Source organism: Streptomyces sp. NPDC003379, from assembly GCF_053589195.1.
Genome location: NZ_JBSFRK010000014.1, coordinates 113,971 through 169,868, shown reverse-complemented (window position 1 = coordinate 169,868; position 55,898 = coordinate 113,971). Strand labels below are relative to the sequence as shown.

The following is a 55,898-nucleotide window of genomic DNA, read 5'->3' as shown; positions in this document are numbered from 1 at the left end:
TGATGATGCGGTCGGCGCCGACCTCCTTGGGGTTGTCCATGAGGATCGGGACGCCGGTCTTGATGCCGGGCTCGACGAGGACGGCGGGGACGTCTCCGTAGTAGCGGCGCGTGACCTCGCGCAGCTCGTGCAGGACCGAGGGGACCGTCGAGCAGATGGCGATGCCGTCGATGCCGTCGCCGAGCTCTTCGCCGAGGAGGGGGTGCATTCCCATCAGTCCGTTGAGCAGCACGGCGAGTTCGTCCGCCGTGCGGCGGGCGTCCGTGGAGATGCGCCAGTGCTCGACGATGTCCTCGCCGTCGAAGAGGCCGAGGACCGTGTGGGTGTTTCCTACGTCGATCGTCAGCAGCATCAGTCCCGCACCGCTTCCCGCAGGTCGAGGCCGATGTCGAGGATCGGGGAGGAGTGAGTCAGGGCGCCGACCGCGAGGTAGTCGACGCCTGTCACGGCGTACGCGCGGGCGTTCTCCAGGGTGAGGCGGCCCGAGGATTCCAGGAACGCGCGGCCGGCCACGAGGGTGACGGCCTCCTCGGTCTCGCCGGGCGTGAAGTTGTCCAGGAGGATCAGGTCGGCGCCCGCGTCCACGACCTCGCGCAGCTGGTGGAGCGTGTCGACCTCGACCTCGATCGGTACGTCCGGGAACTGCTCGCGTACGGCCTTGAATGCCTGCGCCACGCCGCCCGCGGCGACCACGTGGTTGTCCTTGACCAGGGCCGCGTCGGAGAGCGACATGCGGTGGTTCACGCCGCCGCCCATGCGCACCGCGTACTTCTCCAGGGCGCGGTACCCGGGCGTCGTCTTGCGGGTGTCGCGGACCTTGGCCTTCGTGCCGTCGAGAACGTCCGCCCACGCGCGCGTGGCGGTCGCGATGCCGGAGAGGCGGCACAGGATGTTCAGGGCGCTGCGCTCGGCGGTGAGCAGGTCGCGGGTGCGGGTGGTGACGCTCAGCAGCGTGTCGCCCGCCTCGACGCGGTCGCCGTCCTCGACGTGCCGCTCGACCTCGAACTCCTCCTCGCACACTACGGAGACGACGGCTTCGGCCACGCGAAGACCCGCGACCGTGCCCGCCTCGCGCGCGGTGAAGTCGGCGGTGGCGACGGCGTCCTCGGGGATGGTGGCGACCGTGGTGACGTCCACGCCGCCCGCCAGGTCCTCCTCGATGGCCATGTGGGCGATGTCCTCGATCTGGAGGGGGTCGAGGTCCGCCTCGGCCAGGAGGCGCGCGAGAGCGGGGTCGAGACCGCACTCCAGGGGGTCGAACGCGTCGTCCCCACCGCAGCCGCAGGCGTCACCGCAGCCACCGCCTGCGGCTGTGGGGGCGGCGAGGGGGAGGTCGTCGGGGGTGCTCACGGTCACTGCTCCTGGGGGCTGGGACGGGTCGGAGGGAAGTCTGGGGTCTGTGTCGTGTGTGCCGCCAGGGTCCTGTCCGGATTCAGGCGTACGACGATGTGGCGCCGCCAGGCCGCGTCGTCGCGGTCGGCGTGGTCCTCGCGCCAGTGGCAGCCGCGGGTCTCCTCGCGGCGCTGGGCGGCGGCCACCAGGACGCGGGCGACGCACAGGAGGTTGGTGGTCTCCCAGGTGTCGACGCCGGGCTCGGCGGTCTTGCCGTCCTCGGCGAGCGCGCCCGCCGCCTCGGCGTGGATGCGGGCCAGGCGGGCCGCCGCTTCCGTGAGGGACTCGGCGGAGCGGAGCACTCCGGCGCCCTCGGTCATGACGCGCTGGATGGCGTAGCGGGCCTCGGGGGGCAGCAGGGGGTGGGTCGGGGTCTCCGGCTGCGCGACGGGCTGCGGCACGCGCGCGTGGAGGGCGTTCTCCGCGTGCCGTGCCGCGATGTCGGCGGCGATGCGCTCGGCGTAGACGAGGCCTTCGAGGAGCGAGTTGGAGGCGAGGCGGTTGGCGCCGTGCACGCCGGTGCAGGCGACCTCGCCGCAGGCGTACAGGCCCGGGACGGTGGTGCGGCCGTGCAGATCCGTGCGGACGCCTCCGGAGGCGTAGTGCGCGGCCGGTGCGACGGGGATGGGCTCGGTGACCGGGTCGATGCCGTGGGCGCGGCAGGCGGCGAGGATCGTCGGGAAGCGGTGCTCCCACATGTCGGCGCCGAAGTGCCTGGCGTCGAGGTACATGTGCTCGGTGCCGCGCTCCTGCATGCGGCGCGTGATGCCCTTGGCGACGATGTCGCGGGGCGCGAGCTCGGCCAGTTCGTGCTGTCCGGCCATGAAGCGCACGCCGTCGGCGTCCACGAGGTGCGCGCCCTCGCCGCGCACCGCCTCGGAGACCAGCGGCTGCTGGCCCTCGGCGTCCGCACCGAGGAAGAGCACGGTGGGGTGGAACTGCACGAATTCGAGGTCGGAGACCTCGGCGCCCGCGCGCAGGGCGAGCGCGACGCCGTCGCCCGTGGACACGGACGGGTTGGTGGTCGCCGAGAAGACCTGGCCCATGCCGCCGGTGGCGAGGACTACCGCGGGGGCGTGGACGGCGCCCACGCCGTCGTGCTGGCCCTCCCCCATGACGTGCAGGGAGACACCGGCGGCGCGGCCGTCGGCGTCGGTGAGCAGGTCGAGGACCAGGGCGTTCTCGACGGTCGGTATGCCGCGCGCGCGGACGGCCTCGACGAGGGCGCGGGAGATCTCCGCGCCGGTCGCGTCGCCGCCCGCGTGCGCGATGCGGCGGCGGTGGTGGCCGCCCTCGCGGGTCAGCTCGATGGCGCCTTCGGGCCCGGTGTCGAAGTGGGCGCCGGTCTCGATGAGGCGGCGTACGGCGTCGGGGCCCTCGGTGACGAGGGTGCGCACGGCCTCCTCGTCGCACAGGCCGGCGCCCGCCACGAGCGTGTCCTCCTGGTGCTGTTCGGGGGTGTCGCCCTCGCCGAGCGCGGCGGCGATGCCGCCCTGGGCCCAGCGTGTGGAGCCGTCGTCCAGGCGGGCCTTGGTCACCACGACCGTCTTCAGGCCGGCGGCCGAGCAGCGCAGTGCCGTGGTCAGGCCCGCCACTCCGGAGCCGACGACCACGATGTCGGCGTCCAGCGACCAGCCGGGGGCGGGGGCGTGCAGCCGTATTCCGGTGGCACTCATACGGCGGCTCCGAAAGTCAGCGGGATGTTGTCGATCAGCCGCGTCGAGCCGACCTTGGCGGCCACGGCGAGGACGGCGTCCCCGGTGTGGCCGGGGCGCACCTCGGTGAAGTCGGCCGGGTCCACCAGCGTCACGTAGTCCAGCTCCAGCGGGGGGCGCAGGCGCGCGGCCTCGTCGAGGACCTGCCGGGCCGCCGCGACGACGGCGGCGGGGCCGCCGGGGGCGGAGGCTGCCGCGGACTGGGCCACGGCGTGGACGTCGGCCGCCGCGCGGGACTCGCCGATCGCGTTGAGGGCGTCGGCACGCGCGAGCGTGGCGGGTGCGCTGGCGGCACGCGCGCGCAGCGCCTCCTGGGCGGCATGCCGGTCGCGGCCCGCGAAGAGGGCCCGGGAGAGGCAGAGGGCGGTGCGCCGCTCTTCGGGTGAGAGGTAGCGGTTGCGGCTGGAGAGGGCCAGGCCGTCGTCCTCGCGCACGGTGGGGACGCCGACGATCTCCACGTCGAAGTTCAGGTCGCGTGTCATGCGGCGGATCAGGGCGAGCTGCTGGGCGTCCTTCTGCCCGAACAGCGCCACGTCGGGCCGGGTGAGGTGCAGCAGCTTGGCGACGACGGTGAGCATGCCGTCGAAGTGTCCGGGGCGCGTGGCTCCTTCGAGGACGGTGCCCATGGGGCCGGCGCTCACCCGGACCTGGGGCTCGCCGCCGGGATAGACCTCGTCCACGCCGGGGGCGAACACGGCGTCCGCGCCGGCCTGCTCGGCGATCTTCATGTCGGCGTCGAGGGTGCGGGGGTAGCGGTCCAGGTCCTCGCCCGCCCCGAACTGCAGGGGGTTCACGAAGACCGTGACGACGACCTCGCCTTCGGGGCCCGCGACGCGGCGGGCGGCGCGGATCAGCGAGGCGTGCCCGTCGTGCAGGGCGCCCATGGTCATGACGACGGCTCGGCGGCCTTCACGCGCGCGCGTGCGCAGGGCTTCGGCGGTGTGCAGGAGGGTGGTGGTCATCGGTCTCCCCCTTCGGTTCCGCTCGCGCCGTTGATCCCGCCCGTGCCGTTGGCCAGGACACCGAGGAGGTCTTCGGCGAGCTCCGGCTTGAGCAGCCCGTGGGCGAGGGCGCGGTCGGCGGTCGCGCGGGCCATCGCGAGGTAGCCGGCGACGGTCTGCGGGGCGTGCTTGCGCAACTCCGCGACGTGCGCGGCGACCGTGCCCGCGTCGCCGCGCGCGACGGGGCCGGTGAGGGCGGCGTCGCCCGACCGCAGCGCGTTGTCGAGGGCGGCGCCGAGCAGCGGGCCGAGCATCCGGTCGGGGGCCTCCACGCCCGCGCCGCGCAGCAGCTCCATGGATTCGGCCACCAGCGTGACGAGGTGGTTCGCGCCGAGGGCGAGCGCCGCGTGGTACAGCGGGCGGCTCTCCTCGGCGATCCACTCGGGCTCACCGCCCATCTCGATGACCAGCGCCTCTGCGGCGAGCCGCAGCTCCTCGGGGGCGGTCACGCCGAAGGAGCAGCCGGCCAGGCGCTGCACGTCGACGGGGGTGCCGGTGAACGTCATGGCGGGGTGCAGCGCGAGCGGCAGGGCGCCGGCCCGCAGGGCGGGCTCCAGGACACGGGTGCCGTACCGCCCGGAGGTGTGCACGAGGAGCTGGCCCGGGCGCACAGCGCCGGTCTCCGCGAGGCCCTCGACGAGGCCCGGCAGGGCGTCGTCGGGCACGGTCAGGAGCACCAGGTCGGCGCGTTCGAGAACCTCGGCGGGAGGGACGAGGGGGACGTCGGGCAGCATGGCGGCGGCCCGGCGCACGGAGGCGTCGGACACTCCGGAGGCAGCCACCGGGCGGTGCCCGGCGAGCTGCAGCGACGCGGCGAGCGCGGGGCCGACGCGGCCCGCTCCCACGACTCCCACCGTGAGCCTCGCGGGGCGCTCCCGCGGGTCCGGCTGATGCGATGCGTTCACGCGATGACGCCTTCCGTTCCAGTCCGCTCGGGGTACCGGACGATTTCTCGTCATGCTAACGCGATTGCCCGGCGCCGCGTCTTCCGCTGTCCACAGGCTGTGGTTATTCATATGACCGGCGGCGGCGGGCGGGCCATCCTCGGAGGATGACTGCGAACGACACGGAACAGGACCCCCGCGCCCGGCGCTCGGCGGCGGCGCGTGACGCCACCCGCACCCTGCACCGCTCCCCGCTCCACATCCCACTCACCCAACGCTTCTCGGCGCTCGCGTCGGCCGCCGCCGAGGTCGTCGACGAGGGCGACGCCACGGACGTCTACGGAGACGGCGTCGTCGCCACGCTGGAGGAGGAGGTCGCGCGCCTGCTGGGCAAGGAGGCGGCCGTCTTCTTCCCGACCGGCACGATGGCCCAGCAGGTCGCCCTGCGCTGCTGGGCGGGCCGCACCGGGAACGCGACCGTGGCGCTGCACCCCAAGGCGCACCCCGAACTCCACGAAGGAGGCGCTTTCCCCGCGGTCAGCGGGCTGCGCACGGTGCACCCGACGGACGAGCCACGGCTGCCCACGGCCGACGAGGTGCGGGACTTTCCCGAGCCCTTCGGAACGCTGATGCTCGAACTGCCGCTCCGGGACGCCGGTTTCGTCCTGCCGACGTGGGAGGAGCTCGAAGCGGTCGTGGAGGCGGCGCGCGAACGGGACGCTGTCGTACACGTCGACGGGGCGCGCCTGTGGGAGTGCACGCCGCACTTCGGCCGTCCCCTCGCGGAGATCGCGGGCCTCGCGGACACCGTGTACGTGTCGTTCTACAAGTCCCTCGAAGGGCTGAGTGGTGCCGCGCTGGCCGGGCCGCGCTCGCTCGTCGAGGAGGCGCGGGTGTGGCGCCACCGGTATGGAGGGCAGCTGTTCCAGCAGTTCCCGACCGCTGTCTCCGCCCTGCTGGGCCTCAAGCGCGTCCTGCCGCGGCTGCCCGATTACGTCGGCCACGCGCGCGTGGTGGCCGAGGCGCTGCGCGAGGGGTTCACGGCCGCCGGGGTGCCGTGGTCGCGCGTGCATCCGGAGCGGCCGCACACCCACCAGTTCCAGGTCTGGCTGCCGTACGCGTCCGACGTGCTGGAGGAGGCCGCTCTCGGGCAGGCCGAGGAGACGAAGACGTTCCTGTTCGGCCGGTGGTTCGCGGACGGGCCGCCCGGCCTCTCGGTCACGGAGGTCACCGTGACCGAGGAGGGCCTGGGGTGGACGGCCGACGACGTCAAGGAAGCGGTCGCGGAGTTCGTGCGACGGATCCCCCGCTGAGGCGGCCGCCACGCGCGAGGCGGGCCAGGGCGGCGCGGAGCCTGCCGTGGGCGGGGCGTTCCTCCATGACGGCCCGGAAGCGGCCGTAGTCGCGGACCTCGCGGACGGCCTGCCAGTCGTGGTGGCCGGGCGCGGGCGGCCTCGCCCCGCCGCGCTGGGCGGCGCGGTAGGTGTCGAGCAGGTACTGCTGGGTGACGCTCATGAACGTATCGCCTCTCGGACTAAATGGTACTTAACGGGCATCGCACGGTCGCGGGGACCCGGGGTGCGGTGCGTATGACGGAGGGAGAGTTCCGGAGGCTTCGGCGGCTCCGGCGATGACCACAGACTGCTCCCGCCGACCCGTCCCCGTCGCGTCGATTGACGGCGCTCGTCAATCGGCGGCGGCGCTGTCAGTGGCGCGGTGCACCATGGGGCCATGAGCGTGAGCATCGACATCAGCGGGCTGCCCCACGAGCGGATCCATGTGGTGCCCTCGCCCCTGGCCGAGCTCGGCATGGCGCTGCACGCGCTGTCGGAGCCGGGCCACCACCCGGGGCTCCAGGGCTGGGTGACGGCCGTCTCCACGCGCCTGGACCCGTGCCTGGCGGACCGCATGTGCGAGGCCGACTTCCTGTGGCGCTCGACGTTCTCGGACGTGTTCGCGCCGTTCGCCGGCATCGCCGGGCTGAGCACGCTCCCGGCGGCCACGCTCGCCGAGGAGCTCGACCAGCTGGACAAGCTGACCGACGAGCAGTTCGTGGACGCGGCCCTGGAGTTCACCTGCCAGTCGACGTACGCGGAGCCGGACCGCAATCTCCTGGCCGACCCCACCGTGCAGCGGCGCGCGCTGGACCTGGCCGCCGCCCGCGGCCCCCAGCAGGTGCTGTTCACCAAGCGGCTCCTGGACGACCCGCCGGTCGTGCGCGCGTGGCTGCGCAAGCTCCTGGAGGACTGCGACGAGGCGTTCTTCGCCGACACCTGGGCCCGGCTGAGCCATCAGCTCGCCGCCGACGCCCGGCACAAGACCGAGCTGCTGCGCCGCAAGGGCCTCGCGGAGGCCCTGAAGGCGACCTCCGCGGCGGTGTCCCTGGACGAGAGCGGCAGCCTCATCACCGTCGACAAGATCACCGAGGGGCGTACGGCCACCGGCTCAGGGGGCCTGGTGCTCGTCCCCACCAGCCTCGGCTGGCCGCACGTCATGGTGCTGCACCGCAAGGGCTGGCAGGCCTCCATCACCTACCCGATCAGCGCTCCCGGCCTCACCGCGCCGCCCACCGTGGAGCAGCTGACCCGCCGCATGTCCGCGCTCGCCCACCCGGTGCGGATGCGCCTGTGCCGCCACCTCGCGCGCGGGTCGTACACCACCAGCGAGCTGGCCGACGCGCACGGCATGACGGCCCCGGAGATATCCCGGCACCTGAGCGTCCTGAAGAAGGCCGACCTGATCACCACGCGCCGCCGCGGGCGCTATGTGCAGCACCAGCTGGACATCAGCGTGGTGTCCCGGCTGGGCAGCGACTTCATCGAGGGAGTGCTGCGCTAGCCGGCCGGACACCACGGCGTGCGCCGGGACCCTGCGGACGCGGCCTAGGAACCGCCCCCGGCCCGCACGAGCCCCGTCTCGTACGCGAGGACCACGACCTGCACCCGGTCCCGCAGGTTCAGCTTGGTCAGGATGCGGCCCACATGCGTCTTCACGGTGGCCTCCGAGAGCACGAGCCGCGCCGCGATCTCGCCGTTCGACAGGCCCTGTGCGACGAGCACCATGACCTCGCGTTCGCGGCTGGTGAGGCGCTCCAGCTCCTTGTGCTGCGGCTGTCCGCCCGCGTTCGGCAGCATCGGCGCGAAGCGGTCCAGCAGGCGCCGCGTGGTGGACGGCGCGACCACCGCGTCGCCGCTGTGCACGGCGCGGATCGCGGCGAGCAGCTCCCCCGGGGGCACGTCCTTGAGCATGAAGCCGGAGGCGCCCGCCTTCAGCCCCGAGAAGGCGTACTCGTCGAGGTCGAAGGTGGTCAGGATCAGCACCTTCGGCGGGTTCGCGTCCAGGCAGACGCGCCGGGTCGTCTCGACACCGTCCAGTTTCGGCATGCGTACGTCCATCAGCACCACGTCGACCTTGGTGGCGCGCAGCACCTCCAGGGCCTCCACGCCATCACCCGCCTCCGCGACGACCTCCATGTCCGGCTGCGCGGCGAGCACCATCCGGAACCCGGTGCGCAGCAGCACCTGGTCGTCGACGAGCATCACGCGGATCGACATCAAGGGAGTCCCTTCGGAACAGCGGGGCCGGTGACAGATGCCATCGACGGACATGCATGATCGAGTTCAGTGTGCCGGTTTGAGCGGCAGCAGCGCACTGATCCGGAAGCCGCCGCCGGGGCGCGGCCCCGCGTCCAGGGTGCCGCCGACCATGCCGACGCGCTCGCGCATGCCGATCAGGCCGTGCCCGCGGCCGTCGGCGCCGCCGTCCTCGTACAGCTCGTGCGGGGCGCCCTTGCCGTCGTCCTCGACGAGCAGCCCCAGACCGTCGTCGAAGTAGACCAGGCGCACGCTCGCCCCGGCGTTCTCGCCGCCGTGCTTGCGCGTGTTCGTGAGCGCCTCCTGCACGATGCGGTACGCGGTGAGCTCCACGCCGCTGGGCAGGGGGCGCGGGGTGCCCTCGACCTTGTAGTCGACGGGCAGACCCGATGTGCGCACCTGTTCGATGAGCTCGTCGAGCTGCTCGACGTCGGGCTGCGGAACGTACTCGGAGCCCTCCTCGGGCTCCCCGGTGCGCAGCACGCCGAGCAGGCGGCGCATCTCGGCGAGGGCCTGGCGGCCGGTGCCCGAGATGGTCTCCAGGGCCTTCTTGGCCTGGTCGGGCGCGGCGTCCAGGACGTACGCGGCGCCGTCGGCCTGGACCACCATCACGGAGACGTTGTGCGCGACGACGTCGTGCAGCTCGCGCGCGATGCGGGCCCGCTCGGCCGCCACCGCGACCTTCGACTGTGCCTCGCGCTCCTTCTCCAGGCGGTCGGCGCGCTCCTCCAGCTGGGCCAGGTAGGCGCGGCGGGTCCGGATGGAGTCGCCGAGGACCCAGGCGAGCGCGAAGGGGACGATCTGGAAGATCGTGAAGAAGACGCTGCCGACGACGGAGACGTTCTCCGCGGGCCAGCGCATCGTCGAGAGCGGAGCCGCGCACAAGCCGCCCACCAGCGCGAACCGCGAGGCCCACTTCGCCCCGTCGGCCGCCGCGGTGTAGATGATCACCAGCATGGCGAAGTTCGCCGGCATCGTCTCCACGTCGACGATGAGCTGGCAGAGGCCGATGACCGCGGCCAGGACCAGCATCTGCTCGGTCGCCCTCCGCCGCAGCGCGACCACCAGGCAGAGCCCGATGACGGCCGGGACCGCCAGCAGGACCGGCTCGTGGCCGTTCACGTCGGACATGGACAGCAGACCGAGCCCGGAGATCCCGAGGAGGACGAAGGCCCAGAAGCCGTCGACCCATGTCGGGTGTCTGCGGAGGAAGTCATAGAGGCGCTGCACGTAACCCAGCGTAGGCAGCCTCACGGCGCCCCGGGGTCAACCGGAGGTGCGATCCGTATCGAGCGTGTGTACTCCCCAAGGTGGAGGCCCACTTAGCCTGCGGGCTGTGACGAACGACAAGGATGAGCGCGGGACCGGCGCGGCACGCGGCTGGCGCGAGGCGACGGAGGCCGCCCTGTACGGCCCTGACGGCTTCTACCGCCGCCCTGAGGGCCCTGCCGGACACTTCCGCACCTCCGTGCACGCCTCGCCCCTCTACGCGGCCGCGGTGGCCCGCCTCCTGTGCCGTGTGGACGACGTGCTCGACCACCCGGAAGAGCTGGCCTTCGTGGACATGGGCGCGGGCCGCGGCGAGCTGACGGCGGGCGTCCTCGCCGCGCTCCCCGCCGACGTGGCGGCACGCGTGCGTGCGTACGCGGTGGAGCGCGCCCAGCGCCCTGTGGGCCTCGACCCGCGCATCACGTGGCGGGCCACACCACCCGCCGCCGTGACGGGCCTGCTCTTCGCCAACGAGTGGCTGGACAACGTCCCTGTGGACATCGCAGAAATGGCCGCCGACGGAACAGCGCGTCGCGTGCTCGTACGCGACGACGGCACCGAATCGTTGGGCGGCCCCGTCGAAGGACCGGACGCCGCGTGGCTGGCGCGCTGGTGGCCACTGGAGGCCGAGCCCGGACTGCGGGCCGAGATCGGCCGGCCCCGGGACGAGGCGTGGGCGGCGGCCGTGGCGACCCTGACGCGCGGCCTCGCGGTCGCCGTCGACTACGCGCACGGCCGGGAGAGCCGCCCGCCCTTCGGAACGCTCACGGGCTTCAGGGCGGGCCGCGAGACGGCTCCCGTGCCGGACGGCAGCTGTGACATCACCGCGCATGTGGCGCTGGACGCCTGCGCGCTGCAAGGGGCCGCGCTGCTCACCCAACGGGCGGCGCTCGGCGCGCTCGGGGTGAGCGGCGGCCGCCCCCCGCTGACCCTGGCCTCCCAGGACCCGGCGGCTTATGTACGCGCCCTCGCGCGCGCGGGACAGGCCGCCGAGCTCACGGCGCCCGGCGGGCTCGGGGACTTCGGCTGGCTGCTCCAGCCCGTCGGCGTCCCCGGGACCACCGCACTACTTGTCGATGTCGCCGACCACGAAGAAGAGTGACCCGAGGATCGCCACCATGTCCGCGACGAGCTGCCCCGGGAGCAGCTCGGCCAGCGCCTGGATGTTGTTGTACGAGGCGGAGCGCAGCTTGAGGCGGTACGGGGTCTTCTCGCCCTTGGAGACCAGGTAGTAGCCGTTGATGCCGAGGGGGTTCTCGGTCCACGCGTACGTGTGGCCCTCGGGGGCCTTGAGGACCTTCGGGAGGCGCTGGTTGATCGGTCCCTGCGGGAGTTCGGCGAACCGGTCCAGGCAGGCGTCGGCGAGGTCGAGGGCGTTGTGGGTCTGCTCCAGAAGGCACTCGAAGCGGGCCAGGCAGTCGCCCTCCTGGCGGGTGACGACCTTCAGGGTGTCCTGGAGTTCCGCGTACGCGAGGTAGGGCTCGTCGCGGCGCAGGTCGAAGTCGACGCCGGAGGCGCGGGCGATGGGACCGCTCACTCCGTAGGCGTGCACCGCCTTGGGCGAGAGCACGCCGACGCCGCGCGTGCGGCCCCGGAAGATCTCGTTGCCGAGCACCAGACGGTCGTACACGTCCATGCGCGAACGGACCGACGCGACGGCCGCCCGCGCGCGGGAGGTCCATCCGGCGGGCAGGTCCTCCTTGAGGCCGCCCACGCGGTTGAACATGTAGTGCATGCGGCCGCCGGAGATCTCCTCCATCACGTTCTGGATCTCCTCGCGCTCACGGAACGCGTGGAACACCGGGGTGATGCCGCCCAGTTCGAGGGGGTACGACCCGAGGAACATCAGGTGGTTCAGGACGCGGTTCAGCTCGGCGAGCAGGGTGCGCGTCCACACCGCGCGCTCGGGGACCTCCATGCCGAGCATCCGCTCGACGGCCAGCACCACACCTAGTTCGTTCGAGAACGCCGACAGCCAGTCGTGGCGGTTGGCCAGCATCACGATCTGCCGGTAGTCGCGCGCCTCGAAGAGCTTCTCCGCGCCGCGGTGCATGTAGCCGATGACCGGCTCCGCGTGCTGGATGCGCTCGCCGTCCAGGACGAGGCGCAGACGGAGCACGCCGTGGGTGGACGGGTGCTGGGGGCCGATGTTGAGCACCATGTCGGTGCTCTCGGCCGCGCCGCCGATGCCGAGCGTGGTCTGCGTGGTGGTCTCCGTCGTGGGACTCATGCGGACAGTCTCTCGTACGCGCCCACTCGCGTACGCGGTTGTCGGAGGTCGTACGTACGCTGGGGGCATGGAAACGGGGACGGGGACGGGGACGGCAGGGTCCGAGGAGCCGGCGGGGGCACGGGCGGAGTCGGTGTCGGCGGAGCCGGTGTGGACGGGGCTGCCACGAGGTCTGCTGAAGATGCGGCGGCTGCTGCTGGTGGTCTGGCTGGTGCCGCTCGCGACGGCCGTCGGCGTGCTGCTCGGCCTGTTCGTGGGCCCGGCCTGGGCGGCCTTCGCACTGCTGCCGCTCGCCTTCGTGGCGTGGGGCTGGCCGATGCTGGGGCGCAACTGGCGCTCGTGGCGGTACGCCGAGCGCGACGACGACCTGCTCATCAGCCGAGGTGTGCTGTGGCGCGAGGAGACCGTCGTGCCGTACGGCCGGATGCAGCTCGTCGAGGTGACGTCGGGCCCTGTGGAACGGCACTTCGGCCTGGCGAGCGTCCAGCTGCACACGGCCGCGGCGGCCACCGACGCACGCATCCCGGGCCTGCTCCCCGAAGAGGCCGAGCGACTGCGCGACCGCCTCACGGAGCTCGGCGAAGCCCGATCGGCGGGCTTGTGAGCGGGGGCGGGGCTGTGGGCGACGTACAGGGGACCATCACAGGCGAGCCCGGTCCCGTGGTGACCGAGCGGCGCCTGCATCCTGTGACGCCGCTGCGCCGCGCCTGGGCGCCGTTCGCGGTTCTGGTGGGCTGGGCCGTCCACGACCCGAACGGAACGCAACAGCGGCTGTCCGAGCTGACCGCGACGACCCTGCTTCTGGGCAGCGCCGCCGTGGTCCTCGGCGGCGCCGCATACGGCTTCCTGAGCTGGTGGTTCACCCACTTCGCGGTCACCGACACCGAACTGCGCATCCGCACCGGGCTGTTCTTCCGGCGCACCGCCCACATCCGGCTCGACCGGCTCCAGGCCGTCGACGTCACGCGGCCGCTGCTCGCCCGCATCGCGGGGGTCGCCAAACTGAAGCTGGACGTCGTCGGGGCGGAGAGGAAGGACGAGCTCGCCTACCTCGGCGAGCGCGACGCCGCCGGGCTGCGGGCCGAACTCCTCGCGCGGGCGGCCGGTTTCGCCCCCTCGGAGGCGCGCGAAGTCGGCGAGGCACCGGTCCGCGGCCTCCTGCACGTACAGCCGCGCATGCTGGCCCTCTCCCTGATGCTGACCGGCGCCCCCTGGGCGATGCTCATCGCCGCGGTCGTCGTACCGACGTTCCTGTGGTTCGCCACGCACAACGTGTGGACGGTCCTCGCCACCGGACTGCCCATGCTGGGCGGCGCGTTCGCGAGCAGCGGCGGGCGCTTCATCAAGGAGTACGACTGGACGGTCGGCGAGTCCCCGGACGGCCTGCGCATCGACCACGGGCTGCTCGACAAGGCGCACGAGACGGTGCCGCCGGGACGCGTGCAGACCGTGCACATCGTGCAGCCCCTGCTGTGGCGGCGGTACGGCTGGGTGCGGGTGGAGCTGGACGTGGCGGGCTCGTCCAACAGCGTGCTGGTGCCGGTGGCGCCGCGGGAGCACGCCGAGGCGGTGATCGGGCGGGTGCTGCCGGGCGCGCGCGTGCCGGAGCCCACCGAGCTCTCCAGGCCTCCCGCGCGCGCGGCGTGGTGCGTGCCGTTCTGGTGGAAGGGTTACGGCCTCGCGGTCACCGACGCGGTGTTCGCGGCGCGGCACGGCCTGCTCAAGCGCCGCGTCTCACTGGTGCCGCACGCCAAGGTGCAGAGCGTGCGGCTCTCGCAGGGGCCGTGGGAGCGGTACAAGGGCGTGGCGGACGTACGGGTGGACACGGGCGCCAACAAGACCGTGACGGCCCGGCTGCGCCCCTCCGCAGAGGCGGCCGAACTCCTCCAGTCCCAGGCGGACCGCTCCCGCACGGGCCGCAAGGAGGCCCGCCCGGACCGCTGGATGGCGTGACCCGCTGAGATGCGGGGCGGGTCCGGGCCCCGCCGGGGGCACGGAGAGCCGCGCCCCGCTCCGCCTCAGGCCCGCAGGGCCGTCCGCAGCCCCGCCACGTCGATCTGCTCGGTCTCGTCATGCGCCGTCAGGTCGATGACCTGGCCCACGCCCCGCGCCGCGTCCCTCTCGGGCGCGTCCTTGAACTCGGCCTCGGCCTCCGCCTTGTGGACGGCGAGGGCCTCCTCGCCCACCACGTCGGCGAGGTCCTCGTTCTGCACGGACTCCAGCGCGGCGGGGGCCGCACTCTTCGTACCGAAGAAGTCGAAGTCGCCCTGGGGCGCCACGCGGCGCGCCTGTACGGGCGGCGCGACGGCGACCGCGCGCTCGTGCCCGCCGAATCCGTCGGCCGCCCCGGACTTCCCCCGCGACTCGTCCTCCGCCTCGGGCCGCGCCGTGGGCGCCGCCTCCGGAGCCAGGCGGTCGAGCGCCGCGTTGGCCCGCAGGTAGAGCGACGGCGTCGGGCTCGCGCCCGGCCGCGTGGACTGCGCGGACGGCTTGGCGGAACCCGAAGCAGGACCAGAAGCAGACCCCGGAGCGGGATCCGAAGCAGGTCCAGAAGCAGGGCTCGGAGCGGGATCCGAAGCAGGGCTCGGAGCAGAACCCGGAGCAGAGCCAGAACCCGCAGCCGCGCCCTCCGTGCGCGCCGCCGGTACCGACGCCGCCGTCGGCACCGGCGCCCCCGCCCGCACCGCAGGCACCAGATCCGAGGCCCCCGAGCCGGACGCCGCCGCGCCAGACCCCGCGTCAGCCCCCTCACCGGACGCCGACAGCTCCCGCACCGACGAAGCCGTCTCGATGGCGAGCAGCCGCCGCCCCTCAAGGGCGCTGGCCCGCTCGGTCTCCGCGGTGGCGTACCGCCGCAGCAGCGCCGCGTGTTCGTTGCGCAGCGCGGCCAGCTCGGCGCGCTTGGCGCGCAGCTTGGTCTCCAGCTTGCCCCGCAGTTCGCGGGACTCCTCGAGGTCGGACTCGGCCTCCGCTATCCGCTCCTCGTAGCGCCACTCGTCGCTCGCTCGGGCGCGCGTGAGTTCGGCGACGCGTCTGCCGGCCGCCGTGTCCCAGCGGCGCATGACGACCGAGCCTACGACGGCAGCGGCGGCCGCGGCCGCGACGAGCCCGCGGAGCAGGACCGGTTCCGCGAACATCCAGGCGCCGCCGGCGCAGAGAACGGAGACGCCTGCGACCGTCGAGGGAGGAAGCAGCCTGTGCAGGGGTGGGGAATGGCGGTGACGTCCACGTGGCATGGCCAGAAACTTACCGCGCGTAGGCGAAGTCTGGTGCTCGCCCCGCCAAAAAGCAGGTGCCCGACCGTAACTCGCCACAACTTCCCCCCTCACCCTCCGCTTTGCTTCAGCGGTCAACTTCCGCTTCTGCCTACGAAACGCCTGACGGCTTCTTGATCAACTTCCGATCAGGCCCTTGGACTCCAGATACTCCTTCGCGACATCGGCCTCCTTCTGACGCTCCTCGTCGACCTTCCGGTTGAGTTCGATGAGGTCTTCCGTCGTGAGCGTCTTGGTCAGCTTCGCGAGCGCGGCGGCTATCTCCTTGTCGCCCGCTTCCTCGGCGTTGACCACAGGGAGGATGTTGTCCGCGTTCTGCAGCTTCTTGTCGTCCTCGAGGATCACGAGGTCGTAGTTCTTCAGTGTCGCGTCGGTCGTCGTGGTCAGCAGCATCTGATCCGTGCCGTTCTTGACGGCCTGCTTGGACTGCGTGTTGCCGACGCCCTTCGGGTCGATTCCGGCGACGTCGATGCCGTACTTCTTCTTCAGTCCCGGCGCGCAGAACGGGCGGGTCTCGCATTCGTCGCCCGCCGCGATCCTGACCTTCTCGCCCGACCGGCCGAGATCCGAGAGCGTCTTCAGCTTGTGCTTCTCGGCGTATTCCTTGGAGACCGCGAACGCGTTCTGGTCGACGGCCTCGCCCGCCGGAAGCGCCTTCAGGCCCTGCGGCTTCGCGAGCTTCTCCAGGGCGCTCACCGTGGCGTCGAGATCACTGGAGGCGACGGCTTCGGCCTTCGGGCCGTTCTTCTCCAGGTTGAGGAATTCCGCGAGCGTCGCGGCGTATTCGGGCGCGATGTCGATCGAACCCTTCTTCAGTTCGGGCTTGTAGATCTCGCGGTTCTGCACGGTCTTGACCTGCGCGTCATATCCGGCTTCCTCGAGAACGCCCACGTAGAGCTCGGCGAGGACCTTCTGCTCGGTGAACCGCGCGGAACCCACCACGAGCGAGCCCTTCTTGTCACCGCCCGCCTTGTCCGACCCCTTGTCCTTGTCCTCCAGGCTGTCCCCGCCGCACGCGGCGAGCCCCGCGGTCAGCGCCACGACGGCCGCGGCCGCCCCTGCCATCCGTCGCGCGCGACGCGTTGTGCTCTTCATCGGTGAACCACCATTTCGAAAGGGAAAGGAAAGAGGACAGGGCTCATCGGACCGCGCCGCCCGACCGCCGCATCGGATCGAAGACGCGCCCCGCCACCACCAGGACCCCCTCCACAAGGAGCGCGAGCAGCGCCACCAGGAAGGCGCCCGCGACCACTTGCGGTGTGTTCTGCAGATTGAACCCGGCGGTGATGATCCGGCCGAGCCCGCCCTCGCCCGCCATCGCGGCGAGCGTGGCCGTCGCGACGACCTGCACCCCGGCGGACCGGACACCGGTCATGACCAGCGGATACGCGAGCGGCAGCTCGACCCGTACGAACAGCTGGCCACCGCTCATGCCCATCCCGCGCGCGGCCTCCACCACCGCCCGGTCGACCTCGCGCATCCCGAGATAGGCGTTGGTCAGCAGCGGCGGCACGGCGAAGAGGACCAGCGCGATCAGCGTCGGGGCGTCGCCGTGCTCACCCAGCGGGGTGAGCGTGAGCAGGATCAGCAGAGCCAGCGTGGGAACCGCGCGCCCGACGTTGGAGATGTTGACCGCGAGCGCGCCGCCCTTGCCGATGTGGCCGAGCCAGAGCGCGAGGGGCAGCGCGATCAGGCAGGCCACGGCGAGGCAGACCCCGCTGAAGTACAGATGCTCGGCGAGACGGTGCCACACCCCCTTCTCGCCCTGCCAGTTGGCTCCCGTGGTCAGCCAGTCGTACGCACCGGTGATCGCGTTCATGCAGGTTCCGCCACCTTGGCCACGGGCGCATTGCGCGCGGCGCGGCTCGTCCGTATTCGGTGGGCCCTCGTCCAGGGCGTCAGCCACCGCTGGAGGCCGAGCAGCAGCAGGTCGGCGACGACGGCGAGGACCACGCAGAGCAGGGACGCCGTGAGCACCTGGGCCTTGAAGGTCGTGTCGAGGCCGTCGAGGATCAGTGTGCCGAGGCCGCCGTGGTCCACGATGGCGCCGACCGTCGTGAGCGCGACCGTGGAGACCGTGGTGATGCGGACACCGGCCAGCAACGCGGGCAGCGCGAGCGGCAGTTCCACCTCCCACAGCAGCCTCAGCGGGCCGTACCCCATCCCCTTGGCGGCGTCCCGCGCCTCTTCGGGGACGGCCTGGAGCCCGGCCAGGATGTTCCGCACGAGGACCGTGAGGGAGTACAGCACCAGGCCCGTGACGACCAGCGAGACCGAGAGTCCGAAGAACGGCAGGAGCAGCGAGAACATGGCGAGCGAGGGGACCGAGTACAGCACGGTCGTCACCCCGAGGATCGGCCCCGAGAGGAAGCGCCACCGCCGCGCGAGGAGCGCCAGCGGCAGGGACACGGCGAGGCCGATCGCCACCGAGACGAGTGTGATCCCGATGTGCTGAAGGGTGGCGTCGGTCAACTCCTGGCTGCGGGTGCGGAGATATTCCCCGCAGATCCAGTCGTTCGTCACCAGACAGTTCCGCTCGGCCACGCGCTCGCACCTCCCCCGAATCCCCGGACGTATGCCGCACACACGTCCCCCCGTGTCTGGCGACCCTAACGCGCGGCACTGACAATCGCCGAGAGTCGTTGTACGGCCGCAACACGGCCGTCACGCACAGCCCGCCGCCGCCCGCCACAATGGGGAAACATGATCCGGTTCGAGCACGTCACCAAGCGATACGCGGACGGCACCACGGCCGTCGACGATCTGTCCTTCGAGGTCGCCGAGGGCGAACTGGTCACGCTCGTCGGCCCGTCTGGCTGCGGCAAGACGACCACGATGAAGATGGTGAACCGGCTCATCGAGCCGAGCGAGGGCCGGATATTCGTCGACGGCGACGACATATCCGCCCTCGATCCCGTGCGGTTGAGGCGCCGCATCGGCTATGTCATCCAGCAGGTCGGCCTCTTCCCGCACAAGACGGTCCTGGAGAACACAGCGACCGTCCCGCACCTCCTCGGCGTCAAGCGCGGCAAGGCCCGCGAGCGCGCCGCCGAACTCCTCGACCTGGTCGGCCTCGACCCCGCCGTCTTCGGTGGCCGCTACCCCGAGCAGCTCTCCGGCGGCCAGCGTCAGCGCGTCGGCGTGGCCCGCGCCCTGGCGGCCGATCCGCCGGTGCTCTTGATGGACGAGCCGTTCGGCGCGGTCGACCCCGTGGTGCGCGAGCACCTCCAGAACGAGTTCCTGCGCCTCCAGCAGTCCGTGCGCAAGACCGTGCTCTTCGTCACGCACGACATCGAGGAGGCGGTCCGCCTCGGCGACCGCATCGCCGTCTACGGCGAGGGCCGCATCGAGCAGTTCGACACTCCTTCGACGGTCCTCGGCGCCCCCGCGAACGCGTACGTGGCCGACTTCGTCGGCGCGGACCGCGGCCTGAAGCGGCTCTCGGTGACACCGATCGAGGAGGGCGACCTGGAGCAGCCGCCCGTGGTGCATCTCGACGACACGCTGCCCAGGGAACTCGACGCCCGCTGGGCCGTCGTCCTGGACGGCGACAACAACCTGCACGGCTGGCTCTCCGCCGAGCACGCGCGCGTGGGCGGCGGCACGGTCCGCGAACACGCCCGCCGCATGGAGGCCTGGCTGCCCGTGGGCGCGAGCCTGAAGCAGGCGTTCGCGACGATGCTCCAGCACGACGCGGGCTGGATCGCGGTCATCGACAAGGACAGCGAGGGCCGCTTCCTGGGCGTGCTCACACCGGCCCGGCTGCACGAGGCGCTGCGCCGCTCGACGGCGGCGGACGCGCGGGACATCGCGCGCGCGGAGGTCGAGCTGGAGACGGTCGCGGCGACAAGCATCGGCTGAGCCGCCACCATCGGCGGTGCCGGGGGCGTCAGTTGGCGTTCAGTCGCCCGCTCATCCACTGCAGAGTGGCGGGGATCTCCCTGCGCCACGTGTTGAAGTTGTGCCCGCCGCTTTCGAGCGTGATCGACGACACGCGCGTGGGCGCCTTCACCTTGTCGATGAACTTCAGGGTGTCCTGGTAGTTGTCCTCGCCCTTCTTGCTGCTGGTCACCAGGAGGGACGTCTTGGGCGCCGGCATGTGGTCGAGGTACCACATCAGGTCGGCTTGGCGCTCCAGCTCCTTGTCGCCGTGGAACAGGTCACCGGTGGTGACGTCGATGGGCGCCTTGTAGTACGCCGAAAGGCCCGCGGCCGCGCCGTACTTGCCGGGGTGGTGCATGGCGAGCTTCAGGGCGCAGTAGCCGCCCGTGGAGTCGCCGATGACGCCCCAGTTCTGCGCCTTGGTGCCCACCCTGTAGTGCTGCGACAGCGCGCCGGGCAGGTCCTTGGCGAAGAACGTCTCGGTCTGCGGGCCATCGGGGATGTCCACGCACTCCGTGTCACGCGGCGGCGCCACGGTCGGCCGCATCATGACCAGGATCATCGGCTGCATCTTGCCTTCGCCGGCCAGCTTGTGGGCGGTCTGCGGGTAGTGCAGCCCTTTGATGAGCGCCTCCGCGGTGCCCGGGTAGCCGGTGAGGACCACGGCCGCGGGGAACGTGCGGTTCTTGTACAGCGGCTGGAAGTACTCGGGCGGCAGGTAGACGTAGGCGGGACTGCCTATCCTCGACTTCCTGCCGCCGACCTCGATCTTCTGGATCTGGCCTCCGATGGCGGGCCGGCCGCCACCGGGCACGTTCACGGTCTTGGTGTCGACGACCTTTACGGGCCCTGATCCTCCTTTGGCCGGATCGTGGTCCACCACGATCCCCGGACTCGTCTCCTGGCCGAAGAGGTCGGCCCACGTGGCGTAGAAGCCGAAGGCCTGGTTGGCCGCGAGGCCCACCGCCGCGAAGACCGCGACCTGGGTGGCGAGCAGCAGCCCGACGCGGCCCGTGACGGCCTTCCAGGTCCGGCGGGCGAGCCGTGGCCAGAGCCAGATGGTGCCGAAGAAGAGCAGTACGGCCAGCAAGACCGCAAGGGCGAGGACCTTGTTGCTCGTGAGACCCATGGGGTGTTCCTGCCTGCGCTTTCTACTGCCGTTGCTGCCCCGGGTTCGCCGTGGCGTCTCTTACCGATGCGCCGGGTCTGCCTCGGCGTCTACTACCATTGTCCCGGGCCTGTGCGGCGCGACCGGACCGGGCCGAGGCCCTGCCGGCACGTGCCGAAGGCCTTGCCCCAGCTTTTCAGCGGTTTCCGGTCGGGAATGAACCCGTTTCCCTGAAGGACCGTCCTAGAGGGCGCAATAGTGCCGGATGCCGTTTTGGTACCGGATTCAAGCTCTCTCGCAGAACTACGGGATGCGATGTCTGTCAGGATAGATGGGGAAATGTCGGGTGGGGTTCCGGGCGGTGACGACCGCCACCGCGACGGCCGCTTCCACCGGATACTGCGCGGCCCGCGCCCCGAGGCCGTGCCGACCCTCGTCGCCAGAGCCTGCATGCTCGTAGGTCTGCTGAACGTCGCGGCGGGTGTCTTCCCCCGCTTCCGGCACAGCCGCATGCACGCCATCGCCGAGGTCCTCCCCGGCGCGCTCGGGCCCTTCGCCGCCGCGCTGGCGCTCAGCTCCGGCATTCTGCTGCTCCTGCTCGCGCACGGTCTGCGGCGCCACAAGCGGCGGGCCTGGCGGGCCGCCGTGGTGCTGCTTCCCGCGGGTGCTGTGGCGCAGTTCACATACCGCCACTCCGTGATCGGCATCCTGATCTCGCTGGCGCTGCTCGCGCTGCTACTGCGGCATCGCAACGAGTTCACGGCCCTGCCCGACCCGCGCAGCCGCTGGCGCGCCCTGGCCAACTTCGTCCTGCTGGGTGCCGGATCGATTCTGCTGGGCCTGGTGATCGTCAGCGTGCACCCCGGCAAGGTCATCGGGGACCCCAGCATCACGGAGCGCCTGGAGCACGTCCTCTACGGACTCTTCGGCTTCGAAGGCCCGGTCGGCTACTACGGCAGCACGTCCTGGACCGTCGGCTTCTCCCTCGGCGCCCTCGGCATGCTCACCGCCCTCACCACCATCTACCTCGCCTTCCGCCCGGAGCACCCGGCCGCGCGCCTCACCGAGGACGACGAGACGAAGCTGCGCGCCCTGCTCGACAAGCACGGCGCCCGCGACTCGCTCGGCCACTTCGCGCTCCGCCGCGACAAGGCCGTCGTCTTCTCCCCCAGCGGCAAGGCCGCCGTCACCTACCGCGTCGTCTCCGGAGTGATGCTCGCCAGCGGCGACCCGATCGGCGACGTCGAGGCCTGGCCCGGCGCCATCGAGCGCTTCATGGACGAGGCGAAGGCCCACTCCTGGACGCCCGCCGTCATGGGCTGCTCCGAGACGGGCGGCGAGGTCTGGACCCGCGAGACCGGACTCGACGCCCTCGAACTGGGTGACGAGGCGGTGGTGGACGTCGCGGATTTCTCCCTGTCCGGGCGTGCGATGCGCAACGTACGTCAGATGGTCAAGCGGATCGAGCGCAATGGCTACGAGACGCGCGTACGGCGCATCCGTGACCTCGGCGAGCAGGAGCTCGCCAAGATCCAGCGCGCCGCCGACGACTGGCGCGGCACCGACACCGAACGCGGCTTCTCCATGGCGCTCGGCCGCATCGGCGACCCGAACGACGGCGACTGCCTGATCGCCACCGCCCACAAGGCGGACGAGGAGCCGGGCCCCTACGGCGACCTGAAGGCCGTCCTCCACTTCGTCCCGTGGGGCAAGGACGGCGTCTCCCTGGACCTCATGCGCCGCGACCGCTCGGCCGACCCCGGCATGAACGAACTGCTCATCGTGGCCGCCCTCCAGGCCGCCCCGAAGCTCGGCATCGCGCGCGTGTCCCTCAACTTCGCCATGTTCCGCGCGGCCCTCGCGCGCGGCGAGAAGATCGGCGCGGGCCCGGTCCTGCGCGCCTGGCGGGGCCTGCTCGTCTTCCTCTCCCGCTGGTTCCAGATCGAGTCCCTGTACAAGTTCAACGCGAAGTTCCGCCCCCGCTGGGAGCCCCGCTTCGTCGTCTACCGCTCCAGCAAGGACCTGCCCCGCATCGGCTTCGCCGCCATGCAGGCCGAGGGCTTCGTGACCCTCGCGCTGCCCCGCTTCCTGCGCAGGGGCACCCCGCAGCGCCGCCCCTGCCCGCACCGGGCCGCCGAGCGCGAGGTCCAGGCGGCGTAATCGCGTGGCCCACGGGCCTACGCTGGAGGCATGAGTACGTTGCGCGGGCGCGGATCGGTCCAGGGGCTGCCGGAGTGGGACCGCTGTGCGGTCATGGGCGTCGTGAACGTGACGCCCGACTCCTTCTCCGACGGCGGCCGCTGGTTCGACACCACGGCCGCCGTCAAGCACGGCGTCGACCTCGTCGCCCAGGGCGCCGACCTGGTCGACGTCGGCGGCGAGTCCACCCGCCCGGGCGCCACGCGCGTGGACGAGGACGAGGAGCTCAAGCGCGTCGTCCCCGTGGTGCGCGGCCTGACCTCCGAGGGCGTCACGGTCTCCGTGGACACCATGCGCGCCACCGTCGCCGAGCAGGCGCTCGCCGCGGGCGCCGTCCTCGTCAACGACGTCAGCGGCGGCCTCGCCGACCCGCGCATGGTCCCCGCGGTCGCCGCCGCCGGTGCCCCCTTCGTCGTCATGCACTGGCGGGGCTTCCTCACCGACATCCACGCCAAGCCCGTGTACGAGGACGTGGTCTCCGAAGTCGTCGCCGAGCTCCACGCGCGCGTGCGGGCCGCCATCGAGGGCGGCATCGCCCCCGAGCGCATCGTCGTCGACCCCGGCCTCGGCTTCTCCAAGGAGGCCCAGCACGACCTCGCGCTCCTGGCCCGCCTGGACCGGCTGCGCGAGCTGGGCCACCCTGTCCTGGTCGCCGCCTCCCGCAAGCGGTTCCTCGGCCGGGTCCTCGCGGGCCCCGAGGGCGCCCCGCCGCCGGCCCGCGAGCGTGACGCCGCCACCGCCGCCGTCTCGGCCATCGCCGCCCACCAGGGCGCCTGGGCGGTCCGCGTGCACGAGGTGCGGGCCACCGCGGACGCCGTGCGCGTCGCCCAGGCCGTGACGGACGCCGCGGACGGCCGACGGTGACCGGGGCCGCCCGTACCGACGTCGAGCAGGTCGAGCTCGCCAACACCGCCTTCTACGAAGCACTGGAGCGCGGCGACTTCGACCAGGTCTCCGAGCTGTGGCTGGACTCCGCGGCCGATACCGCCACGGACGACGACAGTGCCGACGGCAGCGCCGGCGAGAGCACCGACGACGGGAACGCGGTCTCCTGCGTCCACCCCGGCTGGCCGGTCCTCACCGGTCGCGGCGAGGTCCTCAGGTCGTACGCGCTGATCATGGCGAACACCGAGTACATCCAGTTCTTCCTGACCGACCTGAAGGTCGGCGTGGCCGGTGACACCGCCCTGGTGACGTGCACCGAGAACATCCTCAGCGGCGGCCCTCCCCCGGAGGGCGGCGGCGAGCTCGGCCCGCTCGTGGGCCAGCTCGTGGTGGCCACCAATGTGTTCCGCCGCACACCCGACGGCTGGAAACTGTGGTCGCACCACGCGTCGCCCGTCCTGGCCGAAACCGACGACGACGAGAGCGACGAGACCCCTTCCTAGTGGGTAGGGGCAAGCGTGTGGCCGGTCCCACGGGCCCCGCGGGCGAGCACTGTCAGTGCTCGCAGGTAGATTCGATCGAGGCTGGTGTGCCGACCGCACTCGGCGCAGGCCTGCCGATACCGACGATTGCAGGAGTGATTCGCGTGGATCGTGTCGCGCTGCGCGGCCTCAAGGCTCGCGGGCACCACGGTGTCTATCCGCGGGAACGCGAAGAGGGCCAGACCTTCATCGTGGACCTGGTTCTCGGCCTGGACACGCGAGCGGCCGCGGCCGACGACGACCTGGCGAAGACCGTGCACTACGGCATCGTGGCCGAAGAGGTCGTGGCCGCCGTGGAGGGCGAGCCGGTCGATCTCATCGAGACCCTCGCCGAGCGCATCGCCCAGACGTGTCTGAAGCACGAAGGAGTCCTGGAGGTCGAGGTGTGCGTGCACAAGCCGGACGCCCCGATCACCGTGCCCTTCGACGATGTGACCGTCACCATCACCCGGAGCCGAGTATGACTGCGCCCTTCAAAGCGGGTCAGAGCGACCCGACCGTCCAGCCGGTGCCCACCTCCGTGGTCGAGCAGGTGGACGCCGCGGACACCACTCTGTCCAACCCCAAGCGTGCCGTGATCTCCCTCGGCAGCAACCTCGGCAACCGCCTGGAGACCCTCCAGGGCGCCATCGACGCCCTGGAGGACACTCCCGGCCTCCGGGTCAAGGCGGTCTCCCCGGTGTACGAGACGGAGCCGTGGGGCGTCGACCCCGGCACCCAGCCCTCGTACTTCAACGCCGTCGTCGTGGTGAAGACGACCCTGCCGCCCTCCTCGCTCCTGGAGCGCGCCCACGCCGTCGAGGAGGCCTTCCACCGCGTCCGCGACGAGCGGTGGGGCCCGCGCACGATCGACGTGGACATCGTGACGTACGCCGACGTGGTCTCCGACGACCCGGCGCTCACGCTGCCCCACCCGCGCGCGCACGAACGCGCCTTCGTCCTCGCCCCCTGGCACGACGTCGAGCCCGAGGCCCAGCTGGCCGGCCACGGCCCCGTGGCCAAGCTGCTCGCCGACATCACCGACGACGGCGTCGCGGCACGCGCCGACCTGGAACTCCGGCTGCCCGAGTAGTCGTTAGGGTCTACAAGATCCGGTACGCACGACGACGAAGGCTGTGAAGGTCACCGTGAAGCAACTGCGCATCAGGACACTGGCCGGCCTCTTCGTCGTGGCCGGAGTGCTGTCCTGGTCGGGCGCCCGGCTGTGGGACTCCGTCGGCACGCTGCCCCGGGTCCCGCTGGCCGCGCCCATCGTGCTCGCGGTGATCGCCGTGGTGCTCCTGTCGACGGCGCTCTCGCTGCGCGCGCGCCTGCGGGCCCAGCGTGAGCGCCGCCCCGGCGCGAAGGGCGTCGAGCCGATGATGGCCGCCCGCGCCGTCGTCTTCGGCCAGGCCAGCGCCCTGGTCGTGGCGCTCGTCGCGGGGATGTACGGCGGCACGGGCGCGTTCCTGCTGGAGTTCCTCGACGTCCCGCCCCGCCGCGACCAGGCGGTCTACGCCGGCCTCTCGGTCCTGATGGGGATCGCCGTGATAGCGGCGGCCCTGTTCCTGGAGCGGGTCTGCAAGCTCCCCGAGGACGACGACGAGGACGGCCCGGCGGCCTCGGCGGCCTAGCGGCGCGGCGCCGGGACCGCCCGAGCGGGGCCCCGGGGCGGCGCCGAGCGAGTCAGCGGGCCATGATCAGGCTCATCGCCTCGTTGCGCGTCGCGGGATCGCGCAGCTGCCCGCGGACCGCGGAGGTGATCGTCTTGGCGCCGGGCTTGCGCACCCCGCGCATCGTCATGCACATGTGCTCGCACTCGACGACCACGATCACACCGCGCGGCTCCAGTATCTCCATCAGGGACTCCGCGATCTGCGTGGTCAGCCGCTCCTGGACCTGCGGCCGGCGCGCGTACACGTCCACGAGCCGCGCCAGCTTCGACAGGCCGGTGATCTTGCCGTCCGTGGACGGGATGTACCCGACGTGGGCGACGCCGACGAAGGGGACCAAGTGGTGTTCACACGAGCTCATGACCTCGATGTCCTTCACCAGGATCATCTCGTCGTGCCCCAGGTCGAACGTCGTCGTCAGCACGTCCTCCGCCCTCTGCCGCAGCCCGGAGAATATCTCCCGGTACGCCCGCGCCACTCGCGCCGGGGTCTCCAGGAGCCCCTCGCGGTCGGGGTCCTCGCCCACGGCGATCAGGAGCTCGCGCACGGCGTTCTCGGCCCGCTTCTCGTCGAACTCGCCGATCGAGTGCTCGCCGTCCAGCGTCACCGGGTCGGTCATGTTGTGCCTCGTTCCTGTGCGTGCCACGCGGGCCTACGAAGATGCCGCGCCCCCCAGGCTAAAACCTGGGGGGCGCGGCATTCATTCCGGGCCTGCTGAGGCGCGCGGGTCAGCTCTCGGGGCGGTCCTCCGGGGCCACCTCAAGGGACTTCTCCGTGCTCGTGCTGCCCGACGTCACCGCCGGGCTGGCGCCGTTCGCACCGTTCGTCAGCGACAGCTCCTTGGGGGAGAGCACCGGCGGGCGGGTCGAGGGCGTACGCCGCGAGGAGCCGGTCCACGCCGGTCGGGCCGGACGCTTCACGATCCCGGCGAAGACCTCGGCGATCTGCTCCTTGTTGAGGGTCTCCTTCTCCAGAAGCTGGAGAACCAGGTTGTCGAGGATGTCGCGGTTCTCGACGAGGATCTCCCACGCTTCGTTGTGCGCGGTCTCGATGAGCTTCTTGACCTCTTCGTCGACCAGCGCGGCGACCTCTTCCGAGTAGTCCCGCTGGTGGCCCATCTCGCGCCCGAGGAACGGCTCGGTGTTGTCCCCGCCGAACTTGATCGCGCCGAGACGCTCGGTCATGCCGTACTGCGTGACCATCGCGCGTGCGGTGGCCGTGGCCTTCTCGATGTCGTTCGCCGCGCCCGTCGTCGGGTCGTGGAAGACGAGCTCCTCGGCCGCGCGCCCGCCCAGCATGTACGCGAGCTGGTCGAGCATCTCATTGCGCGTGGTGGAGTACTTGTCCTCTTCGGGCAGGACCATGGTGTAACCCAGGGCCCGGCCGCGGGACAGGATGGTGATCTTGTGGACCGGGTCCGAGTTCGGGGAGGCCGCCGCGACCAGGGCGTGTCCGCCCTCGTGGTACGCGGTGATCTTCTTTTCCTTGTCGGACATGATCCGGGTCCGCTTCTGCGGACCCGCCACCACGCGGTCGATCGCCTCGTCCAGGGCGTGGTTGTCGATCAGCTTCTTGTCGCCGCGCGCCGTCAGGAGCGCCGCTTCGTTCAGCACGTTCGACAGGTCGGCGCCCGTGAAGCCGGGCGTGCGACGGGCCACCGCGCCGAGGTCGACGTCCGGGGCGACCGGCTTGCCCTTCTGGTGGACCTTGAGGATCTCCAGACGGCCCTGCATGTCCGGGCGGTCGACGGCGATCTGCCGGTCGAAGCGGCCGGGGCGCAGCAGCGCCGGGTCGAGGATGTCGGGCCGGTTCGTGGCGGCGATCAGGATGACGCCGCCCTTCACGTCGAAGCCGTCCATCTCGACGAGCAGCTGGTTCAGCGTCTGCTCGCGCTCGTCGTGGCCACCGCCGAGGCCGGCGCCGCGGTGACGGCCGACGGCGTCGATCTCGTCGACGAAGACGATCGCCGGGGCGTTCGCCTTGGCCTGCTCGAAGAGGTCGCGCACACGGGAGGCACCGACACCGACGAACATCTCAACGAAGTCGGAACCCGAGATCGAGTAGAACGGAACCCCGGCCTCACCGGCGACGGCGCGCGCGAGGAGCGTCTTGCCCGTACCGGGCGGGCCGTAGAGGAGCACGCCCTTGGGGATCTTGGCGCCGACGGCCTGGAACTTCGCCGGCTCCTGGAGGAACTCCTTGATCTCGTGGAGCTCCTCGACGGCTTCGTCCGAACCCGCCACATCGGAGAAGGTCGTCTTCGGGGTGTCCTTGGTGATCAGCTTGGCCTTGGACTTCCCGAAGTTCATGACCCGGGAGCCGCCGCCCTGCATCTGATTCATCAGGAACAGGAAGACGACGACGATGAGGACGAAGGGGAGGAGGGAGAGCAGGATGCCGACGAAGGGGTTCTGCTTCGACGGGGAGACGGTGTAACCGTCCTTGATCTGCTTGTCCTCGTACTTGGCCTGCAGAGACTTGGCGAGGTCGACGCCCTGGTCGCCGATGTAGCTCGCCTGGATCTTGCTGCTGTCCTTGACCTTCTGGCCGTCCTTGAGCTCGACCTTGATGATCTGCTCGTCACCGGTGGTGAGCTTGGCCGACTCGACCTTGTTGTCGTTGATCGCCTGAACGACCTGACCGGTGTCAACCGTCTTGTAGCCACCGGACGAGCCGACGACCTGCATCAACACGACCACGGCAAGGACGGCCAGCACGATCCACATGACTGGCCCACGGAAGTATCGCTTCACGTCCATCCATACGGAGCGATGACGCCCCGTCCCTCCTGCCATAGTGAGTTTGATAAAGACTGTTCTTCGGACGGTACCCCAGCATTGTGACCCGAAGCCGCACGGGACGGCTGGCAAACCCGCCTTCGCATGGTCCAACGGCGGGAAACGGGTGAGGGTTCCCCGCCGCCGCACTCAGTCCCTGGCGTCAGCCGCCGTAGACGTGCGGAGCCAGCGTGCCGACGAAGGGGAGGTTGCGGTACTTCTCCGCGAAGTCCAGGCCGTAGCCCACGACGAACTCGTTGGGGATGTCGAAACCGATCCACTTCACGTCGATGGCGACCTTCGCCGCCTCGGGCTTGCGCAGCAGCGTGCACACCTCCAGGGAGGCGGGCTCGCGCGAGCCGAGGTTGGACAGCAGCCAGGACAGCGTCAGACCGGAGTCGATGATGTCCTCGACGATCAGGACGTGCTTGCCCTTGATGTCGGTGTCCAGGTCCTTGAGGATCCGCACGACGCCGGACGACTGGGTGCCCGCGCCGTACGACGACACCGCCATCCAGTCCATCGTGACGGGGGTGGACAGCGCACGCGCCAGGTCCGCCATGACCATCACGGCGCCCTTGAGGACACCGACGATCAGCAGGTCCTTGCCCGCGTACTCCGCGTCGACCTTCGCGGCCAGCTCGGCCAGCTTCGCGTCGATCTCTTCCTTGGTGATGAGCACCGACTTGAGGTCGGTGCCCATGTCTTTCGCGTCCACCCGCATCACTTTCGGTCGTCCCACCGGCCGACCGGCCCGCGATGAGCACGGGCCTCCTGTCAGCCTTGCCGGATCACCAGTCTGCCACCCTGGCGCTGAGCCACGACTCTGCCCGGGAGATTGATCGCCCCCTGACCACGCCAGCCGGTGATCAGACGGTCGACCTCTTCGATGTGCCGGGCGAAGAGGGAACCGGCGGGCGCCCCGGCCTCGATGGCGGCCCTGCGCACGATGCGGCGCCGCACGGCGGGCGGCAGGGCGTAGAGCTTGGCGCACTCCAGGAGGCCCGCCGCGTCGCGTACGGACGCCTCGGCCTGGGCGGCCCATGTGTCGAGGGCGTCGGCGTCGTCGCGGGAGAGCCTGGCCGTACGGGCGAGCGCTTCGACGACGCCCTTGCCGAGCGCTTTCTCCAGGGCGGGCAGGCCTTCGTGGCGCAGCCGGGACCGCGTGTACGCCGGGTCGGCGTTGTGCGGGTCGTCCCAGACGGGCAGCGACTGGACCATGCACGCCTTGCGGGCGGTCTGGCGGTCGACGTGCAGGAAGGGGCGGCGGTAACGGCCCGCGACCCCCGAGGTCGCGGCCATTCCGGACAGGGAGCGGATCCCGGAGCCGCGGGCGAGGCCGAGCAGGACCGTCTCCGCCTGGTCGTCGCGCGTGTGACCGAGCAGGACCGCGGCCGCCGAATGCCGCTCGGCGGCGGCGTCCAGGGCGGCGTAGCGGGCGTCGCGGGCGGCGGCCTCGGGGCCTCCGTCGCGGCCCACGCGCACGGCGACGGACTCGACCGGTTCGAGGCCGAGGGCGGTGAGGCGCACGACCACTTCGGCGGCGCGCAGGTCGGAGCCGGACTGCAGTCCGTGGTCGACGGTGACGCCGCCGGCGCGGATGCCGAGCTTGGGCGCTTCGAAGGCGAGGGCGGAGGCGAGCGCCATGGAGTCGGCGCCGCCGGAGCAGGCGACGAGCACGAGCGGCCGCGGGGCCTGCTCGTGTGGGTGTGGGGGGTACGGGGGGTCGTTGTCGGAGCTGCGCTGTACGTCGGTCAGTACGTCGTGGAGTACGCGGCGGACCGCCAGGCGTATCGCCGCGACCGCAGGATGGGGACCCATGTCCGGTTCCCTTCATGAAGTTCGGGGGGGTGAGCCTCGGACCAATCACTCAGGACCCACTCCGGAGACCGGGTCTGGTCACCCAGACCTCGGAATCCCGAGCATTCGGTCACTCAGAGTGTGTCGATGGTGACAGAGCCGAGCCGTTCCCCGAGCATTGCACGCCTACCCATCGCCCACGGTCCCTCGGACGGGTGATTGCGGGGGCGTTCTCCTGCCATCGGCCGCATCCGGTCCCTCAGTCTCCCTTACGGTGCACCCTCGCGACCCAGTCCGCCGGTTTGGCGATCTCCGCCTTGGTGGGCAGCGTGTTCGGCGAAGTCCACACGCGGTTGAAGCCGTCCATCCCGACCTCCTCCACGACCGCCCGTACGAAGCGCTCGCCGTCCCGATATTGGCGCAATTTCGCGTCGAGGCCGAGGAGCTTGCGCAGCGCCTGGTCGAGGCGGCCGACGCCGCGGGCCCTGCGCTCCTTGAACTTCTCCCGGATCTCGGCGACGGAGGGCACGACGTCGGGGCCGACGCCGTCCATGACGAAGTCCGCGTGGCCCTCCAGGAGGGACATGACGGCCGTGAGACGGGCGAGGATCTCGCGCTGGGCGGGGGTCTGCACCAGCTCGACGATGGAGCGTCCGGCGTCTTCCTCCTCGGCTTCGGGGCGGCCGCCCACGAACGACTGGGCGGCCTCCCTGACGCGCTCCAGGACCGTCATGGGGTCGACCTCGGTCTCGCCGAGGAACGACTGGATCTCGCCTTCGAGGTGGTCGCGCAGCCAGGGCACGGCGGTGAACTGGGTGCGGTGCGTCTCCTCGTGGAGGCAGACCCAGAGCCGGAAGTCGTGGGGGTCCACGTCCAGTTCGCGCTCGACGTGCACGATGTTCGGGGCGACCAGAAGGAGCCTGCCGCCGCCGTTCTCCCCTGCGGGCAGGTCGCGGGTGGCCGGGGCGAAGGTCTCGTACTGGCCGAGGACGCGGGAGGCCAGGAACGACAGGAGCATGCCCAGCTCGACGCCCGTCACCTTGCCGCCGACCGCGCCGAGGACGGCTCCGCCGGGGCCGCCGCCGCGCTTGTCCTGCATCTTATCCAGGAGGGGCTTGAGGATCTGCCGGAAACCCGCGACGTTCGCCCTGATCCAGCCCGCTCTGTCCACGACCAGGACGGGGGTGTCGTGGGTGTCGTCCGTGCCCATGCCCGTGAAGGAACGGACGTGCTCCTCCGACGACTTGGCATGCCGGCGCAGCTCGGCGACGATGGCCCGCGCCTCGTCCCGGCTCACCTCCGGCCCCGGCCGCACGAGCCGGGTCGCGGTCGCCACCGCGAGATTCCAGTCGACCATCTCGGCACCACCGATGCTCGTCATGCGTCAACGGTACGTGCTCACCCCCTCCGGCGGAGGGTGTTGACCCCCCAGGTTGCCCCGGGGCTACCCCTAGGGGACCTAGCGGCAGCCGCAGTTCGCGAGGGTCGAGGCCATGTGGTCCAGGGCTTTCTGGGCCGACTGGGGGTCCTTTGTGCCGGTGGTCATGAAAGCGAAGAGGAGGAGGCGGCCATCCGCGTCGACGACTGTGCCCGCGAGGGTGTTCACCCCGGTCAGGGTGCCTGTCTTGGCGCGTACGACGCCGGTGCCCGGGGAGTCCTTGGGGTAGCGGTCGACCAGCGTGCCGGTGAAGCCCGCCACGGGCAGGCCCGTCACCGCGGAGCGCAGTTCGGGGTGGGCGGGGTCCGCGGCGCGGTCCAGGAGTGCGGCGAGCAGTGCGGCGGAGATCCGGTCGGTGCGGTCCAGGCCGCTGCCGTCGGCGAACTTGGCACCCCCGAGAGGGAGCTTGAGCTTGCCGAGCTGGGCTCGGACCGCGCGGTCGGCGCCGTCGAAGCTGGCCGGTTCCTTCGCATCGACAGCCGTCTGGCGGGCCAGTGCCTCGGCGATGTCGTTGTCGCTGTGGGTCAGCATCCGCTCGACCAGCGCGGACAGGGGCGGCGACTCGACCTTGGCGAGGGATTCGGCGCGCAGGGATGCCTTGGAGGGGCCGGGGGCGGCGTCCGTCGTGATGCCGTGCTTCTTCAGGAAGCCCGCGAATTTACTCGCCGCGTCGCCCGCCGGGTCGCCCGAGCGCGGGGCAGGACCGCTGGAGGAGTCGTCGAGGCGGCCCTCGTCGGCCATCAGGGCGCTGACGGGGGTGATGTTCTCGTTGGGCCCGATGGGGTGCTGCGGCGGCCCGGAGTACAGCGAGGCGTCGTAGGAGAGCGTCACCTTGTCGATGTCGCGGGACTTCAGGGCGCGGGCGGTGTCCTCGGCCAGCGTGCGCAGGCTCGCGGCGGTGGCGGTGTACCGGCCGCTCTTGCGGGCGGTCAGCGTGGGGTCGCCGCCGCCGACCAGGACGACGTCCTTGGAGTCCGGCTCGATGACCGCCTTGGTGGCGATCCGGTGGTCGGGGCCCGCGGCCGACAGCGCCGCGACCGCCGTGGCGATCTTGATGGTCGACGCGGGCGTCAGACCGTCCCGCGCCCCCTTGCCGTAGACCCGCTTCCCGGAGGACGCGTCGAGGACGACGGCGGAGCGCTCGGGGCCGAGCGACGGGTCCTTCAGGAGCGGATCGAGTACGTCCGCGAGGGCGCGGTCCGTCGGCGTGGGCGCCGTCCCCGCGGGCGCGCCGAGCCCGGCGAGCACCGAAGGGGCGCTCGGAGCGGCCTCCGGGCCCCGTCCGGACGTACCACCGCCGTGATCTGCGCCACCCCCGGCCTCCTGGGCGACTGCCCGGTCCCGCTCGGCCGTACGCTGACCGGAGGAGTCCCAAGGGCCGGCCGCGGCCACCGCCCCGGCCGAAATCACCAGGCCGAGGGTGGCGGCACCCGCCGTGAGCTGCCAGGTCGTGAGCTTCCCCGAGACTCGGGGGAGCTTGATGGCGGAAGGCTTGGGCAGCTGTCTCAAAAGCTGCCGAGGCCGCTGCCACGGCTTGAGCTCCGGCACGACGACCAGCCCCTTTCGCGATCACACATCTGCGTGAGGGACACTTAATCACCCGAAGTATGTGCTGATCATGGAGGAGCCACCCGTGGAGTTCGACGTCACCATCGAGATTCCGAAGGGTTCGCGGAACAAGTACGAGGTGGACCACGAGACCGGCCGGATCCGGCTGGACCGTCGCCTCTTCACTTCGACCAGCTACCCCGCGGACTACGGCTTCGTCGAGAACACCCTCGGCGAGGACGGTGACCCGCTGGACGCCCTGGTCATCCTGGACGAGCCGACCTTCCCGGGATGCCTCATCAAGTGCCGCGCGATCGGCATGTTCCGGATGACCGACGAGGCGGGCGGCGACGACAAGCTGCTCTGCGTCCCGGCCTCGGACCCGCGCGTCGAGCACCTGCGTGACATCCACCATGTCTCGGAGTTCGACCGCCTGGAGATCCAGCACTTCTTCGAGGTCTACAAGGACCTGGAGCCCGGCAAGTCCGTCGAGGGCGCCGACTGGGTCGGCCGCGCGGACGCCGAGGCCGAGATCGAGAAGTCGTACAAGCGTGCTGAGGCGCAGGGCGGCCACTGAGCCTCCGGCCTCGAACGGGCCGCGCGATCCGGCTTCCGGACCGCGCGGCCCGTTCGCGTATCTGTGCCCATACTGGCCATACGGAGGGTGCGTACGAGTCGTATGAGAAGTGAGGGCATCAGTGGCCGAGCATGAGGCCGAGGACCGAAAGCCTCAGTCGGACGAGGCCCGCAGCGCGTTCGTGCAGCCCAGCGGGGTGTCTTCGCAGCCGCCGGCGCCCGAGGACGAGTCACAGACGACCTCTGAGTTCGCCGTCCCCACCGGTTTCGCGACCCCGCCGCCCACGGCGACGCAGGAGACCGAGAAGTCGGCGTTCACGACGCCGGCCACCTACAGCGCCCGCAACGCCCCGCAGGCCTTCACGCCCGCGCAGGGCATCCCCCTGGTGAAGCTCACCAAGGAAGCGCCCTGGCAGGACCAGATGCGCACGATGCTGCGGATGCCGGTCACCGAGCGGCCCGCTCCGGAGCCCGCGCAGAAGCAGGAGGACGACAGCGGGCCCGCCGTGCCGCGCGTGCTCGACCTGACGCTGCGTATCGGGGAGCTGCTGCTCGCCGGCGGTGAGGGCGCCGAGGACGTCGAGGCGGCGATGTTCGCCGTCTGCCGCTCCTACGGCCTCGACCGCTGCGAGCCGAACGTGACGTTCACGCTCCTGTCGATCTCCCACCAGCCCTCGCTGGTGGAGGACCCCGTCACGGCCTCGCGCACGGTACGCCGCCGGGGCACCGACTACACGCGGCTCGCGGCGGTCTTCCACCTGGTGGACGACATCAGCGACCCGGACACCGAGGTCTCCCTGGAGGAGGCCTACCGCCGCCTCGCGGGCATCCGGCGCAACCGTCACCCCTACCCGGGATGGGCCCTCACGGCCGCCAGCGGGCTGCTCGCGGGCGCCGCGTCCGTCCTGGTGGGCGGTGGTGCGCTGGTCTTCGTGGTGGCCGCTGTCGGCGCGATGCTCGGCGACCGGCTCGCCTGGCTCTGCGCGGGGCGCGGGCTGCCGGAGTTCTACCAGTTCGTGGGGGCCGCGATGCCGCCCGCCGCGATGGGTGTCGCGCTGAGCTTCGCGCACACCGAGGCGACGATGGCGTCCGCGGTCATCACCGGTGGGCTCTTCGCGCTGATCCCGGGGCGGGCGCTGGTCGCGGGCGTGCAGGACGGGCTGACCGGCTACTACATCACCGCGGCCGCGCGCCTCCTGGAGGTCATGTACCTGATCGTGGGCATCGTCTGCGGTGTGCTGCTCGTGCTGTCGCTCGGCGTGATGCTGGACGCGACGAACCTGACGCCGGAGACGCAGTTCGGGGTGTCGTCGTCGCGCCCGGTCATCCAGATCCTGGCGTCGATGGCGCTGAGTCTCGCCTTCGCGATCCTGCTCCAGCAGGAACGTCACACCGTCCTGATCGTGACGCTCAACGGCGGCATCGCCTGGGTGATGTTCGGCGCCCTCGCGCATACGCCCCTTGAGCTGTCGCCCGTCGCGGCGACGGCCGTCGCGGCCGGTCTGGTGGGCCTGTTCGGGCAGCTCTTCTCACGCTACCGGTTCGCGTCCTCACTGCCGTACGTGACGGCCGCGATCGGGCCGCTGCTGCCCGGTAGCGCGACGTACTTCGGGCTGCTGGCCCTCGCGCAGAACGACCTGAACACCGGCATCAACTCGCTCACCACGGCCGTCGCCACGGCCCTGGCCATCGCGATCGGCGTGAACCTGGGGAGCGAGGTCTCCCGGCTCTTCCTGAAGCTGCCGGGGGCGGCCACCGCGGCGAATCGCCGTGCGGCGAAGCGGACCAGGGGTTTCTGACCCCCGCGGGCGAACAGCGGCCGCACCTTTGTGCGGGCCGCTTCGCCCCCGGGGCCCCAGTCCTCAAACGCCGGACGGGCTTGTCTTCACCCCTACCGCTTCGCGTGCCTGCCGCGCTGGGCCGGGGGCGTGCCCTGGGCGCCGCCCGCGGCCGCCGCCTTCTTGGACTTGCCGCGCGCCCGCAGGAACTCGATGGCGATCGGGACCACCGAGATGAGGACGATCAGGATGAGGATCGCCTCGATGTTCTTGTGCACGAACGCGATGTTGCCGAGCCAGGCGCCGAGCAGCGTGACGCCCGCGCCCCACAGGATGCCGCCGATGATGTTGAACGTGATGAACGAGCGGTACCGCATGCCGGAGACACCGGCGATGATCGGCGTGAACGTACGGACGATCGGCACGAAGCGGGCCAGGACCAGGGACTTGGGGCCGTACTTCTCGAAGAACTCGTGGGCCTTGACCACGTTCTCCTGTTTGAAGAGCTTGGAGTCCGGGCGGTTGAACAGCGACGGGCCGACCTTCTTGCCGAAGAGATAGCCCGCCTGGTCGCCGAGGATCGCGGCGAGGCAGATCAGCACGCAGGCCAGCCACAGCGGGGTGTCCAGCTTGTGCGTGGTGATCAGCAGGCCCGTGGTGAACAGCAGCGAGTCACCCGGCAGGAAGAAGCCGATGAGCAGGCCCGACTCGGCGAAGACGATCACCAGCAGGCCCCAGAGGCCGAACTGGTTGAGCAGGTAATCCGGATCCAGCCAGCTTGGTCCGAGCGCAAGCGTCGTCACGGTTCCGGGCTCCTGAGGGTGAGGGGGGGCGGTGCGGCGGCGGGTGCAGCCGCCCAAAGTTATCAACGCCGGGCGGCCCGGCCAGGTTCCACCGTCCAACTAGGCAGCGCAGTAAGGGGCGCTCTCCAGAAGAGCACCCCTTACGCATCACCCCTTACGCACCCCTTACCGTCAGCTGTTGCGCGCCGCGTTCGCCACGATCGCGTCCCTCATGTACGCCGCGAGCCCGGGCCGGATGGCTTCGTAGAAGGCGGTGAACCGCTCGTCACCTACGTACATCTCCCCGAGGCACGTGTGCAGCTCGTGCGAGCACTCGTAGTGGTGCCGGGAGATGAAGCGGCGGTGCTCCTCGGCGCCGTCCATCGCCTCCTGGGAGTCGGCCGCGAGCCCCTGGGCGAGCAGGTCGCCCAGGTGGGCGTGGACCGCCGCGAGCTCGTCGTTGATCCGCTTCCAGTCGTCCTTGGTGTACGACGCGGACCTGCGCTGCGACTCGCGATACGCCTCGGTGTCACCCCAGCGCCGCTCCACCTCCTCCGTGTACTGGTCGGGGTCGAAGTCCCCGAAGGCCTCGAACTTCTCCTCGGGCGTGAGGTTGATGCCCATCTTCTTCGCCTCCATGGCGGTCTCGACGGCGGCGGCCATCTCCTGGAGCCTGGCGATCCGGGCGGTCAGCAGCTCGTGCTGGCGGCGCAGGTGCGCGCGCGGGTCCGTGTTCCCGGTGGCCTGGTCGTCCAGGAGGGCCGCCACCTCGTCGAGGGGGAAGCCGAGCTCTCGGTAGAACAGGATCTGCTGCAGCCGGTCCAGGTCGGCGTCGCTGTAGCGCCGGTGACCCGCGTGGCTGCGCCCGCTGGGCACGAGCAGGCCGATCTCGTCGTAGTGGTGCAGTGTGCGCACCGTCACCCCGGCGAAACCGGCGACCTGTCCCACGGAGTAGCTCATGGCCTCCGCCCTTCCTTTTCGGTACGCGGCTCAGCCTGCGTCCTCACGTCGCGTGAGGTGCAAGCCGAGCACCGCGCAGGGCCCGCCCGCTGCTCGCGCTACTTGCCGAGGGCGCTACTTGCTGAGCGCCGCGAACCTCCGTACCGCCAGCGGCAGGAACACTCCCACCAGCACCACGGGCCACAGCACCGCCAAAAGCCCCGCCTGTTCGGCCGCCCAGGACGTGCCCGCCACCCCGGGGTCGTTGCCGAAGAGGTCGCGTACGGCGGTGGCGGTCGCGGACATCGGGTTCCACTCGACCAGGGTCCCCAGCCAGCCCGGCATGTTCTGCGGGACCGTGAAGGCGTTGGAGAGGAAGCCGACCGGCCAGACCAGGATCTGCACGGCCGCCACCAGCTCCGGCCTGCCCGCGACCATCGCCAGATGGATGCCGAGCCACAGCATCGCGAACCGCAGCATGAGCAGCAGCCCGACGGCCGCCAGGACAGCCGCGAACGAGCCGTGCCAGCGCCAGCCGATCGCCAGCCCCACCGCCATCATGACGAGCAGCGAGACGAAGGACTGGAGCATGTCGGCGGCCGAGCGCCCCACCAGGACCGCGCCGTTGGCCATCGGCATAGAGCGGAACCGGTCGATCACGCCCTTGTTCAGGTCCTGGGTCACGGCGACCATCGTCGCGTCCAGGCCGAACGTCATCGTCAGCGCGAACATGCCGGGCACCAGGAACTCCGCGTACTCGCCCGAGATGCCCTGCCCGCCGCCGATCAGATAGGTGAACATCAGCAGCAGCATCACCGGGAAGACCAGACCCACCAGGACCTGCACCGGCTGCCGCGCCCAGTGCGCCAGCTCGCGGCGCGTCATGGTCCAGGAATCCGTGAGGGCCCAGCTCATCGACGTACTCATACGGCTCATCGACGTACTCATACGGCCTCGGTCTCCTTCGGGCGTCCGGTCAGACTCAGGAACACCTCGTCCAGCGTGGGCCTGCGCAGCACCACGTCCTCCGCGTCGATGCCCGCGCCGTCCAGCGCCCGTACGACGCCCGTGAGGGCCTCCATCCGGTCGGTGACCGGCGCGGACGCCAGCCGCCGGTCGGCGTCCACCGTGGCGGTGCCCGGCAGCAGCTGGGCGGCGCGGGCCAGGTCGGCCGCGTCCCGCACCACCACGTCGATCCGGTCGCCGCCCAGCTTCGCCTTCAGGTCGTCCGGGGTGCCCTCCGCGATGACGCGGCCGCCGTCGATCACCGAGACGCGGTCGGCCAGCTGGTCCGCCTCCTCCAGGTACTGCGTGGTCAGCAGTACGGTCGTGCCGCCGCCGACCAGCGAGCGCACCGACTCCCACACCTCGGCGCGGCCCCGGGGGTCGAGGCCCGTGGTGGGCTCGTCCAGGAACAGCACCTCGGGCTCCGTGATGAGAGAGGCGGCGAGGTCCAGACGCCGCCGCATGCCGCCGCTGTAGCGCTTGACCGCCTTGCGGCCGGTCTCCGCGAGGCCGAACCGCTCCAGGAGCTCGTCGGCCCGCACGCGCGCGTGGCGCGCGCCCAGGTGGTGGAGCCGACCGAACATGTCCAGGTTCTGGCGGCCGCTCAGCTCCTCGTCGACCGCCGCGTGCTGGCCGAGCAGCCCGATGCGCCCGCGCACCTCGTCGGGGCTGCGCCGCACGTCGTGCCCCGCGACCTCCGCGCGCCCCTCGTCGGCGCGCAGCAGGGTGGCCAGCACCCGCACCGCCGTGCTCTTGCCCGCTCCGTTGGGCCCGAGCACGCCGTGCACGGTGCCGCGGCCGACCCGCAGGTCGAGGCCGTCGAGCGCGACCTTCTCCCCGAACCTCTTCCGTACGCCTTCGACGACGATCGCGTCCGCCATCCGACTCCCCTCGTCCTTCGCTTCATGCCTCGTCGATGCCTCATCGCGGCCTCGTCGATCATGTAGTCAAACTTGACTAGACAGAGAAAGGTAACCCAGGAGGGAGTATTCGTCAAACTTGATTAGCCGCCGGACCCGCTCAGCCGCGGTCCCCCGCGTGCGGCTCGCCCGTCGCGTACGGGTTCTCCTCGCCATCGGCGAGCACCGCGACGAACGGCTCGCCCTCACCGGCGAAGGTGTACGCGCCGCCCCCGATCCGCCCGATCAGGCCCCTGGCCCACTCCATGCCGCCATCGGCCGTGTGCACCCAGTAGTTCATGATCTCGCCGATGTGACCGAGCTGTTCCGGGCCCGCTTCGGGGGTGTAGTACTCGGTGACGGACTTCCGCCATTCCTCGATCGCGTGCACCCGCTCCTTGAGCAGCGAGACCGCCTCATCACGCGGCAGGTCGACGATGAAACCCAGGGCGGACGTGAGCATGTCGGGCCGCTGGTCGTACGTGGCGAGGGCCCCGCGGAGCAGCGTCAGATACTCCTCGGTGCCCTTCTGCGTGATCTCGTACTCGATACGCGGCGGGCCGCCGGCCGTGGAGGGGGCGATCTCATGGGCCAGCAGAAACCCTTGCTTGGCCAGCTGCTTCAGGGCGTGGTAGATCGAGCCCGGCTTGGCGTTGGACCACTCGTGGGCGCCCCAGTACTCCAGGTCGTTGCGGACCTGATAGCCGTGGGCGCGGCCGTGCTGGCGCACGGCCCCGAGAACCAGTAGCCGGATCGCTGACATGTACCGCGCCCTTCCGTTCGCCCCCAGTCATCAACTTTGACTAGGGTATCCCTGCTCCGGCGCCACCAGCTCGAAGGCCGTCCTCCGGCGTCTCGGGCAGCGGGAAGGTGTCGCCCAGGCTCGGCACCTCGCGGATGGTGGGTGGGAGTAAGGAGAGAAGGTGATCAGAACGGGAAGCGGGAACGCCCGTGCTGCACCGAGATCCACTTCTGCGTGGTGAAGGCGTCGACCGTCGACTCGCCGTTCAGCCGGCCCACGCCGGAGTTCTTCTCGCCGCCGAACGGCACGATCGCCTCGTCGTGCACCGTGCCGTCGTTGACGTGGATCATGCCGGTCCTGACGCGCTTGGCGATCCGCACACCGCGCTCGATGTCGCCCGTGTGCACGGCGCCGCTCAGGCCGTACGGGCTGTCGTCGGCGATCCGTACCGCCTCGTCCTCGCCGTCGAACGGGATGAGCAGGGCGACCGGGCCGAAGATCTCCTGGCCGAGGACCGGGGAGTCGGCGGGCAGGCCCGTCAGGACGGAGGGGGCGACGAGATTGCCCTCGGTGCGGCCGTGCAGGAGGGCCGTGGCGCCCGCGGCGACGGCCTGCTCGACGACGGCCGTGACGGCGTCCGCCTGCGAGGAGTTGATGAGCGGGCCGATGTGCGTGCCGGGCTCGGCCGGGTCGCCGACCTTGAGCGAGGCGACCTTGGCGACGAACTTCTCGGTGAACTCCGCCTCCACGGCGCGGTCCACGAGAATGCGGTTGGCCGCCATGCAGACCTGGCCCTGGTGCACGAAACGGCTGAAGACCGCCGCGTCCACGGCGTAGTCGATGTCGGCGTCGTCCAGGACGATCAGCGCGCTGTTGCCGCCCAGTTCCAGGATCGAGCGCTTGAAGTTCGAGGCGCAGACCGTGGCGACATGGCGGCCCACGCGGTCCGAGCCGGTGAAGGAGATGATGCTCGGCACCGGGTGTTCGAGCAGGGCGTCGCCTATCTCGGCTATGTCCGTGATGACGACGTTGAGCAGTCCACCCGGCAGTCCCGCGTCCTCGAACACCTTGGCCACGAGGCTGCCGCCGAGCACCGGCGCGTTCTGGTGGGGCTTGAGTACGACCGCGTTGCCCAGGGCGAGGGCCGGGGCGACCGATTTGATCGACAGCAGGAACGGGAAGTTGAAGGGGCTGATGACGCCGACCACTCCCACCGGGACGCGGTACAGGCGGTTCTCCTTGCCGTCGTCCGGCGACGGCAGGATGCGCCCTTCGGCCCGCAGCGCGAGGTGCACGGACTCGCGCAGGAACTCCTTGGTGAGGTGGATCTCGAAGGCCGCCTTGAGCCGGGTGCCGCCCAGCTCGGCGATGATCGCCTCGGTGATCTCTTCCTCGCGGTCCTCGATGATGCGCAGGGCGCGCTCGAAGACGCCGCGCCTGGCGTACGGATTCGTGTCGGCCCACTCGCGCTGCGCGCGCTCGGCGGCGCGGTACGCCTGGTCGACCTCGTCGGCCGTGGCGACGGTGATGGACGCCAGCTTCTCACCGTTGTACGGATTGAAGTCGATGATGTCCCAGGAGCCCGAGCCGGTCTTCCACTCCCCGTCGATGTACTGGAGAGCCAGGTCAGTGAAGAAGGACATGAGACGGACCCCTTGCCGCGGCAGCAGACGGAAACAGGCGGCGAGCAGCGGCCAACGGAGACGGACGTGCGCCAGCACCTGATTTCACGTCATAGTACTTATGTTTCAGGTGAGTTGAAGCAGTCCACGCAGAAGGTCGCGGCTGTCCGCCGGATCCGGGCTGTCCTTGTGCAGCTGCGCCGCCACCCGCTCGTACTGGGCGATCTCATCCGCCTTGTCGAGATAGAGCGCTCCGGTGAGCTGCTCCACGTACACGACGTCGGAGAGATCGGACTCCGGGAAGCTCAGCATGGTGAAGGCGCCGCTCTCGCCCGCGTGGCCGCCGAAGCTGAACGGCATCACCTGGAGCGTGACGTTGGGCCGCTCGGAGATATCGATGAGGTGCTGGATCTGACCCCTCATCACTTCCCGGTCGCCGTACGGGCGTCGGAGCGCCGCCTCGTCGAGTACGCAGTGGAAGCGGGGCGCGTGTTCGGAGGCGAGGAGCTTCTGGCGCTCCAGGCGCAGGGCGACACGGCGCTCGATCTCGGCCTCGCTCGCGCCCTTCATGCCGCGCGCGACGACCGCGTGCGCGTACGCCTCGGTCTGCAACAGGCCGTTGACGAACTGCACTTCGTAGACGCGGATGAGTGAGGCCGCGCCCTCCAGGCCGATGTAGGTCTGGAACCAGCCCGGCAGGACGTCGGAGTAACTGTGCCACCAGCCCGTGAGGTTGGCCTCCTTGGCGAGCGAGAGCAGTGCGCCGCGCTCGGCTTCGTCCGTGACGCCGTACAGCGTCAGAAGGTCCTCTACATCCCTGGACTTGAAGCTCACCCGTCCCAACTCCATGCGGCTGATCTTCGACTCGGAGGCGCGGATCGAGTAGCCGGCCGCTTCGCGGGTGATGCCTCGCGACTCCCTCAGGCGCCTCAGCTGCGAGCCCAGCAGGATGCGCCGTACCACCGAGCCGCTCGACTCCCCTGCGGTCACTTCGCTCAATCCTCCCCATCGACTGGAAGCCAGCAGTCTGCCATTAAACGCTTCGGGCCGTACACGTCCGGTTACAGAAAGGGAAAGCGTCCGAAAGCTCTTCACAAGAAGTCGTGGGAAGAAATGGGCAAGAAGTGGCACGGGAGGCACCAAGTCCGGCGCGTGCACGTGCATCTGCCCTTGCATCTGCTGTGCGCATTCGGAACCATGGTCCGCGCGCCACTGCTGTACCGACCGTGTACCACCCGCACCATCGGCGACCGACCGCGCCACCGCTCCATCGCTACGTACCGCGAAACCGGGGAGTGCCTCGCATGGGGACGAATGGATCGACCATGCTCGAGCCGTTGCGGCAGGGCCTTCCCCCGCTCGACCCCTCGGCGGTCTCCAGCGCGGCCTCCGTCGCCCTCCCCGCCCGCTATGACGCGGTGGGCAGCGCCCGGCAGTTCACCCGCAAGACGCTCGGGCAGTGGGATCTGGAAGAGCGCTTCGACGACATAGCGCTGGTCGTCTCCGAACTCGTCACCAACGCCCTGCGGCACGCGCTGCCCGCCGACACCCCGCGCGAGCACCCGGACCCGCCCGTGCGGCTCCATCTGATGCGCTGGGCGTCCCGTCTGGTGTGCGCCGTGCGCGACCCCAGCGACGACAGCCCGGTGACGCGGGACGCCGACGACGACTTCTCCGCGGAGTCGGGCCGCGGCCTGTTCCTGGTGGAGTCCTTCAGCGACGGCTGGGGCTGGCACCCGCTCGCCGGGACGCTGCGCGGCAAGGTGGTCTGGGCGCTGTTCCAACTGGGCTGAGGCCGAGACCGAGGCCGATACTGAGGCCAACGCTGAGGCCGATACTGAAGCCGATGCTGAGGTTGAGGCGTCCGCGTCCGCGCACCTAGCCGCCTATCAGGTGGTCGAACTCCCCGTCCTTCATCCCCAGCAGCATCGCCTCTATCTCGGCGCGCGTGTAGACGAGCGCCGGGCCGTCCGGGAAGCGCGAATTGCGCACGGCGACGTCGCCGCCCGGCAGTTTCGCGAACTCCACGCACGAGCCCTGCGAGTTGCTGTGCCTGCTCTTCTGCCAGACCACCCCGTGAAGCTCCGTGGCCGCCATGCCGTTAAACGCGTGGTGCACAGATCGCTCCCCGGTGGTGCAGTGCCTTTAGTGGCTCTAGATGCAGTGGTCAACTGTCCCGGATCATAGCTGTGTTCACATGCCGATGCATGGGCAGATGCACGTGCACGCGCGGTGTCGTCTTGATTACAGCTCTCACGGTCCGCCATGCCCTAGAAACAGACGCACACCGCGCCGGATGTGTTCCGTCCGGAGACGGAAAACAGCGGGCGCGGTGTGACGGGGAGGGAGCGAGAGACAGGGGCGGCTTCGGATCAGCGCGGGGCGCCGTACGGCAGGAGCGCCATTTCGCGGGCGTTCTTGATCGCGGCGGCGATCTGCCGCTGCTGCTGAGCCGTCACGCGCGTGACCCGACGGCTGCGGATCTTGCCGCGGTCCGAGATGAACTTCCGGAGCAGATCCGTGTCCTTGTAGTCGACGTACGTGATTCCGAGCTGGTCCAGGGGATTGGGGCGCGGCTTCTGCGGGCGGGTGGCGGCGGACTTGCGGGGGGACAAGGTCAGACCTCCAGAAGGGTGTCGAAGGCGGGGGGCAGGTGTTTCCAGGCATCGCGCCCGGCCGCGTACTCCTCGTCGGTCAGCAGGCAGGACTCCAAGAGCCGTTCGAGGCCGTCGCGGTCCAGGCCCGGCGAGGTGAACACCAGGTGGTTGCAGCAGTCGCCGTGCTCCGGGTGCCAGTCGAGGGCGGCGGCCGCGCGGCGCACCGGCGGGACCATCTCCCACGCGGCGTCCGGCAGCGAGGCGAGCCAGGGCCCGGCGCTCTCGACGCAGAGCGCGCCGCCCGCCGCGTCCCAGCCGAGCAGCGTGTCCGGGTGGTCGGCCAGCCAGAACCGCCCCCGGCTGCGGGCGGCCGCGCACGTCAGATCCTCCAGCGCCTCGTAGAGCCGCTCCGGGTGGAACGGCCGCTCCCGGTGCCATACGAAGGTGGAGACGCCGCTCGCGTCGGCCTCGGCCGGGAGCAGCGCGCAGGCCGGGTGCTGGGCCGCGGCGGCCGCCTCAACGTCGAAGCCGGCGAGCGCGGCGCCTTCCATCAAGCTCTTGAAGAGCAGGGGGACACCCCCCTGATCGCCGTGGCTGATCAGGACCTGGCGGGCGGTCGGGTGGAGCTGGGCGAGCAGCGCGCGGTCCTCGTCGTCGGCCTCGGCCGAGTCCAGGACGGCGAGCACGGGGGCGTACTCCAGCTGGCGCGCCCAGGTGTCGGCGACGGTGCGCTGGTCGGTGGGGGCCGCGGCGAGACCGGCCTCCATGAGGTCGTCGCCGTTGCCGAGGCAGGGCAGGAGCAGGGCGGGGTCGACCGCCGTGACCACGCCGCTGAGCCTGATGCCCTCGTCGCTGTGCGCCGCGATCACCTCGGCCATGGCCTTGGGCTCGACGGAGTCCCACAGCTCGACGACCGCGAGCCTGGTCAGGCCCGCGTCCGCGAGCCGTCGCAGCTCGGGCACGAGGTCCTCGCGGAGCGCGCAGCACGCGCAGTCGTTGACGAGGGGCGTGTCACCCGTGGAGAGCACGCCGGTGGTGTCGCGCACGGTGCGTACGACGGTGCCCCGCTCGGCGGCGGCCGACAGGTCGTGGTGGAGGGCGACGCTGCCGGGGACGGTGGCGAGGAGGTGGTCGACGGCCGCCCTGCGGGCGTCCGCGTGGAGGCCGCCGACGATCACCGTGTCCATCGGGCGGGCGGTGTGCCCGCCGGGCCGGTGGTCCATCAGCGCTTACCGAAGCGGCGCTCGAAGCGTTCGACGCGGCCCGCGGTGTCCATGACGCGTGCCGTCCCCGTGTAGAAGGGGTGGCTCGCGGACGAGACCTCGACGTCGATGACCGGATACGTACGCCCGTCCTCCCACTCGACCGTCTTCTCGCTGCTCGCGGTCGACCGGGTGAGGAAGGCGAAACCGGCGGCCTTGTCGCGGAAGACGACGGGGCCGTACGGGGGGTGGATGTCCTTGCGCATGGCGGTCAGCGCTCCTCTCGGAAGTCGACGTGGCGTCGGGCCATCGGGTCGTACTTGCGCAGCGTGAGGCGGTCGGGGTCGTTTCGGCGGTTCTTGCGGGTCACGTAGGTGTAGCCGGTTCCCGCCGTGGAGCGGAGCTTGATGACGGGGCGTAGTTCGTTGCGGGCCATGTGGGTAGTATATGAAAACGACTCCCGTTTTCAATAGCGGGGTGCCTTCCATCGACCGAGAGGTGCGTCACCTTGTCCGCCCACTGCCAGCTGACCGGCGCGAAGCCCGGCTTCGGCAACCACATCTCCCACTCCCACCGGCGGACCTCCCGCCGCTTCGACCCCAACATCCAGAGCAAGCGGTACTGGCTGCCGAGTGAGGGGCGGTACGTCCGGCTGCGGCTCAGCACGAAGGGCATCAGGACCGTGGACTCCATCGGGGTCGAGGCGGCCGTCGCCAGGGTCCGCGCGCGGGGCGGGAAGGTCTGACCGATGGCGAAGAAGAGCAAGATCGCGAAGAACGAGAAGCGCCGCGAGACCGTCGCGCGGTACGCCGTGCGGCGGGCCGAGCTGAAGGAGATCATCCGCGGGCCGGGCACGGGGGACGCCGAACGGCTCGCCGCGCAGCGGGAGTTGGCGTGTCAGCCGCGTGACGCGAGTGCCACGCGGGTGCGGAACAGGGACAGTGTCGATGGACGTCCGCGCGGGTATGTGGGGGCGTTCGGCCTGTCGAGGGTGAAGTTGCGTGAGCTGGCGCATGCGGGATTTCTGCCTGGGGTGCGGAAGTCGTCCTGGTAGCTTGGCGCGGGATTTCGGCGGGCGATTTCGGTGGGGGCGTCGGTGCCTTCGGCCGGGAGCGTCGGTGCCTTCGGCCGGGAGCGTCGGTGCCTTCGGCCGGGAGCGTCGGTGCCTTCGGTGGGGTGTGGGCTAAGGGCGTGTGCGTCTCCGGCCTCCGGCGGCCATCGCCTTCCGTCCACCGGCCTCCGTCCACCGCCCTCCGCCTTCTGTCCACCGCCCTCCGTCCCCCTCTTGGCCTCGGCCGTGGGTCAGCGGGGTGGTGGGGGGTCGGGGTGGCGGCCGTCGTCGGGGTGGCCGCCGTCGGGGCGGCGGCCGTCGGGGGTTTGTGAGCCGTCCAGGAGCATGGGGGGCGGGGATGTGTTCAGGGCGTCCGAGAGTTCTTCCAGGGTGGTCAGGAGCAGGCCCGCTCCCTTGCGTACGACGCGGTCGGGGACACCCTCGCCGTCCCACTCCTCCAGGGCCTTGCGGACCGCGTCCCACTGAGGGACGCGGCGTTCGCGTACCACCTTGGCGCCCTGCTCCGTCGACTTGCGCAGCGCCTCGGCCAGGCGGGCCGCCGCCGGGACGGGTGTCACGTCGCGCTCCGGCAGATGCGCCTCCATCAGCATCGCCACGCGGCCCAGCTGGGCCAGGGCCTCCTCCGCGTCGGCGGCCGCGGCGCGGGACAGTCCTCGATGGCGCACCGGCTCGTTCTTGGCGCGGGCCGTCGCCTCCTGCCAGGCGACCCGCGCGTCCCGCGCCGCGAGCAGCGCCTCGCGGACGTCGGGGCAGGCCTTGCCCGCCGGATGTGCGTAGTGGTCGACGACCGCGGCGGCGTAACGGCCGTCCGCGATCAGCCAGTCCGCGAGGCGGGTGCGCAGGCGCGGGGTCTCCCAGGCCGGGTACACCGCGTACGCGATCATCGCCAGGACGCCGCCGAGCAGCGTCAGGAGCACTCGTTCCGGGACGGTCTGCGTCCACTGCTGACCGCCCATGCCGAGCAGGAACACGACGTACGCCGCCACGCAGGCCTGCGCCGCCACCTGGCCCGTGCGCATCAGCAGGTACATCATCCCGGCGCAGAGCACGGCCAGCGCGGCGGACAGGCCCGTGCGGGGGTGGACCAACTGCACCAGGCCCGTGGCGAGCGCGACGCCGACGAGGGTGCCGCCGAAGCGGGCCACGGCGCGGGAGTACGTCTGGGAGAAGTCCGGGCGCATCACCATGACGGCGGCCATGGGCGCCCAGTATCCGTGGCCGAAGGGCAGCCAGGCCCCCAGGAGGTAGCCGGCGGCGGCCACCGCGGTGACGCGGATCGCGTGACGGGCGACCGGGGACTCATGCCGCAGGGCCGCCCGCATGGCGCGCAGGGCCGTGGGGACGAGGGCGGGGAGCGTGGGGCGGAGCAGGGAGATCGGCTGGGTGTCGGATTGAGTGAGGGGGTGGGGAGGGGGTTGGGGGGTGGGGGGAGCGTCGGGGTGGGTGGTGGGTTGGGTGTCGGGCGGGGTGGTGGATTGGGTGTCGGGCGGGGTGGTGGATTGGCCGTCCGGCCGGGTGGCGGGCTGGGGTTCGGGCGCGGTGGCGGATTTGCTGGCCGGGTGGGTGGTGGGTTGACCGTCGGGTTGGGGGGTGGGTTCTCCGGTCGGGCGGGTGGTGGGGTGCGTGGGCGGTGGGGGGTTTTGTGTGCCGCCTGCTGTTTCCAGTACGTCCCTCAGGAGCGCGCCGAGGCGTGTTGCCGCTCGGTATGCCGGGCCCGTCAGGATCGCTCCCGTGTCCGGGGTCTTGAGCGCGGCCAGGGCCGCCGGGGGGACCTTCACCGGCTCTCCGTGGCGGATCGCGCGGGCCGCCGCGTCCAGGACCGCGCCCGCCGCGCCGAGGAGCTCGCGCACCCGGTCACGCTCTCTGCCCTCCGGCGGGACGCCCACCGCCGGGTCCGCCAGGGAGGCGAGGACCGGGCGGATGCGTTCGGCCAGGCCTCGGGAGCCGTGCAGTTCCGCGGGGCGGCTGCGGGCCTGGCGCGCGGTGATCGTCGCCGCGTCGCGGGCCGCCATCAAGGGCTCGGGGTCGAAGGGGGCCACGGGGTCGTGCCGGAGCCTGCGGGCGTAGTCCGCCTCGGCGGCCAGGGCGTCGGCCAGGGCGTCCCGGTGGGCGCCCCATCTGCGTACCGGGAAGAGGATCACCAGCGCCGCCTGGACGCAGCCCCCGACGATCATCATCGCCGCGTGGCCCGCGGCGGCGGCGACCGAGCCCGGGATGGTGACCGTCACCAGCATGATCGCCACGTTCGACGAGGCGATGATGCCGACGGTCGGGCCCGCGGCCCAGCTCAGACCTGCCAGGAAGGTCCAGAGGCAGAGGAGGGCCAGGAAGAGGAGGAGGTGGGAGCCGGTGAGGTAGCCGAGGAAGGTGGAGACGGCGAGGCTCGTGCCGGAGGCCAGGGCGAGTTCCGGGCGGGGGCGCCAGCTGCGTTGGAACGTGGCGATGGCTGCCTGGAAGGCGCCGAAGGCGGAGCTTGCGGCTACTGCTGGGCCGAAGAGGGTGAGGCTGAGGCCGATCATGATGGCCAGGCCTGCGGCGCCGCGGGCGGCTACCAGGGGTTCGAGGCGTTTGCGCTCGACGGTCAGGCCTGAGCGGGCTGTCTCTTTCAGCGCTCGGAGCCAGGTCACTCTGTGATGATACGGGGCGTATTGGGTGGGTTGGGGGTGGTGTGGGCCGGATGTGCCGTTCCTGCCGGGGGTGGGGCGGGGGTCGGGGCGGGGGTCGGGGCGGGGGTCGGGGCGGGGGTCGGGGCGGGGGTCGTTTCCCCGGTGGCTGTGTCTTCCGTCGGGGGTGGCGGGCGTCCTTTCCGGCGGCTGTGCGTTTCGGCCGGGGTGGGGCGGGGTGTTGACTTGCGGCGGCTGCGGCTTTCGCCGGGGGCGGGGCGGACGTTGACCCCCGGTGGATGCGGCCTACGTGGCGCGTTGGTTTCTGCCGGGCGCCTCCCGTTGGAGGTGGGGCGGGGCCGCGGCGGTATGTCCGTCCTCGCTATCTTGGCGCGGGCGCCTGTCTGCTTCGGCGCCCGGTGCTGCGTCACTGTGCTCCGGGCGGACATACCGCCACGTCCCCTCCGGTCTCGCCGGCGGCTGCGGACCGGTGGGGCGGGCGGGGCGGGCGGGCTGCCCCTGCTCCTACGTCACCATGCCCATTGCCGGGTAAACGGGTGGTTGGGTGGGGAACATCCGCCGCGAAGCGGCGGGGTAGGGCGCGGCGGGGTCACCGCCGATGAGCAGGGTCGCGGCGAACCCCGCCGTCAGGGACCACGTGTGCTCGGCTGGCCGCTGGCGTTGACTCGCTCACTCGTGAGTCCATGACGCGTACGTCAGGGCAGCGCGGGACCCCGGTTCCGGGGCGCGACGTGGGCCCGGTCGGCCGCCGCCGTGCCGTGGGTCCAGCCCTCGCCGTCCGTCGCCCCGCGCACGCGGGTCGTGGTCGTCTCCGGGAACATCCGCTCGGCGCGGTCGGTCACCGAGACGTCGCGTGCCGCGAGTACGGGGAGGAGCGAGTCCTCTGAGCCGTCCTCCGCCGCCGCCTCCGTGACCGCGTGCTGCCCCGCCTCCGCCAGGCGGGCGCCGATGCGATGCGCGTACGCCAGCAGGAACGTCTGCCGGAACGTCTTCGTACGCTTGCGGCCCGCCGCGCGCTGCCCCGCCTCCGCCTTCGTCATCGCCGCCGTGCCCTGGACGAGCAGGGAGGTGTAGAGCAGTTCGACGGCCGCCAGGTCGGGTTCGAAGCCGACGACGGTCGAGAAGCCGTATGCCTCGTTCCACACCGCGCGGCAGTGGTTCGCGGTGGCGACGGAGTCGAGCAGGATCGCCTTCGCCGTCTCGTACGGAGCGTCCACGCCGACGCGGCACGCCCCGGGGACGTCCTTCGCGTGGGTACGGGCGGCGAGCAGCGCCTCGTCGAGCGAGTGCCGCGCCATCAGCTCCTGCGCCTTCGCGGTGAGCGCCTCCGCCTCCTCGGGGAAGCCGGTCGCCTCCGCCTTGGCGAGCAGGGCGCGGATGCGGGTGAGCGTGCGGGGCTCGCCCTCGACCGGGCCCGGCACGGATTCGCCGGGCGGTGGGCCGACCGGCTCGATCGGGGGGAGGCGCAGGAGCAGGCGGTAGAGCTCCAGGTGGGTGGTGGCTTCCGAGAAGCGGTCACCGAAGCGGTCGCCGGCCTGTTCGGCGGCGGGGTCGAGGTCGGCCAGCTGGGCCGGCCAGCGGGGTGGCAGGTGGGCGTAGCCGCTGGTTTCGGCTCGGATCAGGGCGGCGGTCAGGCGTACGTGCGGCTCGCCCAGGTCACGGCGGACCAGCCGTACGACATCCGCGGGCTGCCAGCCGTGCCGCCAGGCCCGACGCAGATACTCCTCACCGCGCCGACGCAGCTCCGCGTCCGCCTCGGGGGCGGCCGCCAGGAGGGATGCTCCGGTGTCCAGGCCCTCGTGGTCGTCGCCGTACAACGCCGCCGCGAACGCTTTGTCGATCACCGAATCCATAGGGACAGGGTATGAGGTGGGGTGAGGTGGGATGAGGTGGGTGAGGTGCGGTGGGTGGGCGTGGGTGAGGTGCGGTGGATGGGGTGGGTGAGGTGCGGGAGGTGCGGTGGATGGGGTGGGTGAGGTGCGGTAGATGCGGTGCGGTGGGTTCGGTGCGGTGGGTTCGGTGGGTTCGGTGCGGTGGGTTCGGTGGGTTCGGTGGGTGCGGTGCGGTAGATGCGGTGGGTGCGGTGCGGCGGAGCCACTCGGCACCTCCACGCGGGCCCACACCCCACCCCGGCCCGACACCTCCGCCCGGGGTAAACGCCCGCCCTACCTCCACGCCTCTATGCGGGGTAAACGGGTGGGTGGGTGGGACATATCCGCCGCGAAGCGGCGGGAGGACAAGCCGCACCAGAACAGCGAGGGACACCGTCACCAGCCAAGCCCCGCCGGGAAAGGTAGGGCTGGCCATACCCCGGAACACCCCTCAGTGGTCGTGCCCGCACAAGCACACCCCGCTTGGCTGTACACATGACCGAGACCGCCAGAACCGCCGTACGCCTCACCGCCCTCCGCCGCCTCCACGGCAACGTCACCGCCCTCGACGGCGTGGACCTGAAAGTGAGCGCCGCGACCTTCGTCGCGGTCATGGGCCCCTCCGGTTCCGGGAAGTCCACGCTTCTGCAGTGCGCCGCGGGCCTGGACAGGCCGACGTCGGGGACAGTCGAAGTGGGCGGCACCGAATTGACGGGGCTGAGCGAGCGCCGGCTCACGCTGTTGCGCAGGGAGCGGATCGGTTTCGTCTTCCAGGCCTTCAACCTCATCCCCTCACTGAGCGCCGCCCAGAACGTCGCGCTCCCGCTGCGTCTCGCGGGCCGCCGCCCTTCTCGTACGGAGATCCGCGACGCCCTCGGCCGGGTTGGCCTGGCCGACCGGGCCAGACATCGGCCCGGCGAGCTCTCGGGCGGCCAGCAGCAGCGCGTCGCCCTCGCGCGGGCGCTGGTCAGCCGCCCCGCCGTCCTCTTCGGCGACGAGCCGACCGGGGCGCTCGACACGGGAACCAGCCGACAGGTCCTCGCGCTGCTGCGGGGGTTGGTCGACCAGGAAGGGCAGACGACCGTGATGGTCACGCACGACCCGGTGGCCGCCTCGTACGCGGACCGCGTGGTGTTCCTCGTGGACGGCAGGGTGGCGAGCGAGCTGCGGGCGCCGAGTGCCGGTGCGGTGGCTGAACGTATGGCGATACTGGAGAGCGCCACGGTCGTCACCGACATGGACGAGGCGGCCGCCCGATGATCTTCCTCGCCTCTCTCCGCGCCCGCTGGAGCAGCCTGCTCGGAGCCTTCGTGGCCGTCGCCCTCGGTGTCGGGCTCACCGCCGCGATGGGACTCGGGCTGGACGCGAGCCTCGCCGCGCCGGAACGTCCGCCCGTGCGGTTCGCGGGGTCGCCCGTCGTCGTCATGGGGCAGGACCGGCTGACGGTGCCGGTCGAGCGCGGGCCGGGCACCGCACACGTATCGAAGCCGCTCGCTCATCCACACCCTGTCGATACCGAACTGCTGCGCGACCTTCGGCGGCTCGGTCCCGTACGGCTGGACGGCGACAAGCGGGACGCGGTCGGCGTCGACGCCCCGGCGCGGCAGGTGCGCGACGCGGTCGACGGCCGGGCCCGCGTCCTCACCGGCGGCGACCGCCGCCAGGCCGACCCCGGCACGGCGCGCGACGCCGAGGCGCTGGTGGCCGTCAACTCCTTCCTCGGCACGGCGGGCGGGGTGGCCGCCTTCGTGTCGGTGTTCGTCACGGCGTCGACGTTCGCCTTCGTCGTGGCGCTGCGGCGGCGGGAGTTCGGGCTGCTGCGGATGGCGGGCGCGACGCCCGGCCAGGTGCGCAGGCAACTCCTCGGCGAGGCTCTCGCGGTGGGCGTGGCGGCGTCCGCCGTCGGGTGTGTGCTCGGGGCGTGGGGCGGGCCGTTGCTCGGCGAGGCGCTGGTGGACGCCGGGATCGCGCCGCGATGGTTCGCGATCTCCGGGGCGGAGGCATCACACGCATCACACGCATCACACGAAACAGACGCATCGGAAATCTGCGCCGTCGCGCAGGCGATCGGCGCCTGGCTCACGTGGCCCTTCCAACTCGCCTTCTGGGTCGGTCTCTTCGTCGCCTTCGCGGGTGCCTGGGCCGCGTCCCGGCGGGCCGGGCGCGTCACCCCGGCCGAGGCGTTGCGCGACGCGTCCGTGGACAGCGGGGTCATGCCGTGGAGCCGGCGGATCGTGGGGGCGGCGCTGCTCGCCTGCGGCGTCGGGCTGCTCGCCTGGACCCTGGTCACGGACCCGTCCTCGCTGATGAAGCGCAAGACGTACACGGTCCAGCCGATGATCCTGATCACCGCGGCCGCCGCGCTCGCACCGCTGCTCGTACGGCCCGTCGTCCGCGCCTTCCGGCTGCCGGGCGCCATCGGTCTCCTCGTACGTGAGAACTCCACCGCCTCCGTACGCCGTACCGCCGCCGTCGCGGCCCCCGTCCTGGTCACCGTCGCCCTCGCGGGCAGCCTGCTCGGCTCGGCGCAGACCGTGAGCGAGGCGAAGGCGGCGGAGGCGCGTGAGCGTACGGCCGCGCATCTGGTCGTCACAGGGACCGACTTGAGGACCCCGAAGAATCGAAAGGTTCCTGGGGCCGCGGCCGTCTCCGCCTCCGCCTCCACCGCCGTCTTCGTACGTGAGGAGGGCAGCGCGCTCGTACGGTCCGACGCGCGCGCGGTGCGTGACCCCGCGGCGCTGGCGGCGACGTCCCGGCTGGCGGTGGTCGCGGGCGACGTACGCGATCTGGACGAGCGGTCGATCGTCGTCAACGAGGAGTGGGAGAAGCGTCGGGTCGGCGAACACGTCGACGTCTGGCTGGGCGACGGGCGGCGGGCACGGCTGCGGATCGTGGCGGTACTGGCCCAGGGGAGCGGGGACAACGGTGCGTACGTCACTTCTCCCAACGCCTCGGTCGGGGGCGTTGGTTCCCAGGTGCCCGTGCCCGTGCCCGTGGACCGGATCGACGTGCGCTTGAAGGCGGGTGCCGATCCGGACACGACCGCTGCCGTGCTGGCTGCCGTGACCGGGGGCGAGGTGCGGACGGCCGAGGAGTGGCTGTCCGCGACGCACCCTCGGACCAAGGCGCAGACGCGGCTCGGTCTGCTGATGCTGCTCGGCATCTCCCTCATCTATACGAGCATCTCCCTGGCGAGCACGCTGCTGATGGCGGCGTCCGTGCGGGGCACGGAGCTGCAGTCCCTGCGGCTCGCGGGGGCCACGGGGCGGCAGGTACGGATGGTGGTCACCGGAGAGGCACTGGTGGCGGTGGCAGCGGGCACGCTCCTCGGCCTCGCAGTGACGGCGGTCAACCTCGGGGGCCTGTCGGCGGGGCTTGCCCGGCTGTCGGTGCCGACGGGGGTGGCGGTGCCCTGGGATGTCGTGGGTGTGGCTGTGGGGGTTTGTGGCGTGGTGGCGGCGGGGGCGGCGACGGCTGGAGCGCGGCGGATGTGAGGGTGCCGACAGGGCGGCGGACGCGTGGGTGCCGACAGGGCGGCGGACGCGTGGGTGCCGACAGGGCCGCAGGCGTGAGGGTGCCGGAGGACCGCCTCCGGTGTGGTCCGCGACCGGTGTTCGTCCGTGGCGGGGGCCCCGCCCGAGGCGTCCCGCCCAATGTCAGTGGTGGGTGCGAGACTCGCGATATGACCGACCGCTGGGCCATCGCCGCAGTCGAGGGGGGCGGGGCAGAGCTCGTCCCCCTCGGGGACGACGCGCTGCCCGCGGGCGGCGTCGTGCGGGAGCCGGACCTCGCCGAGGCCGTACGGAAGCGGGGCGGCGTAGGACGGTGGGTGTGGCGGTCCACCCCCGCCCTGTACCCGCGCCTGCTCGCCGCCGGCGTCCGCGTGGAGCGGTGCTATGACGTCGAGGCCGCCGAGCTGCTCCTCCTCGGTCACGAGGGCCGCCTCGGAGAGCCCCGCTCCGCGGCCGCCGCCCTGGCCCGGCTCCGCAACGCTCCCGTACCCCCCGATCCACCGCCCCGCGCCGCCGAGCCCGGCTCGCAGGACTCCCTCTTCGAGCCCCGCGCGGGCGGGGCCCCCGTCACGCTGGAAGAGCTCGTCGAGGTCTACGCCGAGCAGCAGCGAAGACACGACGCCACCGCCCACCCCGGCCGCATGCGCCTGCTCACGGCCTCCGAGTCGGCGGGCATGCTGGTGGCCGCCGAGATGAACGCCTCGGGCCTGCCCTGGCGTGCCGACGTCCACCGCGAGGTCCTGACCGAACTGCTCGGCGAGCGGTACGCGGGCGGCGGCGAGCCCCGCCGCCTCGCCGAGCTGGCCGACGAGGTGTCCGCCGCGTTCGGCCGCCGCGTCCGCCCGGATCTGGCCGCCGACGTGGTGAAGGCGTTCGCGCAGGCCGGCGTCAAGGTGAAGTCGACGCGGCGCTGGGAGCTGGAGGAGATCGACCACCCGGCGGTGCGGCCCCTCATCGAGTACAAGAAGCTGTACCGCATCTGGACCGCGCACGGCTGGAGCTGGCTTCAGGACTGGGTCCGCGACGGACGCTTCCGGGCCGAGTACACGCCCGGCGGTTCGGTCAGCGGCCGCTGGACGACCAACGGGGGCGGGGCGCTGCAGATCCCGAAGGTGATCCGCAGGGCCGTGGTCGCCGATCCGGGCTGGCGGCTCGTCGTGGCCGACGCCGACCAGATGGAGCCGAGGGTCCTCGCCGCGATCTCCCGGGACCGGGGCCTGATGGAGGTGGCGGGGAGCGGGGAGGACCTCTACACCCGGCTGTCGGACCGCGCGTTCTCCGGTGACCGCGACCACGCGAAGATCGCACTGCTCGGCGCCGTGTACGGGCAGACGTCGGGCGACGGCCTGAAGAACCTGGCCGCGCTGCGGCGCCGCTTCCCGCTGGCCGTCGCGTACGTCGACGACGCGGCGAAGGCGGGCGAGGAGGGGCGGCTCGTACGGACCTGGCTGGGGCGGACGAGTCCACCGGCCGCCGGGGCCGGGGAG

Annotated in this window: 54 protein-coding genes (2 of these 54 only partly in view); 20 read left to right on the top strand and 34 right to left on the bottom strand. The window is 71.5% G+C overall.

Annotated elements, in window-relative coordinates; genetic code table 11:
• The 5 genes in view from ACWDVB_RS16335 to ACWDVB_RS16315 are tightly spaced (at most 2 nt apart) and all read right to left on the bottom strand, a layout consistent with a single transcriptional unit that may run on beyond the window.
• On the bottom strand, positions 1 to 352 hold the 5' end (the start) of the coding sequence (locus ACWDVB_RS16335; RefSeq protein WP_451515259.1) for a type III pantothenate kinase. The gene continues 455 nt to the left of window position 1, outside the view; the window shows 352 of its 807 coding nt (coding positions 1-352); it begins with the start codon at positions 350 to 352; its stop codon lies off the left edge, out of view.
• Complete coding sequence (gene nadC / locus ACWDVB_RS16330; RefSeq protein WP_451515260.1) at positions 352 to 1,350, bottom strand: carboxylating nicotinate-nucleotide diphosphorylase; 999 nt, start codon at positions 1,348 to 1,350, stop codon at positions 352 to 354. Before nadC ends, ACWDVB_RS16335 begins: the two co-directional genes overlap by 1 nt.
• 2 nt (positions 1,351 to 1,352) lie before the next feature.
• Positions 1,353 to 3,068, bottom strand: coding sequence for an L-aspartate oxidase (locus ACWDVB_RS16325; RefSeq protein WP_451515261.1), 1,716 nt, complete (start codon positions 3,066 to 3,068; stop codon positions 1,353 to 1,355).
• Positions 3,065 to 4,069 (bottom strand): pantoate--beta-alanine ligase, encoded by a 1,005-nt coding sequence (gene panC / locus ACWDVB_RS16320; RefSeq protein WP_451515262.1) that lies wholly within the window; start codon positions 4,067 to 4,069, stop codon positions 3,065 to 3,067. Before panC ends, ACWDVB_RS16325 begins: the two co-directional genes overlap by 4 nt.
• Positions 4,066 to 5,013: a Rossmann-like and DUF2520 domain-containing protein gene (locus ACWDVB_RS16315; RefSeq protein WP_451515263.1), complete on the bottom strand. Its 948-nt coding sequence runs from the start codon at positions 5,011 to 5,013 to the stop codon at positions 4,066 to 4,068. The genes panC and ACWDVB_RS16315 overlap by 4 nt, the downstream gene beginning before the upstream one ends.
• 146 nt (positions 5,014 to 5,159) lie before the next feature.
• On the opposite strand from ACWDVB_RS16315, the gene ACWDVB_RS16310 reads away from it, so the two are divergent.
• Positions 5,160 to 6,305, top strand: a complete 1,146-nt coding sequence (locus ACWDVB_RS16310; protein WP_451515264.1) for a threonine aldolase family protein — start codon at positions 5,160 to 5,162, stop codon at positions 6,303 to 6,305.
• Here ACWDVB_RS16310 and ACWDVB_RS16305 read toward each other — a convergent pair.
• Entirely contained in the window at positions 6,262 to 6,507 is a 246-nt protein-coding gene (locus ACWDVB_RS16305) for a hypothetical protein (RefSeq protein ID WP_451515265.1), read from the bottom strand. The genes ACWDVB_RS16310 and ACWDVB_RS16305 overlap by 44 nt on opposite strands.
• 216 nt (positions 6,508 to 6,723) lie before the next feature.
• On the opposite strand from ACWDVB_RS16305, the gene ACWDVB_RS16300 reads away from it, so the two are divergent.
• Entirely contained in the window at positions 6,724 to 7,830 is a 1,107-nt protein-coding gene (locus tag ACWDVB_RS16300) for a DUF5937 family protein (protein ID WP_451515266.1), read from the top strand.
• A gap of 44 nt (positions 7,831 to 7,874) precedes the next feature.
• On the opposite strand, the gene ACWDVB_RS16295 is transcribed toward ACWDVB_RS16300, so the two are convergent.
• Complete coding sequence (locus ACWDVB_RS16295) at positions 7,875 to 8,546, bottom strand: response regulator transcription factor (RefSeq protein ID WP_451515267.1); 672 nt, start codon at positions 8,544 to 8,546, stop codon at positions 7,875 to 7,877.
• A gap of 66 nt (positions 8,547 to 8,612) precedes the next feature.
• A complete protein-coding gene (locus tag ACWDVB_RS16290) occupies positions 8,613 to 9,815 on the bottom strand; it encodes a sensor histidine kinase (RefSeq protein WP_451515268.1) in 1,203 nt (400 codons plus the stop codon).
• 106 nt (positions 9,816 to 9,921) lie between these two features.
• On the opposite strand from ACWDVB_RS16290, the gene ACWDVB_RS16285 reads away from it, so the two are divergent.
• The gene (locus ACWDVB_RS16285; protein ID WP_451515269.1) at positions 9,922 to 10,956 is read left to right on the top strand and encodes an SAM-dependent methyltransferase; all 1,035 of its coding nucleotides are present in this window, start codon (positions 9,922 to 9,924) and stop codon (positions 10,954 to 10,956) included.
• Here the strand turns inward: ACWDVB_RS16285 and ACWDVB_RS16280 are convergent.
• Entirely contained in the window at positions 10,921 to 12,084 is a 1,164-nt protein-coding gene (locus tag ACWDVB_RS16280) for an NADH-quinone oxidoreductase subunit D (protein ID WP_451515270.1), read from the bottom strand. The genes ACWDVB_RS16285 and ACWDVB_RS16280 overlap by 36 nt on opposite strands.
• A 67-nt stretch (positions 12,085 to 12,151) precedes the next feature.
• Between ACWDVB_RS16280 and ACWDVB_RS16275 the strand changes: the two genes are divergently transcribed.
• Positions 12,152 to 12,688 (top strand): PH domain-containing protein, encoded by a 537-nt coding sequence (locus ACWDVB_RS16275; protein ID WP_451515271.1) that lies wholly within the window; start codon positions 12,152 to 12,154, stop codon positions 12,686 to 12,688.
• A gap of 14 nt (positions 12,689 to 12,702) precedes the next feature.
• Positions 12,703 to 14,037, top strand: coding sequence for a PH domain-containing protein (locus ACWDVB_RS16270; RefSeq protein ID WP_451515272.1), 1,335 nt, complete (start codon positions 12,703 to 12,705; stop codon positions 14,035 to 14,037).
• Between the two features lie 65 nt (positions 14,038 to 14,102).
• Here ACWDVB_RS16270 and ACWDVB_RS16265 read toward each other — a convergent pair whose 3' ends face one another.
• From ACWDVB_RS16265 to ACWDVB_RS16250, 4 genes are all read right to left on the bottom strand, one after another.
• Positions 14,103 to 15,221: a hypothetical protein gene (locus ACWDVB_RS16265; RefSeq protein ID WP_451515273.1), complete on the bottom strand. Its 1,119-nt coding sequence runs from the start codon at positions 15,219 to 15,221 to the stop codon at positions 14,103 to 14,105.
• Between the two features lie 255 nt (positions 15,222 to 15,476).
• Positions 15,477 to 16,454: an ABC transporter substrate-binding protein gene (locus ACWDVB_RS16260; protein ID WP_451515274.1), complete on the bottom strand. Its 978-nt coding sequence runs from the start codon at positions 16,452 to 16,454 to the stop codon at positions 15,477 to 15,479.
• A 43-nt stretch (positions 16,455 to 16,497) separates the two neighbouring features.
• A complete protein-coding gene (locus tag ACWDVB_RS16255; RefSeq protein WP_451515275.1) occupies positions 16,498 to 17,178 on the bottom strand; it encodes an ABC transporter permease in 681 nt (226 codons plus the stop codon).
• Positions 17,175 to 17,903, bottom strand: a complete 729-nt coding sequence (locus ACWDVB_RS16250; protein WP_451515276.1) for an ABC transporter permease — start codon at positions 17,901 to 17,903, stop codon at positions 17,175 to 17,177. The genes ACWDVB_RS16255 and ACWDVB_RS16250 overlap by 4 nt, the downstream gene beginning before the upstream one ends.
• 159 nt (positions 17,904 to 18,062) lie before the next feature.
• Between ACWDVB_RS16250 and ACWDVB_RS16245 the strand changes: the two genes are divergently transcribed.
• Complete coding sequence (locus ACWDVB_RS16245) at positions 18,063 to 19,220, top strand: ABC transporter ATP-binding protein (RefSeq protein ID WP_451515277.1); 1,158 nt, start codon at positions 18,063 to 18,065, stop codon at positions 19,218 to 19,220.
• A gap of 28 nt (positions 19,221 to 19,248) precedes the next feature.
• Here ACWDVB_RS16245 and ACWDVB_RS16240 read toward each other — a convergent pair whose 3' ends face one another.
• Positions 19,249 to 20,370: an alpha/beta hydrolase gene (locus tag ACWDVB_RS16240; protein ID WP_451515278.1), complete on the bottom strand. Its 1,122-nt coding sequence runs from the start codon at positions 20,368 to 20,370 to the stop codon at positions 19,249 to 19,251.
• A gap of 318 nt (positions 20,371 to 20,688) precedes the next feature.
• Between ACWDVB_RS16240 and ACWDVB_RS16235 the strand changes: the two genes are divergently transcribed.
• The 6 genes from ACWDVB_RS16235 (at position 20,689) to ACWDVB_RS16210 (ending at position 25,588) form a co-directional block, all read left to right on the top strand.
• Positions 20,689 to 22,509, top strand: coding sequence for a phosphatidylglycerol lysyltransferase domain-containing protein (locus tag ACWDVB_RS16235; protein ID WP_451515279.1), 1,821 nt, complete (start codon positions 20,689 to 20,691; stop codon positions 22,507 to 22,509).
• Positions 22,510 to 22,539: 30 nt separating this feature from the next.
• The gene (folP, locus tag ACWDVB_RS16230; RefSeq protein WP_451515280.1) at positions 22,540 to 23,412 is read left to right on the top strand and encodes a dihydropteroate synthase; all 873 of its coding nucleotides are present in this window, start codon (positions 22,540 to 22,542) and stop codon (positions 23,410 to 23,412) included.
• A complete protein-coding gene (locus ACWDVB_RS16225; RefSeq protein WP_451515281.1) occupies positions 23,409 to 23,936 on the top strand; it encodes a nuclear transport factor 2 family protein in 528 nt (175 codons plus the stop codon). Before folP ends, ACWDVB_RS16225 begins: the two co-directional genes overlap by 4 nt.
• Positions 23,937 to 24,079: 143 nt before the next feature.
• Positions 24,080 to 24,439 (top strand): dihydroneopterin aldolase, encoded by a 360-nt coding sequence (gene folB, locus ACWDVB_RS16220; RefSeq protein WP_125514260.1) that lies wholly within the window; start codon positions 24,080 to 24,082, stop codon positions 24,437 to 24,439.
• Positions 24,436 to 25,047: a 2-amino-4-hydroxy-6-hydroxymethyldihydropteridine diphosphokinase gene (gene folK, locus ACWDVB_RS16215; protein ID WP_451515282.1), complete on the top strand. Its 612-nt coding sequence runs from the start codon at positions 24,436 to 24,438 to the stop codon at positions 25,045 to 25,047. Before folB ends, folK begins: the two co-directional genes overlap by 4 nt.
• Positions 25,048 to 25,102: 55 nt before the next feature.
• Positions 25,103 to 25,588: a DUF3180 domain-containing protein gene (locus ACWDVB_RS16210; protein ID WP_451515395.1), complete on the top strand. Its 486-nt coding sequence runs from the start codon at positions 25,103 to 25,105 to the stop codon at positions 25,586 to 25,588.
• A gap of 52 nt (positions 25,589 to 25,640) precedes the next feature.
• Here ACWDVB_RS16210 and folE read toward each other — a convergent pair whose 3' ends face one another.
• From folE to dacB, 6 genes are all read right to left on the bottom strand, one after another.
• On the bottom strand, positions 25,641 to 26,246 hold the full coding sequence (gene folE / locus ACWDVB_RS16205; protein WP_451515283.1) for a GTP cyclohydrolase I FolE: 606 nt from the start codon (positions 26,244 to 26,246) through the stop codon (positions 25,641 to 25,643).
• 109 nt (positions 26,247 to 26,355) lie between these two features.
• Positions 26,356 to 28,386: an ATP-dependent zinc metalloprotease FtsH gene (gene ftsH, locus ACWDVB_RS16200; RefSeq protein WP_451515284.1), complete on the bottom strand. Its 2,031-nt coding sequence runs from the start codon at positions 28,384 to 28,386 to the stop codon at positions 26,356 to 26,358.
• 181 nt (positions 28,387 to 28,567) lie between these two features.
• Positions 28,568 to 29,128: a hypoxanthine phosphoribosyltransferase gene (gene hpt, locus ACWDVB_RS16195; protein ID WP_055565725.1), complete on the bottom strand. Its 561-nt coding sequence runs from the start codon at positions 29,126 to 29,128 to the stop codon at positions 28,568 to 28,570.
• Between the two features lie 53 nt (positions 29,129 to 29,181).
• Positions 29,182 to 30,225 carry a tRNA lysidine(34) synthetase TilS gene (tilS, locus tag ACWDVB_RS16190; RefSeq protein WP_451515285.1) on the bottom strand — a complete coding sequence of 348 codons (1,044 nt, stop codon included), beginning with the start codon at positions 30,223 to 30,225 and terminating at the stop codon, positions 29,182 to 29,184.
• 238 nt (positions 30,226 to 30,463) lie between these two features.
• Entirely contained in the window at positions 30,464 to 31,585 is a 1,122-nt protein-coding gene (locus ACWDVB_RS16185) for a zinc-dependent metalloprotease (RefSeq protein WP_451515286.1), read from the bottom strand.
• Positions 31,586 to 31,663: 78 nt separating this feature from the next.
• Positions 31,664 to 33,190 carry a D-alanyl-D-alanine carboxypeptidase/D-alanyl-D-alanine endopeptidase gene (gene dacB / locus ACWDVB_RS16180; RefSeq protein ID WP_451515287.1) on the bottom strand — a complete coding sequence of 509 codons (1,527 nt, stop codon included), beginning with the start codon at positions 33,188 to 33,190 and terminating at the stop codon, positions 31,664 to 31,666.
• Between the two features lie 85 nt (positions 33,191 to 33,275).
• On the opposite strand from dacB, the gene ACWDVB_RS16175 reads away from it, so the two are divergent.
• Positions 33,276 to 33,767 carry an inorganic diphosphatase gene (locus ACWDVB_RS16175; RefSeq protein ID WP_055549835.1) on the top strand — a complete coding sequence of 164 codons (492 nt, stop codon included), beginning with the start codon at positions 33,276 to 33,278 and terminating at the stop codon, positions 33,765 to 33,767.
• A gap of 121 nt (positions 33,768 to 33,888) precedes the next feature.
• Entirely contained in the window at positions 33,889 to 35,565 is a 1,677-nt protein-coding gene (locus ACWDVB_RS16170) for a threonine/serine ThrE exporter family protein (RefSeq protein ID WP_451515288.1), read from the top strand.
• Positions 35,566 to 35,657: 92 nt separating this feature from the next.
• On the opposite strand, the gene ACWDVB_RS16165 is transcribed toward ACWDVB_RS16170, so the two are convergent.
• The 7 genes from ACWDVB_RS16165 to ACWDVB_RS16135 all read right to left on the bottom strand — a co-directional run bounded on the left by ACWDVB_RS16165 (position 35,658) and on the right by ACWDVB_RS16135 (position 42,523).
• Positions 35,658 to 36,347, bottom strand: coding sequence for a DedA family protein (locus ACWDVB_RS16165; RefSeq protein ID WP_451515289.1), 690 nt, complete (start codon positions 36,345 to 36,347; stop codon positions 35,658 to 35,660).
• A 171-nt stretch (positions 36,348 to 36,518) separates the two neighbouring features.
• Positions 36,519 to 37,286 carry a MerR family transcriptional regulator gene (locus tag ACWDVB_RS16160; protein ID WP_451515290.1) on the bottom strand — a complete coding sequence of 256 codons (768 nt, stop codon included), beginning with the start codon at positions 37,284 to 37,286 and terminating at the stop codon, positions 36,519 to 36,521.
• A 114-nt stretch (positions 37,287 to 37,400) separates the two neighbouring features.
• Positions 37,401 to 38,213 (bottom strand): ABC transporter permease, encoded by an 813-nt coding sequence (locus ACWDVB_RS16155; protein WP_451515291.1) that lies wholly within the window; start codon positions 38,211 to 38,213, stop codon positions 37,401 to 37,403.
• Positions 38,210 to 39,151 carry an ATP-binding cassette domain-containing protein gene (locus ACWDVB_RS16150; protein ID WP_451515292.1) on the bottom strand — a complete coding sequence of 314 codons (942 nt, stop codon included), beginning with the start codon at positions 39,149 to 39,151 and terminating at the stop codon, positions 38,210 to 38,212. Before ACWDVB_RS16150 ends, ACWDVB_RS16155 begins: the two co-directional genes overlap by 4 nt.
• A 139-nt stretch (positions 39,152 to 39,290) precedes the next feature.
• Positions 39,291 to 39,932, bottom strand: a complete 642-nt coding sequence (locus ACWDVB_RS16145; RefSeq protein ID WP_451515293.1) for a PadR family transcriptional regulator — start codon at positions 39,930 to 39,932, stop codon at positions 39,291 to 39,293.
• Positions 39,933 to 40,096: 164 nt separating this feature from the next.
• Positions 40,097 to 41,554: an aldehyde dehydrogenase family protein gene (locus tag ACWDVB_RS16140; RefSeq protein WP_451515294.1), complete on the bottom strand. Its 1,458-nt coding sequence runs from the start codon at positions 41,552 to 41,554 to the stop codon at positions 40,097 to 40,099.
• A 105-nt stretch (positions 41,555 to 41,659) separates the two neighbouring features.
• A complete protein-coding gene (locus ACWDVB_RS16135) occupies positions 41,660 to 42,523 on the bottom strand; it encodes a helix-turn-helix domain-containing protein (RefSeq protein ID WP_451515295.1) in 864 nt (287 codons plus the stop codon).
• A gap of 314 nt (positions 42,524 to 42,837) precedes the next feature.
• Between ACWDVB_RS16135 and ACWDVB_RS16130 the strand changes: the two genes are divergently transcribed.
• A complete protein-coding gene (locus tag ACWDVB_RS16130) occupies positions 42,838 to 43,326 on the top strand; it encodes an ATP-binding protein (RefSeq protein WP_451515296.1) in 489 nt (162 codons plus the stop codon).
• 85 nt (positions 43,327 to 43,411) lie between these two features.
• Here the strand turns inward: ACWDVB_RS16130 and ACWDVB_RS16125 are convergent, their stop codons facing one another.
• From ACWDVB_RS16125 to rpmG, 5 genes are all read right to left on the bottom strand, one after another.
• Positions 43,412 to 43,651, bottom strand: a complete 240-nt coding sequence (locus ACWDVB_RS16125) for a DUF397 domain-containing protein (protein ID WP_223775964.1) — start codon at positions 43,649 to 43,651, stop codon at positions 43,412 to 43,414.
• Positions 43,652 to 43,905: 254 nt separating this feature from the next.
• Positions 43,906 to 44,148 (bottom strand): 30S ribosomal protein S18, encoded by a 243-nt coding sequence (gene rpsR, locus ACWDVB_RS16120; protein ID WP_451515297.1) that lies wholly within the window; start codon positions 44,146 to 44,148, stop codon positions 43,906 to 43,908.
• A gap of 2 nt (positions 44,149 to 44,150) precedes the next feature.
• On the bottom strand, positions 44,151 to 45,353 hold the full coding sequence (locus tag ACWDVB_RS16115; protein ID WP_451515298.1) for a CobW family GTP-binding protein: 1,203 nt from the start codon (positions 45,351 to 45,353) through the stop codon (positions 44,151 to 44,153).
• A complete protein-coding gene (locus tag ACWDVB_RS16110) occupies positions 45,353 to 45,598 on the bottom strand; it encodes a type B 50S ribosomal protein L31 (RefSeq protein WP_451515299.1) in 246 nt (81 codons plus the stop codon). The genes ACWDVB_RS16115 and ACWDVB_RS16110 overlap by 1 nt, the downstream gene beginning before the upstream one ends.
• A 5-nt stretch (positions 45,599 to 45,603) precedes the next feature.
• The gene (gene rpmG / locus ACWDVB_RS16105; RefSeq protein WP_451515300.1) at positions 45,604 to 45,768 is read right to left on the bottom strand and encodes a 50S ribosomal protein L33; all 165 of its coding nucleotides are present in this window, start codon (positions 45,766 to 45,768) and stop codon (positions 45,604 to 45,606) included.
• A 72-nt stretch (positions 45,769 to 45,840) separates the two neighbouring features.
• On the opposite strand from rpmG, the gene rpmB reads away from it, so the two are divergent.
• Together rpmB and rpsN are read left to right on the top strand one after the other, a co-directional pair.
• Positions 45,841 to 46,077, top strand: a complete 237-nt coding sequence (rpmB, locus tag ACWDVB_RS16100) for a 50S ribosomal protein L28 (RefSeq protein WP_451515301.1) — start codon at positions 45,841 to 45,843, stop codon at positions 46,075 to 46,077.
• Between the two features lie 3 nt (positions 46,078 to 46,080).
• Positions 46,081 to 46,386, top strand: coding sequence for a 30S ribosomal protein S14 (rpsN, locus tag ACWDVB_RS16095; RefSeq protein WP_451515302.1), 306 nt, complete (start codon positions 46,081 to 46,083; stop codon positions 46,384 to 46,386).
• A gap of 248 nt (positions 46,387 to 46,634) precedes the next feature.
• Here rpsN and ACWDVB_RS16090 read toward each other — a convergent pair whose 3' ends face one another.
• The gene (locus ACWDVB_RS16090; protein ID WP_451515303.1) at positions 46,635 to 49,031 is read right to left on the bottom strand and encodes an FUSC family protein; all 2,397 of its coding nucleotides are present in this window, start codon (positions 49,029 to 49,031) and stop codon (positions 46,635 to 46,637) included.
• 692 nt (positions 49,032 to 49,723) lie between these two features.
• Positions 49,724 to 50,881: a DUF2786 domain-containing protein gene (locus ACWDVB_RS16085; protein WP_451515304.1), complete on the bottom strand. Its 1,158-nt coding sequence runs from the start codon at positions 50,879 to 50,881 to the stop codon at positions 49,724 to 49,726.
• A 513-nt stretch (positions 50,882 to 51,394) separates the two neighbouring features.
• Between ACWDVB_RS16085 and ACWDVB_RS16080 the strand changes: the two genes are divergently transcribed.
• The 3 genes from ACWDVB_RS16080 to ACWDVB_RS16070 form a co-directional block, all read left to right on the top strand.
• Positions 51,395 to 52,159: an ABC transporter ATP-binding protein gene (locus ACWDVB_RS16080; protein WP_451515305.1), complete on the top strand. Its 765-nt coding sequence runs from the start codon at positions 51,395 to 51,397 to the stop codon at positions 52,157 to 52,159.
• The gene (locus ACWDVB_RS16075; protein ID WP_451515306.1) at positions 52,156 to 54,393 is read left to right on the top strand and encodes an FtsX-like permease family protein; all 2,238 of its coding nucleotides are present in this window, start codon (positions 52,156 to 52,158) and stop codon (positions 54,391 to 54,393) included. The genes ACWDVB_RS16080 and ACWDVB_RS16075 overlap by 4 nt, the downstream gene beginning before the upstream one ends.
• 188 nt (positions 54,394 to 54,581) lie before the next feature.
• Positions 54,582 to 55,898 carry the 5' portion of a bifunctional 3'-5' exonuclease/DNA polymerase gene (locus tag ACWDVB_RS16070; RefSeq protein ID WP_451515307.1) on the top strand. The gene runs 396 nt beyond the window's last position, so 1,317 of the gene's 1,713 nt are visible here — the first part of the coding sequence; the start codon lies at positions 54,582 to 54,584; its stop codon lies off the right edge, out of view.

Coding starts and splice junctions, on each gene's coding strand:
- ftsH (WP_451515284.1), bottom strand. CDS start 28,386: ATGGACGTGAAGCGATACTTCCGTGGGCCAGTCATGTGGATCGTGCTG.
- rpmG (WP_451515300.1), bottom strand. CDS start 45,768: ATGGCCCGCAACGAACTACGCCCCGTCATCAAGCTCCGCTCCACGGCG.
- ACWDVB_RS16240 (WP_451515278.1), bottom strand. CDS start 20,370: ATGGGTCTCACGAGCAACAAGGTCCTCGCCCTTGCGGTCTTGCTGGCC.
- ACWDVB_RS16235 (WP_451515279.1), top strand. CDS start 20,689: ATGTCGGGTGGGGTTCCGGGCGGTGACGACCGCCACCGCGACGGCCGC.
- ACWDVB_RS16185 (WP_451515286.1), bottom strand. CDS start 31,585: ATGACGAGCATCGGTGGTGCCGAGATGGTCGACTGGAATCTCGCGGTG.
- ACWDVB_RS16160 (WP_451515290.1), bottom strand. CDS start 37,286: ATGAGCTACTCCGTGGGACAGGTCGCCGGTTTCGCCGGGGTGACGGTG.
- folK (WP_451515282.1), top strand. CDS start 24,436: ATGACTGCGCCCTTCAAAGCGGGTCAGAGCGACCCGACCGTCCAGCCG.
- ACWDVB_RS16145 (WP_451515293.1), bottom strand. CDS start 39,932: ATGTCAGCGATCCGGCTACTGGTTCTCGGGGCCGTGCGCCAGCACGGC.
- ACWDVB_RS16280 (WP_451515270.1), bottom strand. CDS start 12,084: ATGAGTCCCACGACGGAGACCACCACGCAGACCACGCTCGGCATCGGC.
- tilS (WP_451515285.1), bottom strand. CDS start 30,225: ATGGGTCCCCATCCTGCGGTCGCGGCGATACGCCTGGCGGTCCGCCGC.
- ACWDVB_RS16075 (WP_451515306.1), top strand. CDS start 52,156: ATGATCTTCCTCGCCTCTCTCCGCGCCCGCTGGAGCAGCCTGCTCGGA.
- ACWDVB_RS16300 (WP_451515266.1), top strand. CDS start 6,724: ATGAGCGTGAGCATCGACATCAGCGGGCTGCCCCACGAGCGGATCCAT.
- rpsN (WP_451515302.1), top strand. CDS start 46,081: ATGGCGAAGAAGAGCAAGATCGCGAAGAACGAGAAGCGCCGCGAGACC.
- ACWDVB_RS16085 (WP_451515304.1), bottom strand. CDS start 50,881: ATGGATTCGGTGATCGACAAAGCGTTCGCGGCGGCGTTGTACGGCGAC.
- ACWDVB_RS16130 (WP_451515296.1), top strand. CDS start 42,838: ATGGGGACGAATGGATCGACCATGCTCGAGCCGTTGCGGCAGGGCCTT.
- ACWDVB_RS16115 (WP_451515298.1), bottom strand. CDS start 45,353: ATGGACCACCGGCCCGGCGGGCACACCGCCCGCCCGATGGACACGGTG.
- ACWDVB_RS16080 (WP_451515305.1), top strand. CDS start 51,395: ATGACCGAGACCGCCAGAACCGCCGTACGCCTCACCGCCCTCCGCCGC.
- ACWDVB_RS16110 (WP_451515299.1), bottom strand. CDS start 45,598: ATGCGCAAGGACATCCACCCCCCGTACGGCCCCGTCGTCTTCCGCGAC.
- ACWDVB_RS16260 (WP_451515274.1), bottom strand. CDS start 16,454: ATGAAGAGCACAACGCGTCGCGCGCGACGGATGGCAGGGGCGGCCGCG.
- ACWDVB_RS16325 (WP_451515261.1), bottom strand. CDS start 3,068: ATGAGTGCCACCGGAATACGGCTGCACGCCCCCGCCCCCGGCTGGTCG.
- hpt (WP_055565725.1), bottom strand. CDS start 29,128: ATGCGGGTGGACGCGAAAGACATGGGCACCGACCTCAAGTCGGTGCTC.
- panC (WP_451515262.1), bottom strand. CDS start 4,069: ATGACCACCACCCTCCTGCACACCGCCGAAGCCCTGCGCACGCGCGCG.
- ACWDVB_RS16265 (WP_451515273.1), bottom strand. CDS start 15,221: ATGTTCGCGGAACCGGTCCTGCTCCGCGGGCTCGTCGCGGCCGCGGCC.
- ACWDVB_RS16155 (WP_451515291.1), bottom strand. CDS start 38,213: ATGAGTACGTCGATGAGCCGTATGAGTACGTCGATGAGCTGGGCCCTC.
- folE (WP_451515283.1), bottom strand. CDS start 26,246: ATGACCGACCCGGTGACGCTGGACGGCGAGCACTCGATCGGCGAGTTC.
- ACWDVB_RS16245 (WP_451515277.1), top strand. CDS start 18,063: ATGATCCGGTTCGAGCACGTCACCAAGCGATACGCGGACGGCACCACG.
- ACWDVB_RS16140 (WP_451515294.1), bottom strand. CDS start 41,554: ATGTCCTTCTTCACTGACCTGGCTCTCCAGTACATCGACGGGGAGTGG.
- ACWDVB_RS16275 (WP_451515271.1), top strand. CDS start 12,152: ATGGAAACGGGGACGGGGACGGGGACGGCAGGGTCCGAGGAGCCGGCG.
- ACWDVB_RS16150 (WP_451515292.1), bottom strand. CDS start 39,151: ATGGCGGACGCGATCGTCGTCGAAGGCGTACGGAAGAGGTTCGGGGAG.
- ACWDVB_RS16255 (WP_451515275.1), bottom strand. CDS start 17,178: ATGAACGCGATCACCGGTGCGTACGACTGGCTGACCACGGGAGCCAAC.
- ACWDVB_RS16310 (WP_451515264.1), top strand. CDS start 5,160: ATGACTGCGAACGACACGGAACAGGACCCCCGCGCCCGGCGCTCGGCG.
- ACWDVB_RS16295 (WP_451515267.1), bottom strand. CDS start 8,546: ATGTCGATCCGCGTGATGCTCGTCGACGACCAGGTGCTGCTGCGCACC.
- ACWDVB_RS16305 (WP_451515265.1), bottom strand. CDS start 6,507: ATGAGCGTCACCCAGCAGTACCTGCTCGACACCTACCGCGCCGCCCAG.
- folP (WP_451515280.1), top strand. CDS start 22,540: ATGAGTACGTTGCGCGGGCGCGGATCGGTCCAGGGGCTGCCGGAGTGG.